The organism is Brasilonema octagenarum UFV-OR1, from assembly GCF_963888615.1.
In the GTDB taxonomy this organism is placed as follows: domain Bacteria; phylum Cyanobacteriota; class Cyanobacteriia; order Cyanobacteriales; family Nostocaceae; genus Brasilonema; species Brasilonema sennae.
This window is the reverse complement of the sequence record NZ_CAWPKW010000276.1, coordinates 1-42,314: the sequence shown is the minus strand read 5'-3', so window position 1 is coordinate 42,314 and position 42,314 is coordinate 1. Positions and strand designations below refer to the sequence as shown.

Annotated in this window: 24 protein-coding genes, 1 tRNA gene and 4 pseudogenes; 15 read left to right on the top strand and 14 right to left on the bottom strand. The window is 41.8% G+C overall.

Annotated elements, in window-relative coordinates:
* The 7 genes and pseudogenes from AC5590_RS23545 to AC5590_RS23515 all read right to left on the bottom strand — a co-directional run.
* Nucleotides 1–205, bottom strand: a pseudogene (locus AC5590_RS23545) (hypothetical protein); the annotation flags it as partial.
* Nucleotides 206–940: 735 nt separating this feature from the next.
* On the bottom strand, nucleotides 941–2,545 hold the full coding sequence (locus AC5590_RS23540; protein ID WP_246163084.1) for an MDR family MFS transporter: 1,605 nt from the start codon (nucleotides 2,543–2,545) through the stop codon (nucleotides 941–943).
* Between the two features lie 277 nt (nucleotides 2,546–2,822).
* Nucleotides 2,823–3,251 carry an NADPH-dependent FMN reductase gene (locus AC5590_RS23535; protein WP_370460802.1) on the bottom strand — a complete coding sequence of 143 codons (429 nt, stop codon included), beginning with the start codon at nucleotides 3,249–3,251 and terminating at the stop codon, nucleotides 2,823–2,825.
* A 12-nt stretch (nucleotides 3,252–3,263) separates the two neighbouring features.
* Nucleotides 3,264–4,541, bottom strand: a complete 1,278-nt coding sequence (locus AC5590_RS23530; RefSeq protein ID WP_169265818.1) for an MFS transporter — start codon at nucleotides 4,539–4,541, stop codon at nucleotides 3,264–3,266.
* Between the two features lie 147 nt (nucleotides 4,542–4,688).
* Nucleotides 4,689–6,212 (bottom strand): HlyD family secretion protein, encoded by a 1,524-nt coding sequence (locus AC5590_RS23525; RefSeq protein ID WP_169265817.1) that lies wholly within the window; start codon nucleotides 6,210–6,212, stop codon nucleotides 4,689–4,691.
* Between the two features lie 150 nt (nucleotides 6,213–6,362).
* The gene (locus AC5590_RS23520) at nucleotides 6,363–6,830 is read right to left on the bottom strand and encodes a MarR family winged helix-turn-helix transcriptional regulator (RefSeq protein ID WP_169265816.1); all 468 of its coding nucleotides are present in this window, start codon (nucleotides 6,828–6,830) and stop codon (nucleotides 6,363–6,365) included.
* A 383-nt stretch (nucleotides 6,831–7,213) separates the two neighbouring features.
* Nucleotides 7,214–8,355, bottom strand: a pseudogene (locus AC5590_RS23515) (transposase).
* A gap of 900 nt (nucleotides 8,356–9,255) precedes the next feature.
* Between AC5590_RS23515 and AC5590_RS23510 the strand changes: the two are divergent.
* A tRNA-Arg gene (locus tag AC5590_RS23510) sits at nucleotides 9,256–9,328 on the top strand.
* 82 nt (nucleotides 9,329–9,410) lie between these two features.
* Here the strand turns inward: AC5590_RS23510 and AC5590_RS23505 are convergent.
* Nucleotides 9,411–12,257 carry a M16 family metallopeptidase gene (locus AC5590_RS23505; RefSeq protein WP_169265815.1) on the bottom strand — a complete coding sequence of 949 codons (2,847 nt, stop codon included), beginning with the start codon at nucleotides 12,255–12,257 and terminating at the stop codon, nucleotides 9,411–9,413.
* 313 nt (nucleotides 12,258–12,570) lie between these two features.
* On the opposite strand from AC5590_RS23505, the gene tilS reads away from it, so the two are divergent.
* Nucleotides 12,571–13,596, top strand: a complete 1,026-nt coding sequence (gene tilS / locus AC5590_RS23500) for a tRNA lysidine(34) synthetase TilS (RefSeq protein WP_169265814.1) — start codon at nucleotides 12,571–12,573, stop codon at nucleotides 13,594–13,596.
* A 143-nt stretch (nucleotides 13,597–13,739) separates the two neighbouring features.
* On the opposite strand, the pseudogene hmpF reads toward tilS, so the two are convergent.
* Nucleotides 13,740–14,438, bottom strand: a pseudogene (hmpF, locus tag AC5590_RS23495) (pilus motility taxis protein HmpF); the annotation flags it as partial.
* 590 nt (nucleotides 14,439–15,028) lie between these two features.
* On the opposite strand from hmpF, the gene AC5590_RS23490 reads away from it, so the two are divergent.
* The 5 genes from AC5590_RS23490 (at nucleotide 15,029) to AC5590_RS23470 (ending at nucleotide 25,652) form a co-directional block, all read left to right on the top strand.
* Entirely contained in the window at nucleotides 15,029–15,394 is a 366-nt protein-coding gene (locus AC5590_RS23490) for a response regulator transcription factor (protein ID WP_169265813.1), read from the top strand.
* 13 nt (nucleotides 15,395–15,407) lie between these two features.
* Nucleotides 15,408–15,965, top strand: coding sequence for a chemotaxis protein CheW (locus AC5590_RS23485; RefSeq protein WP_169265812.1), 558 nt, complete (start codon nucleotides 15,408–15,410; stop codon nucleotides 15,963–15,965).
* Nucleotides 15,966–16,226: 261 nt separating this feature from the next.
* The gene (locus tag AC5590_RS23480) at nucleotides 16,227–18,698 is read left to right on the top strand and encodes a methyl-accepting chemotaxis protein (RefSeq protein ID WP_169265811.1); all 2,472 of its coding nucleotides are present in this window, start codon (nucleotides 16,227–16,229) and stop codon (nucleotides 18,696–18,698) included.
* Nucleotides 18,699–18,801: 103 nt separating this feature from the next.
* A complete protein-coding gene (locus AC5590_RS23475; RefSeq protein ID WP_169265810.1) occupies nucleotides 18,802–23,406 on the top strand; it encodes a response regulator in 4,605 nt (1,534 codons plus the stop codon).
* Nucleotides 23,407–23,585: 179 nt separating this feature from the next.
* Complete coding sequence (locus tag AC5590_RS23470) at nucleotides 23,586–25,652, top strand: prolyl oligopeptidase family serine peptidase (RefSeq protein WP_169265809.1); 2,067 nt, start codon at nucleotides 23,586–23,588, stop codon at nucleotides 25,650–25,652.
* 61 nt (nucleotides 25,653–25,713) lie between these two features.
* On the opposite strand, the gene AC5590_RS23465 is transcribed toward AC5590_RS23470, so the two are convergent.
* Nucleotides 25,714–26,139 carry a type II toxin-antitoxin system VapC family toxin gene (locus AC5590_RS23465; RefSeq protein ID WP_169265808.1) on the bottom strand — a complete coding sequence of 142 codons (426 nt, stop codon included), beginning with the start codon at nucleotides 26,137–26,139 and terminating at the stop codon, nucleotides 25,714–25,716.
* On the bottom strand, nucleotides 26,132–26,386 hold the full coding sequence (locus tag AC5590_RS23460) for a YlcI/YnfO family protein (protein ID WP_169265807.1): 255 nt from the start codon (nucleotides 26,384–26,386) through the stop codon (nucleotides 26,132–26,134). Before AC5590_RS23460 ends, AC5590_RS23465 begins: the two co-directional genes overlap by 8 nt.
* A gap of 779 nt (nucleotides 26,387–27,165) precedes the next feature.
* On the opposite strand from AC5590_RS23460, the gene AC5590_RS23455 reads away from it, so the two are divergent.
* The 4 genes from AC5590_RS23455 to AC5590_RS23440 are packed head-to-tail and all read left to right on the top strand — an operon-like array spanning nucleotide 27,166 to nucleotide 31,857.
* The gene (locus tag AC5590_RS23455) at nucleotides 27,166–28,005 is read left to right on the top strand and encodes a hypothetical protein (protein ID WP_169265806.1); all 840 of its coding nucleotides are present in this window, start codon (nucleotides 27,166–27,168) and stop codon (nucleotides 28,003–28,005) included.
* A 43-nt stretch (nucleotides 28,006–28,048) separates the two neighbouring features.
* On the top strand, nucleotides 28,049–29,506 hold the full coding sequence (locus AC5590_RS23450) for a hypothetical protein (RefSeq protein ID WP_169265805.1): 1,458 nt from the start codon (nucleotides 28,049–28,051) through the stop codon (nucleotides 29,504–29,506).
* Nucleotides 29,507–29,508: 2 nt separating this feature from the next.
* Nucleotides 29,509–31,389: a pentapeptide repeat-containing protein gene (locus AC5590_RS23445; RefSeq protein ID WP_169265804.1), complete on the top strand. Its 1,881-nt coding sequence runs from the start codon at nucleotides 29,509–29,511 to the stop codon at nucleotides 31,387–31,389.
* A 48-nt stretch (nucleotides 31,390–31,437) separates the two neighbouring features.
* Entirely contained in the window at nucleotides 31,438–31,857 is a 420-nt protein-coding gene (locus AC5590_RS23440; protein WP_169265803.1) for a hypothetical protein, read from the top strand.
* A gap of 241 nt (nucleotides 31,858–32,098) precedes the next feature.
* Here AC5590_RS23440 and ccsB read toward each other — a convergent pair whose 3' ends face one another.
* The 3 genes from ccsB to AC5590_RS23425 form a co-directional block, all read right to left on the bottom strand.
* Entirely contained in the window at nucleotides 32,099–33,142 is a 1,044-nt protein-coding gene (ccsB, locus tag AC5590_RS23435) for a c-type cytochrome biogenesis protein CcsB (protein ID WP_169265802.1), read from the bottom strand.
* A 246-nt stretch (nucleotides 33,143–33,388) separates the two neighbouring features.
* On the bottom strand, nucleotides 33,389–35,089 hold the full coding sequence (locus AC5590_RS23430; RefSeq protein ID WP_169265801.1) for a DUF3352 domain-containing protein: 1,701 nt from the start codon (nucleotides 35,087–35,089) through the stop codon (nucleotides 33,389–33,391).
* A gap of 20 nt (nucleotides 35,090–35,109) precedes the next feature.
* Nucleotides 35,110–35,382, bottom strand: a complete 273-nt coding sequence (locus tag AC5590_RS23425) for a hypothetical protein (protein WP_169265800.1) — start codon at nucleotides 35,380–35,382, stop codon at nucleotides 35,110–35,112.
* Nucleotides 35,383–36,304: 922 nt separating this feature from the next.
* Here AC5590_RS23425 and AC5590_RS23420 point away from each other — a divergent pair.
* The 4 genes and pseudogenes from AC5590_RS23420 to AC5590_RS23405 form a co-directional block, all read left to right on the top strand.
* Entirely contained in the window at nucleotides 36,305–38,662 is a 2,358-nt protein-coding gene (locus AC5590_RS23420) for a family 2 encapsulin nanocompartment cargo protein terpene cyclase (protein WP_169265799.1), read from the top strand.
* Between the two features lie 69 nt (nucleotides 38,663–38,731).
* The gene (locus tag AC5590_RS23415) at nucleotides 38,732–40,141 is read left to right on the top strand and encodes a family 2B encapsulin nanocompartment shell protein (protein WP_169265798.1); all 1,410 of its coding nucleotides are present in this window, start codon (nucleotides 38,732–38,734) and stop codon (nucleotides 40,139–40,141) included.
* Between the two features lie 286 nt (nucleotides 40,142–40,427).
* The gene (locus AC5590_RS23410; RefSeq protein WP_169265797.1) at nucleotides 40,428–41,837 is read left to right on the top strand and encodes a family 2B encapsulin nanocompartment shell protein; all 1,410 of its coding nucleotides are present in this window, start codon (nucleotides 40,428–40,430) and stop codon (nucleotides 41,835–41,837) included.
* A 229-nt stretch (nucleotides 41,838–42,066) separates the two neighbouring features.
* Nucleotides 42,067–42,314: pseudogene (locus tag AC5590_RS23405) on the top strand (N-acetyl-gamma-glutamyl-phosphate reductase); the annotation flags it as partial.

The window sequence follows — 42,314 nt, the reverse complement described above, 5'->3', positions numbered from 1 at the left end:
GGCTAGCTGGAATGGCGTTACCGTAGTAATTCTGGTCAGCAGGGTCGCCGTAGGGGTCTTGGCTAGCTGGAATGGCGTTACCGTAGTAATTCTGGTCAGCAGGGTCGCCGTAGGGATCTTCACTTGCTGGGCGAACGTCGCGATCATCTTCGTTTGAGCGACCACCCAAAAAATCCGTTGCCTTGCGCAAAAAGTCGTCTACCATGACTTGTCTCCTTTTTATTTCCTTGCTTTATGTTGTGGTCTTTTTCTATCCTTTTTTGGTCTTGAGTGCAAGACTTTATGTGATTCTTATTTAATATGTGGGCGCTTCCTATGGAATAATATTCAGTTAAATCGCGACCTGTCGTACGCCCATTCTAGGCTTGGAAATCCCGATACTATTGATAACAACAGCACAGGAACACAAGTAAATCCTTAACTCAAAATTATCATGCAATTTTTCAGGTTATCCATCTTGCCTTTGAGAGAAGTTGCATTCATCCTCAAGAAGTACGAAGGTAAGTAGATAACAAATAAGAACCGTAATTATATTTAAAATTTAAGAGAAACTTTTCTCAAGTTAGAGTGATACAAAAGACATTTTTCAATGGGCGATCCTCTGAGTGTACGTTATCTTCAGGCGATCGCCCAGTCAGGATTAAGCTTGAGCCATTGAGGATACAGTCGTTCTAATATAGCTTAAGTGTCAGTACCTGCAGGATTAACTTTGCTATGCATGGCTAAAACTCCCATGAAACTCTTCCCTGTACCGTGAACGACTCACCTGGATAAACCCGCAGTGGGCTTATAGCCGTCTCAAAGTAATCCACGTTAAACAAATTCCGGAAATCCACCTGTGCGCGGAACTGTCTTCGCTTATAAAAAAAAGTATTCCTTGGTGTATTTTCAACAAACAAGTTTAATCAAGTTGACAGATAAGCTTTTTTGTGTGTCAGGTTTAATGAGCTACTGCACCACCCGTAACCTTGACTTTTTTTAGGAATAAAATAGCAATACCACTCAGTAACAAAGCAATTGCAATAAAATAGAAACAATCATTAAAAGCGTTAACAAAAGCTTCACGACGCACAACATTATCAATAGCTTTTATGGCTTGGTTCTGTGCTGTACTCAAATCAGAACCACGACTGACAAAATATTGAGTCATTTGATTGATTCTCTCTTGAGTTGCTGGATTATATAAAGATACTGATTCACCTAATCGATTGGAGTGAAATTGTTCTCTGTTTGTTAATAGAGTCGCTAATGCTGCAATTCCTAGAGAACCACCCAGATTACGCATCATATTAAATAAACCGCTTGCTGAACCTGCGTCTTTCGGACTCAAACCAGCAGTTGCAATAGATGTCAGTGGTACCATGATAAGTGGTTGTCCCATTGCGCGAACAAGTTGCGACCAAATTAATTGGTCATATCCCGTTTGATAAGTCATCTTGGAATTCATGAATGCACTTACAGAAAACAAAGTTACACCCACGGCAACCATTAACCGCACATCAATGCGTTGCATCACTTTTGGAAGAAAGGGAATAATAAACAATTGGGGAATTCCCGCCCAAATCAGCACTTGACCAATTTGCAGGGCATTGTATCCTTGAATTTGAGCGAGATACAGCGGCAAAATATAGATAGAACCATACAATCCCACTCCCAAGGAAACATTAACAATACTTGCTAAACCAAAGTTACGAGATCGCACAAGTCGTAAATTAATAAATGGCTGCTTGCGAGTTAATTCAATCCAGAAAAAGATTGTTAGGAAAATAACCGCTAAGATACTCAAGCGCACAATTAACGCTGAACCAAACCAATCTTTGCGGCTACCTTCTTCTAAAACAACTTGTAAAGAAGCCAACCCAATTGCCATTGAAATAATTCCCCACCAGTCCCCTTGTTTTAGCAATTGCAATTGGGGTCTTTCTTGCTTAATTCCATACCAAACTCCAGCAAGCATCAACAACCCTGGAACTACATTTATGTAAAAGCTGTAGTGCCAACTAAAGTTTTCTGTTAACCAACCTCCTAATGTTGGACCAATTGATGGTGCAAAAACTGCTGTAATCGCAAACGCAGCTAATCCAATTGCTTGCTTGGATGGAGGTAAAGTTGTTAGTACAACAGTCATCGCGGTGGGGATTAAAACCCCTCCGGTGAAGCCTTGTAAGGCGCGGAAGACAATCATGGAATTGAGATCCCATGACCAAGCACAGCATACAGAAAAAAAGATAAATAAGGCGGTGTTAACTAACAAATACCGTTTTAGGGAAAACACGCGCGACAACCATCCGGTTAAAGGAATGACTACAATTTCCGCCACAAGATAAGCAGTAGAAATCCAAGAACCTTCTTCTAAAGTCGCCGCCAAACTCGCCTGAATATCTTGTAGTGAAGAATTGGTTATCTGAATATCCAGCACCGCCATAAATGCGCCTAGCATACTCGCCGTAACACCAATCCAGGTTCTCAACGGTATCGGTTGATTCGAGGAAGATTGTGTAGAACCTTGATTCCCTTGGTTATCAACTGCATTTGTTTCAGCCACAGCAGTACTCCAAGTATTAAATTAGATAACGGAATTAGGAATCACTTTAGCAGATTTAGAGTGAGGTATGATTGGCAGGCGATCGCCTGCATAATCTTTAGACATCTTTGTGCTACAAGTTTAGGTACAAAGTCTTGTGGTATTTAGTCTCTGTCTTCGGCTTGGAATGCCTTGATCGCGTATGCGAACGCCACGATGGCTGCGTGCAGCACGCTCGATATTTCCGAATGCGAAACGATGCCAATCTCATCGATCTTATTAGTAGGGAGTGGAACAGTCAGTGACGCTTCGGTACAATGCGCGCATCCATTGTCGTGAGCGTTTCCCTTAGAGAAGCCTGTGCATGTGTCGCTCGTGGTGACGCATTGAGCAGTGCGACGGGCTTGCCCACTAGTTCTCCGCTGCCGACTACCCAGTCGAGTGCATTCTTCAACACGCCCGGCACACCATGAGCGTACTCTGGACTCGAGATCAATATGCCGTCAGACATATGTAGTCGGGCACGAAAGTCAATCACTGAAGGCGGTTCAGAACCCTCAAGATCAGGATTGAAGTGCGGCAGATCGCCGAGATCCCCATACACGTTAATATCAACCCCCTCTGGTGCGAAGCTAGTCGCAGCGCGAAGCAGAACTGTGTTTGATGAGGCAGTCCGAAGGCTACCTGAGATACCAAGAATTCGTATTACTCTAAATTCTTTTATCATGCCTTTCATTTTTTAACGTTTCGCAGTTGCTAATATACCCTTTCGCTCATAAATTGCGAGTACCATTTTTCTTAACTCAGGCAACTGTTTGGCAAAATAGATAGACGCGAAAATACAAGCAATACCATCAATTATTAAAGTGTAAGGAGCGCCGATTTGACGCGCTAATGCACCTGCCACTAAATTCCCAAAGGGTATTATTCCTAAAAATGACATTGTGTATAAGCTCAGAACCCGTCCACGCTTTTCCTCTTCAAGAATGGTTTGTAAAACTGTGTTACTACCGGCAATTACGAGAATTACTCCTAAACCAACAAACAACATTGCCAGTAAAGAAAGTGGAAGCAAGCGCGACAAGGAAAAGGCAATCAAAGCAATTCCTGCAATTGCTAGACCCAAAACAATCACTTTACCAAGTCCCATAACTGTTTGTCGCGTCGCTAAATGAATACCACTTGCTAATGCTCCGACTCCCGACGCAGCCATCAAAAATCCTAAAGTTTCTGCACTCCCTTTGAGGATTTCTTCTGCAAAAATCGGAGCAATAACGGTGTATTGCATTCCGAAAAAGCTGAAAAAAGCTATTAATAATAATATTGCTCGAATTGGTGGAAAACTAAAGGCATACACAAACCCTTCTTTCAAATTTTGCAAAGGATTGCCATTAGTAACTGTAGTTTCCCAAGGCTTAATTTTCATCGCTAACAAAGCGATAATCACAGCAATGTAGCTTAAACCATCAATTAAAAAACAGTAACCTGCGCCGACTCTGGCAATAAGTAAACCACCAATTGCAGGTCCAATCAAGCGCGCACCATTAAACATTGTTGAGTTGATAGCTATGACATTTGCTACATCGTCTCTGCGTTCCACTAACTCTATTACAAATGCTTGTCTTGCTGGTCCATCAAAGGCATTATTAAATCCTTGCAGTAAACTTAAGGCGATAATGTGCCAAATATCAATCATGCCTGTAAAAGTCAGTACTGCTAGCGCCAACGACTGAATCATCGCTATTATTTGCGTGCCAATAAGAATACGATGACGGGAAAAACGATCCACAAATACCCCACCTAAGGGAGTCAAAAAAAAGTTGGGAATTTGACTGGTAAATCCAACAACCCCCAACATAAATGGGTTGTTGGTTAGGTGATAAACTAACCAAATCGTGGCAAGTTGCGTCATCCACGAGCCAATAAGGGAAATGCCTTGTCCAGCAAAAAACAAACGGTAGTTTCTTGACCTGAATGCTGGTAACAGTGGACTTTTTCTAGTTGTTTGTGCGTTCATTCAAGGGTTACTTTATACAAATTAAATATCCTTTCATAGATATCATTTGACACTATACCTAACCCCTCTCTACAGGTGGAAAAGAATACCATTGCTTTTGGAAGAGGTTTTAGGAACAAATTTTTCCTTGTACCCTATCCTCTCGTCCTACTTGACTTTTACACTGATTTCTGCTGACATTCCCGGTGTAACCCGTGATTCATAACCTTTGATGCTTTGTTTATCGAAAACAATTTTGACAGGAACACGTTGCACAATTTTCGTAAAGTTTCCTGTGGCGTTATCTGGTGGTAAGAGGGCAAACTGTGCGCCGGAAGCTGGCGAAATACTATCAACGCGACCCTTAAAGGGATGATGGGGTAAAGCATCAACTTTAATCTCCACTTCCTCTCCTGGCTTCATGTTTTCCAACTGAGTTTCTTTAAAGTTGGCAACAATCCAAGATTCGTCATTGACGATCGCCATTAAAGGTGTTCCTGCTTGTACCCGGTTGCCAACTTCCACCGTTTTGCGCCCTACCCGTCCGGCTGCAGGAGCAGTAATGTTGGTGTAGGATAACTGCAACTGGGCGTCTTTCAAGGATGCGTCTGCTTGAGCTATGGCTGCTTTGGCTGCTTCATACTGGTTGCGGTTGACTGTTGTTTGTTCTCCACCTGCAGTCGCTTGTTGCAGTCCACCTTTGGATGCTGCTAGTTTTGCTTGAGCACTCACTACTCCTTCTTGTGCTTGCGCTAGTTGCGATTGTGCTTTTGCGACGCCAACTCTGGCGGAGGCTAATCGTGCTTGCGCTTGGTTAACTCCTTGAATCGCAGCATCCTTTTGGGCAACAGCCACATCATACGCTGACTTAGCAGTATCTAATTGCTGACGGGGAATTGCTCCTTGTTGAGACAAGGTGTTGTAACGGTTGTAATCAGCTTGCGCTTTTTGCAAATTGGCGTTTGCTTGGGCAACTTCGGCTTGTGCTGCGGGAATTCCTGCTTCTGCCTGTTTTACCTCAGCTTGTGCTGCGGGAATCCAAGCTTGTGCTTCCTGTACGGCGGCTTGCGCTGTGGAAATCGCTGCAACAGCACCGCTAACATCTCCCTGTGCTTGAACTGTCTTTGCATTCGTTGTTTTTGAGGCTAAGTTAATATTTGCTTGTGCTGCTTGCGCCTGACGACGAGCATTTTGTAGCGCCGCATCAGCTTGTTGCACTTTGCTTTGATAATCCCGTGGATCAAGTTTTACCAGCAATTGTCCTGGTTGTACCTCCTGGTTATCATTCACCAAGACTTGACTTATGGTTCCGGGAATGCGAGTACTGACTTGGTGTAAGTGTCCGGCAACTTGAGCGTTGTCTGTCTCTTGGTGAGTGGAAGCATACTGCCACCAGTGATAACCAAAACCTCCACCAACTACAGCACCCACACCCAATGCTGTCAAAATCAAACCTATCGGTTTTTTCTTCTTTGGTGTTTCCGGCGGTTGGGGTTTGACTTGCTTGTTCTCAGTCTCAGCCTGAGTATGCACATCAGCTTCTGGAGTTGTTTGTGCTGGTAAAGTTTTATTTGTAAAATTTTCTGATGTTAAAGCTTCCAAAGTTTCTGTGTCTTTAACGAGTTCTTTCTCCAGAACTGCAGTTTTGTGTTTGTTACGTCCGTTGGAGTTGATGTTGTTTGTGCGTTCCATGATAGTTAAGCTCCAGTATCGTTTTTACCCAGTGTAATATTTAGAGCACTAAATATTTAGGCAGATTTATTTAATAGATGTTTATTTAGAATACGTAATATTATAGAGAAAACAACCAAGAAAGCACCTCACCCAAATGGATGATTGATTCTAGGATAAATTCTCGATTGCCTGATTCATAAGTTGGGAAAACTGTTCTCGTTCAGCGTAAGAAATACCGTGCATAGCTTGCTCGCGAATTTCTACCGCAATAGCTGGTAAGACTGTTTCGAGTTCTCTGCCTGCATCTGTTAGCCAAATACGCCAGATTCGGCGATCGCGACAGTCACGTTCTCGGCGAATCAAACCTCTTTCTTCCATTCTGTCCAATACGCCAGTTAACGTACCTCCCACCTGTTGCAGTTTGTCTCCAATACTAGAAGTTGGTAAACCGTCTTCCTCCCATAAACAGCAAAGCACTACCCAGTGGAAGGGAGTTAGTCCAAACGGCTCCAACCGCTCAGTCAACTTCCGACTTAACAGTTGTGAGAGAATTTTAATCCGGTAACCTAAACCGTATGGTGCACGGACTTGCTGCCATGACTCCAAATCTTGAGACTTGTTGGGTTTATAGACCATTTTTCATAAAACTTAGTGTGCGTAATATTAAGATAGCATTATTCAATTATATAGCAATGAATTATAGCCATTATTTGATGAGTTTAGTAACCTCTCTTTTAGAAAACTGGCACATTAGATTTGGGGCTACTTAAAACCGCAGATGCACAAGGCAGTGAGTGTTTTGGGGAACCAGCGCCGTCGTCGGGAGAGTTTCACAGGCTTAGACGCCCACCAGAAGGTTTGTTGTAGGATAGCGACTGGCGTTGGGTTCCCCTGAATCTGGAACCAAACCGTGCGAACAAACAACAGAGAAATTACTTATTGTGTGTGTATCTGTCTCTACTGTGCTGTACAACACTTTTGAATAAAGTGGGAGGCTTGTTTTGAAATCAAGCTAATGATTAAACATTAGACAAGGAGTAGACTTGACCATCTATTAACAGTCGAGTGATTCCTTTTGCTTCTAGATGATAACGAGCCTTGTGCAGCATTTTAGTATCAGGAATTTTAATCACGCGATCGCGCTTGGTTGAGAAGCGCTTTGCGACTCGATGGTTATCGAATACTGGTAGCGTTCTTTGTTGAGTTTCCAGGCTAGGAATTTGTCCCAAGTCGCCAAATTCCCGCAGTGGACGAGTGATTAATTCTGAGGAACGATCTATAACTAAATAGCAAGTTTTGGGCAAAGCCGCTGATGACAATGGTAAGACTCTTACTAAGGCTTCACCCGATCTTGGTCTTGTGACTAAAGGTTGAGCTGGTTCAAAGTCTTCGTCGTCATATTCCTCATCATCATCATCATCCAAATCCTCCAAATCATCTGACTCGTCTAGCAAATCTTCGCCAAACATTTCCGCTATCACATTCGCCTCTGGACGTGTATCTTCCAAAAGCGGACTAGGAATGGTGGTGATTTCTAGAGGTTTTATTTCTAGAGGTTTTATTTCTGGAGGTTTTATTTCTGGAGGTTTTATTTCTCGGGGTTTTGTTCTAGAAGTTCCAATTGCTCGGCAACTGGTTGCTCATATGGTTGCTCATATTGCTTAGCTCGGACTGGTAAAATTGGTTTTGTCTCGGCTGAGGAGCGCCGCTTCACTCGTCTGCTAGCATGAGTTGGCTCATCAACTTCCACAAGCTGCAAGTTTTGTGCAACGACAGGTTCTTCTTGCGGTAAGACAACTGCTGCTGCAGGAGACTCTGACGACTTAGGCGTCTGGGGAACTTGCAGGGGCGCAATCTCAACGACAGTTTGCGAAACTTCAGGCTCTAAAGCTTTTTGCTCTTGTTTCTCGTCTTCCTGTGACTGGTTGCTAAAAGCCGGCAGATTGTCGTAGCTAACTTGTGCCCTTCCTTCAGGGGTTCTTGCAGCACGCTTTAAAGACACAAGGTATTCATACTCATCTTCTGGCAGAGTACTTTTGAGTAAGCGGCTAATTGTCGAGTTACTCACGTCATAGCGTTCTGCCAAAGTTGAGGTTGTTTCGGCAGTTTCGCGGTATAATTTGAGAATTTCGTGTTTATCTGGTTCTGTTAGTTTTCTCACGGTAGACACCACAAATTTCTAAACTGTTTTTCTTCCACTGACACGTCGCGAACGGATAAATTATGCGTCGTATTCCTCCAACAGCGCCCATGCCAAATAAAACTCCACTTCACGCCCAAAATACCTCTAAATATCTCTCTATTTTGATAGTTACGAACCCAACTTGTGGCCCATTTAAAGCGCATCATGCCCAACCCCAGGAAAAAATCAGTGCTCACAAAAAACAGAACCGCAAGGGAAACGATAAGTTTTTCTTGCAAGACTATTTCTGTACAACTGACAAATATCTTTCCAAGGAAATATAAAAACATAACGATACTGATGACTAACTAAACACTATCACCACTCTTGTATTTGTGGACTGCGCCAATTTCTTAAGCATAAGACACCAGCAGCCAGATCAGCTATTGCTTCAAAAATATATGTTCCAATAACATTGCACTCAGCAGGCTTTCGGAGCAAGAGTGAATATGACATTATACTACTAAACACCATAAATTGTAGAAGTGCTAGCAGACTCTAACTTAGGATAGCCCAGACAATGCCTTGAGTGGAGAACATAGTTTTGAGATGGTGTAACTCGGTGTTAGCGCTACTCATAGAACTTTACTGTAGAAATGCACTTTTTTAGCAGCTTTTTGGCTGAATAATACTTCAAAAGACAGATTTGATAAAACTGAACCAGTCAGTTTCAACCTAAAACTGGTACTGCGATCACGCCTATGACTAACCAATATGCCATTTGCTTTGTTTCTAGTGTTTGTTCATTGACTCACTTTTGCGACGACTTGGATCTTAGCTTCGCCGAGGTGAAATCTGCAATAATTTTAGATTGCCTTTTGCTTAGGTTTATAGATATAATGTATAAAGTGACTGTCCAACGAGGCAGTTATTTGGATTGGGCGCGTAGCTCAGTGGATAGAGCCACGGATTTCTAATCCGTTGGTCGCAGGTTCGAACCCTGCCGCGCTCGTTTTAAATTTGACCAGTCGTTAATCAGCAACCCAGTGTCTTCAGACACTGGGTTGCTGAATATTTATCCTTACATACTTGACCTAAGCTCCAGGTCCAGCCGTGACAATCACCAGCTTATCTGGATGAATAAGTTCTTGTATTGTCTGTTGCACCTGAACCGGAGTCACTGCTTGAATTCGTTTAGGAAATTCTCGGATTTCTGTTTGAGAAAGACCATAAACGGCATTATCTAAAATCATGCTCGCTACGCTACTAGGATTAGCTAATTCTACAGGGTAGCTATTGGTGATTGAGCGTTTGGCTGTATTCAATTCAGCTTGGGTGATTCCTTGGTCTCGCAACTGCTTAAGTAAAGCCAGAGTGCTGGTAATAGCCTTCTGAGCATCTCCTGGAGCGGTCTGCATCTGAATTAAGAATGGACCAGGATTGATACCTGTAGAAAAGCCACTGTAGATACCGTAGGTTAAACCTTGGCGATCGCGCACCTCTGTACCCAAGCGACTAGATAAGGTATCGCCGCCCAAAATTTGATTGAGTACCAAAGCAGAATAGTAACGAGAATCTTTGCGTGCGATACCATTGTAACCTATGTAGGTAACAGCTTCCGTCTTACCGGGAATCACTGAACTCAACTGTTTCATTGTTTGCGGTAAGGACACCGCAGGTAAATTAAGAGTCGGTGGCTTACTCTGAACTTGCCATTTATCGAAAGCTTTATTGAATTGTGCTTTCACTTGGTTAGGGTCAAAGTCACCAACAAGGGCGATCGTTGTCGTATCTGGGCGATAGTGTTCCTGGTAAAAGCGAAGCACATCAGCACGAGTTACGCTCTTTAAGCTTTCTTCTGTAGGAAAGCTATGAAAGGGATGATTTTCAGGGTAAATTGCTTGTTGGAATACCCGTCGTCCCAATCCGCGAGGATCATCGAGTTGTACTTTCAGACTTATCAAAGCCCGCTGACGAGTAAGTTCTAGTTGCTTATCTGGGAAGGTAGCATTTTGTACTACATCTGCCAGAGTTTGAATTAATATCGGCATATTAGCAGACAACCCATTTCCACCAATACCAACTCCTTCACGACTAGCAGCGAATCCCAAGCTGACTCCCTTATCTTCCAGGGTTTTTGCTAGAGTTAGAGCATTTTTGGTTTGAGTTCCATTCATTAAATTGGTTGCAACCAAACTTGCTAAACCTGCTTTCTGATTAGTATCAAATTCAGCACCAGCATCAATTTGTCCACTGAGATTTACAGTGGGGACACTGTGATCAGGTAGCAGCAAAACGCGCAAGCCATTTTTGAGTGTGAATTGCTGTGGTAACGGTTGTTGAGTCGAAGCAGTGGCTGATGTTGCAGGAGGGAGGTATTTAGCAAGTTCTGCTGGATCAACTGGCTTACCAGGGCTGAAGTTTTCTACAGTGCGACTAGAAGCACCACTGGAACTCCCTGGCTTACCACCTGGTAGAGTGGGTTCAAAGAAGCCGATAGTTTGTTTAGCAGGATTGAGGTAAGTTTTCGCTACTCGCTGTATATCTGCTGCTGTGAGTTTGGCAATTGCTTTAAGATATCCCTCAACATAACGATAATCCCCAGCGACAGTTTGGTTATATCCTAGCTGTGTCGCCTGAGAGGTGATATCTTGGTTACTAAGTACAAAGGAAGCTTGGAGTTGCGTCTTTGCTCGGTTCAATTCTTCTGTGGTAACTTGTTTTTGTTGCAGTTGAGCCAAGGACTGTTGCAACACCTGAGCAATTTTTGATGGGGGTTGACCTGCAGCAGCTGTGACATTAATTTCGTACCAACCTGGTTCGATGAGTTCTGAAGGACTTGCACCCACCGAGCTTGCCAAGCCTGATTCTACCAAGGTTTGGTAAAGCTGTGAGCTACGTCCGCCCGTGAGAATCACATCCATCAGATCAATTGCTGGTACGTCTGGATGATTAACATTTGGTAGAGGATAAACGACTTGCAATAATGCAGCGCTTCCTGGTTCTTTTAAGACGATAGGTGATTTTTTAGAAGTAGAGCTAGAAGAAGAGGAGGGAGGGGGTGTTTTTTTAGGAGTAGAGGTAGAAGAAGGTGATTTTTTAGGAGTAGAGGTAGAAGAAGGTGTTTTTGAAGAATTTTCCTTAGTTTGGCTGTCTTGTTTCCCCCGATTTGGTAACTTCCCAAAAGTTTTTTGGACAGTTTTCAGCACAGGTTCTGTGGCAAAATCTCCCGTAATAACTAGAGTGGCATTGTCAGGGCTGTAGTAGGTTTTGTAGTAGTTCCGTACCTGCTCCACTGTGAATTGCTGTACATCGGCTTTTGTACCTCCTACGGGTAAACCATAAGCCCGTTTCGGGAAAGCTGCTCGCATCACAGCCCGATTAAGGCGATAGCTTGGAGAATTTTCGTATCCTTGTAATTCCGAGATGACGACGCGCTTTTCACTTGTCAGTTGTTCAGCCCCAATTAAAGCGCTTTCCATGCGATCAGCTTCTAAGGTGACTAGGGCTTCTAATTTGTCGCGTTGCACTGTGCCAAAATAAGCTGTCTCGTCATAACTCGTAAAAGCATTGGACTGACTTCCCAAAGCACTAAACAGCCGACCAAATTGTACTGGACGATCTGTGGTTCCTTTGAACATCAAATGCTCTAGCTGGTGAGATATGCCACTCTCTCCTGCTTTCTCGTTGCGCGAACCAACTCGATACCAAACCTGCACACTCACCACAGGTGCGGTGTGGACTTCCTTAGTTAAGACTGTTAAACCATTTTTCAATACCGTTTTACGTACCCCCTGAGTGAGGGCAACATTAGACACAGGTGTTACTGCACTTGGTGTTGCAGCATTGCTAAAATAGCCTCCTGAGAGCACTCCACTTAAGAGGAAGCTTATAAAAAAGACTATCAAAATGAATGGACGCAGTTTGGGGAAAAAAGGCATGATAGGTCACACAAAAAATAAACGGCGTGGTGTGAATAAATATATGCTATAAAAATGCTCCTTTGCTATCTACCATACAAGAGAGCACAAATTGTGGTGATAGGAGCAAACTTAATTTTTCCTTGAGATAACTCTAACAAGCTAATATGACGGATCAATGACAGTTGTTTGTCACTCCCATGACTGAATCAGTGAGCAGTGAGCCAGCGCTGCAGGAGGGTTTCCCTCCGTAGGCGACTGCGAACCCGAAGGGTTAACAGTGAGCAGTTATCATTTTCCCTTTCCCTTACTCCTTTGAACTTTAAATTGCTGAATGAGCGATAAGCGAAGCTTGCATCCATTGGCAGATCGCACTCCTTGGACTCCTGTCCATGCAAAATTACACCGCACGATCCGCTCTCGTCACCTCTTTGAGCGCAACCAACGACTATTAGTTGCAGTTTCAGGTGGACAAGATTCCCTGTGTCTGATCAAAATACTGTTAGATTTACAAAAAAAATGGGGATGGTATCTAAGTATTGTCCACTGCGACCATTGCTGGCGTTCCGACTCCCAAGCAAATGCTAAGCATGTAGAAAACTTGGCAAAAAATTGGGGTGTTTCATTTTATATACGAACAGCAGACGAACCTTTAAAAAGCGAAGCTGCTGCACGTAACTGGCGGTATCAAGTTTTTAGTGCGATCGCCCAGGAAAACCAATTTCATTGCATTGTTACAGGTCACACAGCTAGCGATCGCGCTGAAACTCTACTTTACAACTTAATTCGCGGTACAGGTGCTGATGGCTTGCAAGCATTAACATGGCAACGACTGCTGGATAATGGCATCGTGCTTATACGCCCACTGTTAGAAATAACTCGTATGCAAACTGGGCAATTTTGCCAAGACTTTCAGCTACCTCTTTGGGAAGATTCAACAAATCAAGATTTGAAGTTTGCCCGTAATCGCATCCGTCAAAATGTATTACCATATTTGCAAGAAAATTTCAACCCTAAAGTTGAATCAGTTCTTGCCCAAACTGCTGAAATTTTGCAAGCAGAAGTAGAATATTTAGAACAAGCTGCCGTAGAGTTGCGACAAGAGGCGATGGTGATATCGCCAGATGAGGCATATTCAATAAAGCTGAACCGTGGCGTATTACAGAAAGCGCCACTGGCGCTACAGCGTCGCGTCATGCGTCAGGTATTACAAGAAATAATTCAGAGTGCTTCTAGTTTCGAGCAAATTGAAAAACTAATTGCTTTAATCAATGCACCAAACCGTTCGGAGACTGATCCATTTCCTGGAGGTGCGATCGCCCAAGTTGAAGGTGAGTGGATTTACTTCAAACAGTTATGAATATAACTTTCTGGCTCGCATTCAGACGAATGGGGAATCAGACTCCTCGACTCAAGAGCCAGTCGTACTGAATGCTCGATTATTTTTTTCTGTGCTTATTTCAACATTTCTGAGTTCTGACAACTGACTCCTGAGTTCTTTGTTAAAACTTCCTGCTGCCTTTCGAGCACTTTCAGGGCATGATTGAGATATTCGCGTACTGTTTGTGTAAAAGCAAGGCTAGTAGACACTTGAGCAAGTAACTCGTTTAGTGCTGGACTTTGCTGATTATCCAACACAGCAGAGTACGAACACTGTGTTTTGTACTCTTCCAAGCGACGTTGCTCACCCCGCAAGTGCTCCCATGCTCCTTCGAGTTCTTTACGGTTGCACGAAATCTCCGTTTGCAACTTTTCAATTTCCTGGCGGGAAGCTTCTAGTTGTTGTTGTTGCGCCTCCAAGCGCTGAAATTTATCCTCCATTTGTTGCAGTTGTTCCAAACGCTCTTCCATATCCATTTCACGCCGATTTAACTCTTGGGCTTGAAACGTCAGAGACTGCTTCCACTGGTTAATTTCTTCTTCTCTAAGCTTACATTTTTCCACCTGACGGGAAAAATTCTGCAAAATATTTACGATCGGACGTCCCGCCTCTTGAATCCGTTGTACTTTACGCTTGGGATTGATTTCAACCAATACGAGGACTCCATCACTTAATTTGCTAGCTTCCTCAGCAGGAACCACTTCTTCAGAAACTGTACTCCAACTTTGGTCAGTTCGTTGACAAGCCAATAGTTTTAGTTCAGTTTTGCCACCACCAAGTAAACCGCCTTTCTGCTTTTGTACTTCTGCTAAATACAGCACACTGTTATTCCTTTTGTGTACTTAAGACTCCTAAAATCAGTGAACAATTATCTACGTATATAAGTAAAAAAGGATCATAAAAGTTACTCTTAACAGTTAAACCCAACACCAGAGGCAGTTACCTGCACCTACGTTTGTGCAGCAGGTTGTCTCACCCTTCGGGTATGTTCTATGCGTGAAGGATACGCTACTTTGTATGCCAAATGGCAGGCTGTGCGATTTTTTTTATTTTTATCCCACGGCTGAAATATTTCAATTTTATCGTCCATCATTTTTGTATGATTAATCACTTGTATCCAAGATAGCGATTATCGTTTGAATCACATACACACATGTCATGTTACGTCTATACTGTATGAACACACAACAAATACCTGTTATAATTTGTCACCTATTTCTATTGTGTACTGATGTTTTGTGTTTTACAGCCGTATAATTGCTAACTTTTTTATAACTGAGATAGCATTTTGATTCGGATAGGGTACTCTTGACAGGTTGGGATAGAATTATTTTATACAGTAAAGACGGTTAGGGAAATCAGCAAGTGTTCTAAGCAGAAACGTCTACATCAGGAGGTATATGGGCGTCATATGAGTACAGTTCTGATAGTGGAAGACAGTGTTACACAGAGGGAGATGATTACAGACCTATTAAAAGCGAGTGGTTTAACAGTAACCCATGCGAGTGATGGAGTAGAAGCATTGGAGGCAATTCAAACTGCTTGTCCCGATTTAGTCGTTTTGGATATAGTCATGCCTCGGATGAATGGGTATGAAGTTTGTCGTCGCTTAAAGTCTAATCCTAAAACCCAAAATCTTCCGGTAGTGATATGTTCTTCCAAAGGTGAAGAAGTTGATCGCTACTGGGGTATCAAACAGGGAGCCGATGCCTATATAGCTAAACCCTTCCAACCAACTGAGTTGGTTGGAACAGTCAAACAGCTGTTGCGAGGATAAGGATGAACACAAAATGATCACTCAAGCGGACTTTTTAGGAGGAAGTGGACAAGAGCAGTCCCGTTCTGAATTAGAAGTAAAAAGTCCAGAAAAAGAGTTATGTCTAAGATTTTATATTCCCTTCGGCTCCGCTCAGGGTGAACCCTTGCGTCAGGAGTTTGCACTACTAGCCAGTGATATTCGGGAGGTAATTGAACTAAGTCCTGATAGAATTACCCCAATTCCTAATACTTCTTCCTTGGTTTTGGGTGCTCTAAATCTACGAGGTCGAGTGATTTGGGTGGCTGATTTGGGTCAATTTCTAGGACAAGGAACCACCTTAAATACCAATCGTTCTCAGATTCCTGTGATTGCTATAGAACAGCAAGATATAATAGTCGGTTTAGCGGTTGAAGAAATCGGCGGTATGGACTGGCTTGATAAAAAGCAGCTAAGGGTATCTATGAGGAGTGTACCAGATACAATGGCTCTGTTTTTACAAGGAGAATGGATATTAGGGGCTAAAAAAAATCAGTGTTTACGGCTGCTTGATCACAAAGCAATTTTACGAAGTGCGCTATGGGTTGGGTAAAAAATGAGTTAGCCCAACTCGCTTAGGTCCTATGTCCTATGCCTACGGCACTTGGCTTGGGCGGACAGACACGAAGAGCGCGTATGCCCAGAGAAAATGCTATGTGTAAGTCCCCTTGGGACACGCTCTTGCAATGCCTGATTCGTGCGTGCGCTTACAAAATAAAGAATCTTTTTTCAATGAGCGCCTGAGTGAATTTTCAATTTAAGTGCAGCGAGTTGGGGCACCGCAGATTTTTCAGTCGTTTAATGAAGCGACAGAATGAAATGGAGGCACAAAAGGGTAGTGAGTATAAAAGAGTATGAGCAGACCTATGTTCAGGCTTATAAAGCTTACGTGCAAGGAAACTACAAACAAGCAGCCACTCTGATCGATCAACTGGTGCAACATTTACCATATGACCCTAATATATCTTTGCTGCGGGGTCACATATACTATGTTTTGCAGCAGTGTGATGTGGCAAAAATAGAATACCAAAAAGTTTTAAAGTTTACAGATGACCAAGAAATTATTCGCCTTGCCCGCAATGGTCTTGACAATATAAAAGAATATCAACAAAAGCTAGATGCTCAAGATTTTGAGAAACACGATAAAAAAGACAATAATTTTCCTGATTCTTCTCAATCTCAAACAGTGAAGAAACAAGAATTAGAAAATTCGGCAGAGAATCAAAATTTTAAGACTAACAGTAGCAGCTTTCATTTAAATTCCTTAAATGAACTTCAAAAAGCTGTAGACGACATGGAAGAGCTACCTATTAGCAGTCCATTTGATATATCAACAGACGATAGTATCGTATCTGATACAACGTTCAATTCAAAAGAAAATTTTAGCGATAGCTTTTCTGATGTTATTCAACAAGAAGCACGGCAACTATCTAATGTGAATCATCAAGAAGCGAAAGCAGAGAATACAAATACTTTTAAGGCTGACAAAATAGAGTCTTTAGAGGACTTTGATCAATTTGACGATTCAGGGAATATTCCGGGATTCAACTTCAGACAAAATTCTCCCTTTGAGGAACCACAGATATCTTCAACATCTGTGGAAAACAACACTTCACAACCCACTCAGGCAGAGACTACACTCACTCAGCAAAATTACGATTTGACTTGGGATAGCACCCTCAAAGGTGATGGAGCTTTTCTCCTGCCCGGAAGGGACGATTGGGCTTTGCGTAGTAGCCAAGATGCTCGTGATTCTGAGGTGTTTATGAGTACTGGTTCGCAACGAAAAGTCCCAGTCATTATCCGAGCTGATCTGTGGAACAGAAAACCTCAAGTCTCTGTCAAGCAAGGTTTTCTTGCTCCATTAGCAAATGCCCCTCTACAAACTAAACAATGGATTGTCGCTGGTACAGTGGGTGTTGTTTCTGCCCTGGTTGTTGCTGGAGTCAGCTTTGTTTATGCGAAGTTGTCGCCAGTTGAACAACGGGAGTTGGTACAAAACACAGGTAGGGTAATGACTTTGGCATCTGGAATTGCTGGGTTTGCTAGCGCAGGTATTATGGGGAGTCTCACCCAGAGGCAAATTTACCGCACAGCTAAAGATCTACAAGCCCAATTTGATGCTGTGCGCCAAGGAAACTTTAATGTCCAAGCCACCGTGTATTCAAAAGACGAACTTGGGCAACTGGCAGCTGGCTTTAACCAAATGACTCGTGTTATATTAACGACTACTAATGAAGCTACACGTAAAGCTCAAGAACAAGAGGAAGCTAGAGAAAACCTGCAACGCCAAGTGATTCACCTGTTAGACGATGTAGAAGGAGCTGCCAGAGGAGATTTGACAGTGCAAGCTGAGGTAACTGCCGACGTACTTGGAGCGATCGCTGATGCTTTTAACTTCACAATTCAAAACCTGCGGGATCTGGTACAACAGGTGAAAGTCGCTGCGCACGAAGTTACCAGAGGGGCAACCAATTCGGAAACCTTTGCTAGGGCCTTATCTGGGGATGCCCTACGACAAGCGCAAGAATTGGCGGTGACGCTGAATTCTGTACAAGTTATGACTGACTCAATCCAACGTGTCGCACAAGCAGCACAGCAAGCAGAAGCTGTTACCCGTGATGCTAGCGATATTGCTCTTCAAGGTGGACAAGCAGTAGAGAATACTTTGGCAGGGATTTTAGAAATTCGGGAAACTGTAGCGCAAACAACCCGAAAAGTGAAGCGACTGGCAGAGTCTTGCCAAGAAATTTCCAAGATTGTGGCGTTGATTTCGCAAATTGCTTCTCGGACGAATCTGTTAGCACTCAATGCTAGCATTGAAGCGGCACGCGCTGGAACTGCCGGACGAGGTTTTGCAATTGTGGCGGATGAAGTACGCCAGTTAGCAGATAAATCAGCTAAGTCGTTGAAAGAAATAGAACAAATAGTCATGCAAATTCAGAGCGAAACAGGCTCTGTGATGATTGCGATGGAGGAAGGTATACAACAGGTCATTAAAGGTACGAACTTGGCAGAAGAAGCCAAGCGATCGCTAGAAAAAATTATTCAAGTCGCCAAGTGCATCGATGCTTTAGTGCGTGGGATTACCTTGGACACTGTTGAACAGACCGAAACCTTCAGTACTGTGGCTGAAGTTATGCAATCTGTAGAATTAACAGCGCAAGACACTTCACGAGAAGCACAACGAGTATCTGGTGCTTTACATAGTTTGGTGAGTGTATCTGGTGAGCTGATCACCTCCGTTGAACGTTTCCAAGTCGAAATCTCTGAAAATACAAGATAACTAGTTAATAGTCTATAGTTCAATGTATAAGTCTTGACTTTTGAATATAGACTATTAACTATTGATTTTTGACTGTTGACCAATGACTTAATGATTAAAAACTATGCTGCCAGAACAACAACAGCGCATTTTGGGTTACTTCATTGAGGAAGCAAAAGACCACCTAGATACGATAGAAAAGGGCTTGCTGAATCTCCAGAGTACCCTTGATAACCCGGAAATGATTAACGAAGTTTTTCGGGCGGCTCACTCCATTAAAGGAGGAGCAGCAATGCTTGGTATGAGTAGCATTCAACACACGGCTCACCGTTTGGAAGACTATTTTAAGGTTCTCAAACAGCATCCAATTCAAGTTGACCAAAAATTAGAATCTTTGTTTCTTGGTGTATCTGATACCTTAAAAGCGCTGTTAGAAAGTTGCACCGAACCTTCTGGTCTTACTGATGAAATGGCACAGACCCTAATGTCAGAAACTGAACCGGTCTTCAAATGGCTGCAAGAACATTTGGACTTACTAGTAGAAGAAAGTCGCAAGAAACTTACAGAAAATATAAGTATCTTAGCAAAAGTTTCTCCTGCAACTTTGCCACAGACTCTACCACAAAGAAGTGAAAGTTTGCAAAACCTACAAACTGTGCAAAGTCAAGTTATCCGGATATTACGGGAAATGTTGCAACTGTTTAAACAAACTGCAACACCGCAAACACGGCAAAGCCTTTATAAGTGTTGTGACGAGTTAGCTGAACTTGGTGAAGAATTCAATTGGTCTAACTGGTGTAGTTTGTGTCGAACAGCAGGAAGTGCGATCGCATTTCCACAAAATACCTATCTCACTCTCGCTAAAACCGTTATTACAGATCTTAAACAAGCTTTAGAATTAGTTATTGCAGGTAAAGAAACTGAAATAACAATTAGTCAGCAATTGCAGGCACTCATCAGGGTAGAACAGACAACTGAATTGTTAGAAAAACCCCTGATTTTGGCAGGTGAGTCAGATAGCCCAACAGAACTATTAGAATTACCACCAGTTATATCTTCTAGCACTTTATACTTGGAATATAGTAAAGAAATAGCACAAACAACAAGTAATGCCACTTATACAAGCTTTTTGGACATTGCTGAACATGACAGAATTACTAGTTTATCTGAACTGTCTGAGCAATTCAATAGCAATGATAACCCTCCTTTAACTCATACAACAGATACGAAGAACCAAGAACAAGAAGTCAGAAGATCTAACTTAAATCTCCTGGCTGATTTTTTTGAAGGTGACAGTTTAGAAGACCAAATGTGGGACAAAGAAGAAATTTTAGAGATTAACGCTGAGGATAAATTAAAAAGAGATGTTAGCAATGGCAACACCGAAGAAACTAATAACGTCCTTGAAAAATTAATTGATAAAAGCACAATTCGTACTCAGCAGCAAGCAATAGAAACAGAAGAAGATACTCTTTTGTTTTATGATGATTTATTAGAAGACAATTTAGAATCCGATCATCAGACAACGAGTCACTTAACTGAAGAGTTAACTTTTGAGAAAAAACTTGCACCACAAGATATAGCAGAAATTGTAAAAACTCCATTAGAACAGTTTGTTGGTACTGGGGAAAAAATACAAGATAAAGTGACTAGTCTCTTAGAACTCTTACTAGATGAAAATCAACAATTATACACAGGACAAATTAATCAAAGACAAACAGAGACTATTGCCAATATTGAGCTTTCCAAAAAACAAGAAAGTAGCTCTCATGATTTATCATTACAATCGATAAAAGCAAAACTAATAGAGGCAAGAGATTATCCTCTGTTCACTAATGTAAAAACAATATCAGATCAAGACGAAATCTTAACTTTAGAAGATCTATTTATTAAGACAGCAGAAGATAATATAATAGGCTTGCCTGGGGAAAAATCAACTTCTTATGAACTCAAGAGTTCGCAGATTGAAATAGAAAATTTTAATAAGTTTTGGGAACTGGAATTAAAGGGAAAAAATGACGATTTTTCTCCTCCCGATCAACAGCATGTAGCAAGTGAGTTAGAAGAAATTTTGTTGGCTACCGCTGCTGAAGACTTTTTTTATGATGTAGTAAATCAGTCCAAAACTTCTACCTTAGATAGTTTGATGTTTGAAGATTCGGAACTTAATTTGAACATGGAAGAACAACAACTAGATTTGTTGTTTTTATCAGAAAGCGACGATGATTGGTTTCAAAAGTTAACATTAAATATCAAAGAATCATCTTCTATTGACACGACTATAGGTACCCAAAGTACATCTATAGTATCTCAGATAGATTTGAGTTTGTTTTCCCAACAACCAGAAGCTGTAGAATTAGCTCCAGAATTTACGATATTGTCTTTAGAAGCTGAAAATAAGCAAGAGTTAGTTAACAATGGTTTTTTGACACAAGAACTTCAAGATATTAATTTGAGGGTGAACTCTGAGTGCTCACACCAACAGCCAGAGATTATAAACACAGAAGCAGATTTGGATGGCGATAATTTTTTACAGCTAGATTCAGCACTTGATGTCAAGGAAAATTTGTTCAGAATAGAAGCAGTTGATTCAGAAGATGAATTAACTCAAGAAATTGATATCTTCTTGAATGGCAACTTGACTGAGTTAGATGAGTTACTAAGCGAGGAAGTAGTATCAGAGGTCAATGCAGAACTCAGATCAGAAGAAAGAACCGCTCAAGGAAAATTATTGGGTGTAGCAGCAAACCAGGTAACATCAGATAGAGGCAAGAAAGATTTGTCTCCTCGTCCCTTTGTCTATCGCACGACAAAATTTGAACAACTAATAAAAGTTCCAGTTAAGCATCTGGATGATCTGAGTAATTTAGTAGGAGAATTAGTCGTTAATCGCAACACGTTGGAACAAGACCAACAACGTCTGCGACAGTTTTTAGATAACTTGCTGCTTCAAATGCAGCAGTTGAGTAATGTCGGGGCGAGAATGCAGGAATTGTACGAACGATCGCTATTAGATGCATCTGTTAACCCGAACCGCAGTCATCACAGCGATGATTACAATAAAGATATAGACAGAGGTTTGACTAAATTGGAAATGGATCAGTTTAGTCCTTTTCATACCCTGTCGCAAGAAATGATTGAACTGATTGTGCGGGTACGTGAGGCAGCCAGTGATATTGATTTTGTAACAGAAGATACCGAAGGAGTCGCGCGACAGTTCCGACAGGTGACTAACCAGCTTCAAGAAGGGATAATGCGATCGCGAATGGAACCATTTGCGGAAGTCACCACTCCTTTAGAACGAGGAGTGCGCGAAAGCGCTATCAAGTGTGGTAAACAAGCGCAACTCGTTATCGAAGGTCGAGAAACCTTGATAGACAAAGTGATTCTGGAACATCTTAAAACCCCACTGACTCATTTACTGAACAATGCGATCGCCCACGGTATCGAAACACCAGACATACGACAAGCGATTGGTAAGCCACCTGTGGGAGTTATAACTGTCCGCGCATTCCATCAAGGTAATCAAACTGTCATTTCGATCAGTGATGATGGCGCAGGTATTGACATAGAAGCGGTGAAGGCAAAAGCCATTAAGATTGGCATAATAACGCCAGAACAAGCTAAAAGCTTATCTCGACATCATGTTTACGATTTACTGTTCCAACCAGGTTTTAGTACCAAAGAAAAAGAAGATGAATTAGCAGGTCGTGGTATCGGTTTGGATGTTGTTCTCGCTAGAATGAGCGAAATGCGAGGGAAAATTAATATTCATTCCACTCTCGGCGGGGGAACAACTTTCACTATTTGTCTACCCCTGACTCTGAGTATTTGCAAAGCCCTTTGCTGTATATCTGATAAAGCGCGCATTGCTTTCCCAATGGATGGTGTGGAAGATACCTTAGATGTTCCTGTAAAAAATATCCAACAAAATTCTGATGGGCAGAAATACATTCCTTGGCGTAACACACTCCTGCCATTGCAACAACTCAAAGAAATTTTAACTGTTCATCGTCAACTGAGTCGAGGTAGTATTTATGGTGGTCATCGGGACGACGATATGATTTGTGTTGTTGTCGTGCGATCGGCAAATGTCCTTCTTGCCCTACAGGTAGATCAAGTGCTTAACGAGCAAGAAATCGTGATTAAGCAATTTGAAGGACCGTTGCCCAAACCTATTGGTGTTGCTGGTGCGACGATCCTGGGTGATGGTCGTATTATGCCTATTGCGGATGTTATGGAAATTATTGACATCTTCCAAGGACGAACCTCCAAACAGCGTAGTGCCAGTCTTTGCCAACAGCAGCAGACTCCTACTATACAAGAAACGGCTGCTGTGGAAATGAACCCCACAGTGCTGATTGTGGATGACTCAATTACAGTACGGGAATTGTTATCACTGACATTTAATAAAGCAGGTTATCGTGTAGAACAGGCGCGTGATGGTCAAGAAGCCTGGGATAAACTGCGTTGTGATCTACCTTGTGATATTGTATTTTGTGACATTGAAATGCCTCGCTGCGACGGCTTAGAGTTGCTATCTCGCATCCAGAAAAACCCTAACCTCAAGCATTTGCCGATTGCTATGCTTACCTCACGGGGTGCACAAAAGCACAGACAAATGGCAATTCAAATGGGTGCAAGCGGTTATTTCACCAAACCATATCTTGAAGAAGTCTTACTAGAAGCCGCATCCCGGATGCTCAAAGGCGAAAAACTTGTTGACTGATGAAAACTCTACAGCGATTTTTGTTCATCTTACTCACAACTATCATTATATGTAGGTGGTTGTTAGCTCCTGATATTGCAATTGCCAAAACTTATACTGACTGGCATTCATCAATACAAAATGGCATAACTAAGGACCAACCCCTACACTATGTAAAACTACCCTCTTCACACCGAAATATGTCTGAAAAAAAACACTTGAGCTATCCAGTTAGCCCCAAAAACAATCAAGTTGATGATTACCACGGTACTTCAGTAGCAGACCCTTATCGTCCCTTAGAAAATCCTGACTCAGTAGAAACAAAGGCTTGGGTAGAAGCACAAAATAAAGTGACTTTTGGCTATCTTCAGGAAATTCCTGCAAGAGAAAAAATTAAGCAGCGTCTCACCAAATTATGGGATTACGAAAAATATAGTCTTCCTTTCAAAGAGGGTAAGCGTTACTTTTACTTTAAAAATAACGGACTGCAAAACCAGTCTGTTTTATACACCTTAACTTCTCTCGACGCTGAACCAAAAGTTTTACTTGACCCAAATACACTTTCAGAAGATGGTACTGTTGCTCTTTCAGGAACAACTATTAGTGAAGATGGTAATTTTTTAGCATACGGTCTATCCACTGCTGGTTCTGACTGGCAAGAATGGAAAGTGAGGGATATTGAAACAGGTATTGACCTCAAAGACCACTTGAAGTGGATTAAATTCTCTGGTGCATCCTGGACAAATGATAGTAAAGGGTTTTTCTACAGTCGCTATGATGAGCCAAAGGAAAAAACAAAATTAGAAGATGTTAATTATTACCAAAAGCTTTACTACCATAAACTGGGAACACCTCAATCAGAAGACTTACTGATTTACAATCGTCTAGACCAGAAAGAATGGGGATTTAACGGTGATGTCACAGAAGATGGACGTTACCTTATTATTTCTGTATGGCAAGGATCTGACCCTAGAAATTTAGTTTTCTACAAAGATTTGACGAACCCAAAAGCGAAAGTTGTAGAACTGATTCAGGAGTTTGAGTCTAGTTTCAGTGTGATCGATAATGACGATTCTATCTTCTATTTCCGCACTGATTTCAACGCACCAAGAGGACGAGTCATTGCTATTGATACTAAAAATCCGGCACGAGAAAACTGGAAAGAAATCATCCCTCAAGCGACAGAAACTTTAGAAGGCGTTAGTATACTTAATAACCAGTTTGTTGCTGATTATCTTCAAGATGCTCATAGCCAAATTAAGATTTTTGACCTAAAAGGCAAATTGATACGTGAGGTTAAATTACCAGGACTCGGTTCAGCCGGTGGCTTTCATGGCAAGCGACATGATACCGAAACTTTCTATAGTTTCACCAGCTTTACCACACCAGGAACCGTCTATCGCTACGACATGGTAAGCGGAAAGAGCACACTTTTCCGTCAGCCAAAGGTAGCTTTTAACCCCGAAGATTACGAGACAAAACAAGTTTTTTATAAAAGCAATGATGGTACAAAAGTCCCAATGTTTCTTACTTATAAAAAGGGGATTAAATTAGATGGTAATAATCCTATATATCTCTATGGTTATGGTGGTTTCAATGTCTCTCTAAGCCCCAACTTTTCTGTCAGTAATTTAGTATGGATGGAAATGGGTGGTGTGTATGCTTTGGCTAACTTACGCGGTGGCGGTGAGTATGGGGAAGAATGGCATCAGGCGGGTATGAAGTCGAAAAAGCAAAATGTGTTTGATGACTTTATTGCTGCTGCTGAGTGGCTGATTGCCAACAGTTATACAAAGCCTGCTAAGTTAGCAATTGGCGGTGGAAGTAACGGCGGATTACTTGTTGGTGCTTGCATAACTCAACGTCCCGATTTATTCGGTGCTGCTTTACCTGCTGTGGGTGTTATGGATATGTTGCGCTTCCATAAATTTACTATTGGTTGGGCATGGACTTCTGAATATGGCTCGCCAGACAATCAAGAAGATTTCAAAACACTTTACGCTTATTCGCCATTGCACAAACTTAAACCAGGTACAGCATACCCAGCAACAATGATTACCACAGCCGATCATGACGATCGCGTTGTTCCCGCCCATAGTTTCAAATTTGCCGCTGCTTTGCAAGCTGCTCACAATGGTGATGCGCCAGCACTGATTAGAATTGAGACAAAAGCGGGACATGGTGCTGGTAAGCCTACAGCAAAGATCATTGAGGAAATTGCAGATAAGTGGGCATTTTTGGTGCGTACATTGGATGTGAAAGTTTAGTCTCTACAAAAACGCAAAAACGCAAAAACGCAAAGAATTCTTTGCGTTTTTGCACTAAATTTCAAGAAAGTTCTCTTAGGTAAATCGGTCGAGGCGTGAGTTGTCTGACAAGTGTTACATCCGCCGTCCAAAACTCGGCAGAAACACTTTCAGCGCAAGCTATAAATGCTGCATCATATAACGTAGGTAGTACATATCGCTCTGCAATTTCCCAAGCTTTCACCCGAATGACTTCCTCTTCTATGTAATCAATGGGAAGTTCGCAGAAGTCTTGAAAAAAACCCTGTGCTTCCTCTGTTGTGATCACTTTCATTCGAGTTTTCTTTCGCAGCACAGATCCTACCTCTGCCCAAGTAAATGCTGGAGCCACTAAGCGCAAGTTAAGACTTAATGCCTCTGTGACTAAGGTTCTAGCTTGAAGCTGATAAGTCTCTGGTACAAGGTAAGGTATCCAAACGCTGGTATCAAGGCACAGGACTCTAGTCATATCGATCCTCGCTCTCTCTGAGGCTACGGATCAACTCTGTAGAGGCTGATTGTATACCAGTTTTCACTTTAACTGCCTCGCTGCGAGCAATAATCCGTTGATGGGCTGCCCAACCCCTCCGACGTCGCACCTCCTGCTCTACAGCTTCAATGACTAAATCGTTCAAAGATTCATTGCCTTCCTTGAGACTTCTGGCTTTAGCAAGTAGATCAGATGGAAAACGGATTGTTACAGCTTCGCGTTCCATAGCAGCTTTTGTAACCAAATTATGATACCACTTATTGTAACCGCAATTGAAGTGAGTTTATAAGAAAAATGCTGAAAACCCCGTACTTTCTGGCCCGCGATCAAAGCTAAAAGCAGGATTTCTCCTACCGAACAGTATTGAGCGATCGCTACCCTTTAATCTAAACACGAGTTAGCGCCATTCGGGCACTTACTCGTGTTTTTATAGTTTAGTGTGATTTCTATCACATCTTTTTGTTATTCTTAGCTTTTTTATTGAAAAAACAAAAACAGTTAGAGAACTCATAATCTTGTACCGCCGCCTCCTAAGCGAAAATCGCAGGCGAAAAAGGCTTATTATTTCGTAGGGCTGACAGTACTCACCCTACCCTTATTGAAAGGTGCAAGATGTCAGAGAAGGTAAAGATTGAGTAAAATGTGGTTTCAATAGATACTCATAGTACTTAAGTAGCTGTTATTGTGAGAGTAATTTAGAACAAAGTTTGGTAAATATCTGGAATACAGCGAAGAGAATTGGTAGTTAAGTTAGTAAATTCCGCATAAGTATACGCATTTAGTATGAGTGGACACTGTAACCATCTACAAAATCAGCAATGGTGAACTCACGCTACAGACTATTTACAGCCAAAATAGTAAACAAATAGCACTTCTTTTGCAAATTACAGCAGTTTTCACCTAAATGAACCACACCGCTTGTAAGGACGCAAGATATTGCGCCTCTACGACTGTAGTCTATTTACCTGAAAATGGCTGTAAATATGTTGAATCATACAGGTGTAAATGAAAAGTTTCTACCAATTATTAGGAATTAGTGCAACTATTATCCTGGCTAGTTTAGCACTGACATCCTGTAAGCATCAATGTGAATTTACAACTCAAGACGCTCAGAAGGAAAGTGTGCAACTGAATGATTCTATCTACAGTCGCATATTTGGAAGTCAAAGCTGCTCTCCTCATAAATTAGTGTTGAGATTACCCGTCAATGTCAATATAAAAACAGAAAAACAAGACAAAGTATTAACCAGCATAAACTATACACCAAAAATTACGACTTTGGTTACATTTTCTAGTAACTATAAAATTTTTGATATTAGTCGTATAGATGAATATGCTAATGGTTTTATTTATACAAATAAAGATACTTGTCTTGCCTGGAAACCGTCTAATGATAATAAGCAACAAGAACAAGTTCTGTATTTGAGCATGGAGAGAAACCTTCAAATTCGTAATCCCAATATTAAAAGTGTTATTTTCTTGGTTTCTCTACCACTTGAAATGAAAGAAGCTGGAGTGAATATAACTCTTGAACGTTACGTACGGGATAAAGATACATCAAAAGTCGGAGCCATTAATTATTTCAATTTTTCCAGACAATATCCAATTTTAAAATTTTTGTTAAGACAAAAAGAAAAAGGAAGGATAAATGCAAGTGAGGCTTTTCATGAAGGTAAACAAGTTAGTAATGAAGTAGCAAGAGAATTTTTAGAGATAAGTGATATGGGCGGAGTTCTTCTTGAGCATGATTTGGAATCAATGATAGAAGCAAAATACAAAAAAACTTATTTGGATAGTCCTGAATCTCCTGCTTGCGAAATTCCCAAAGATTTAAAACAGTTATAGCTTATTGAAGAACAAAAATTATCAATCTCATTAAGGAGTAAACATGACTGTAAATGAGCCAGACAGACAAGAGATTGAAGAACAGTACCAAAATTACATTGAAAGTCCAAAATCCCGTAAACAACTTGAAACATGGTATAAACAAGAACAAATTCGCCACAGAATTCTATTTTTGATGTTATTCATTGTTTTATGCTGTCTGGGTTTTGGGCAGTTTGCAATATTGGACTACTCCTTTGGACAAAGGCTTGCTCTGTCGGATAGCGACAAGATACTTATATTTCCAATTAAAGGTGTACTCAGTTTACTTGTAACGGCTGCTTTACCTATAACTACTCTAGTAGATGAATCAGAGATTCTTGGGCAAAGAATAAAAATGTCTTTATTTGGTAGGAAAGTTTCACCAATATTTTTTATTTTATTAGGAGATGTATTTATAACATTCCAAGCAGTATTAGTAGGAAATCAAAATGCCAAGTATGCAGACCCGTATCTTCCTGCTATAGCTTTTGTTTTAGCAGCTATTTCTTCAACATTTGCTTTTTATTTAAGCAAAGCTATAGTTGCTGCTTCTAAAAAATATATGTCTGCTCGTGAGGACTTGGAGACAGTAATTATATATGGTATTAACCCTAGACCTTTCTACAAAAATGCGGAACAAATTAGATTAAGTGAAGAGTATGAAGGAGCCGTTAAAGAAGCTGAACAGAAAAATAAAGAGCTAGAAGAGATAAAAGTAGAAAAACAAAATTTAGAAGAGCAACAAACACAAGACCAAGAGCAATTAAAGCAACTTCAGTTTCGAGAAGCAGAACAGATTCAACAAATACAAGAACTAGAACAAAAAAGGCAAGAACTAGAACGAACAATTAGTGCCTATAAAAGCCATACAGATTCTATTAATAAACTACAAAATAATTTTTATAAAGTCAGTACACCCATTAGAGCTTTGATTTCTCAGGGCAAAAAAATGTTTGAAGATGTCGCTAGTCTTGACGAATCTATCAAAGATTTAAAGTTTCCTTCACTTGAAGTTATTCCAAGCGTAAATGGTAATGGCAAAGTTGTAGAAAGACCGACATATTACTTGAGATGGCCAAAATCTAATTCATCGTGGCAAGACTTACAACTACAGTCTGAGTTATCTCCTGTTGGTGTTAACTTTTTAAGCTCATTGAGCACAATGGTACAACAACAGGAGTTACCTGTACCTAATAATATAAGAAATTATGCACCAAGACAGGAATTAGCACAGTGTTTAGTCATAGATTTTGAAAACTATGGTGTTATTGTCTATTGCCGAGATGAAGAATACAGAAAAATTGGTGGAAAATGGGACGAACAAGCTGAGAGTGACTTTGAGAATAAATTAGTTAATGACCAAATTAGGGGATATTGTACTTTAAAAGTTACTGCTCAGGAAGTTATGAGAAATCAGTCAAGAGTATTAGAGCGAATCAAAGATACAATCAACAGCAAAACGGGTGAGGAGGCTAATTAATTATGATAATAAGTTTTGCTATTGGACCCAGAGAGAGAAATATTTCCTTGCCTGAAGCATTCGATATAAGCTATGAGCATAAAGGTTGCATTTGTACTGTCATGGTTTATGGAGATATCAATAACCCTCAGGTGTTGGTAGTCCCTCCTACGCCATTACCAGCAATACCGATTTCGAGATACTGGTTTTTCATGAATATCTCTTGGTCAAAACTAGATGGTTTTGAGTTTAATCATTACAGCGATCCGGAAATTAGCGTTTCTCTCAATTCTACTGTAGACACATTGCCAACTATAGGCACATTAAGAGGTACTGATAAAATACAAATCAATAAAGGTTTTCTTACCCTAACCTTTAAGGCTGAGGTTAATCAAACAGACTTAGGCGATAATGACCCAAGAATATTTCTGGAAAAATGTAGCGAATCTGGTATAAAAGTAGCGTATATTGAATTTGATGGAGTTAGTAATCTCTATAAACTGAATTGCCAAAACTGCCAGCTTTATAATGTAAAGTTTATCAACTCGGAGCTAAGTCTTGCTAGTTTTAATGGCTCGAAATTTACTCATGTGCAATTCATAAACTCTACAATGGAGTTTGCAAATTTTACTAATTGTCAATTATCTAAAGTAGAGTTTATGCAAGCACGGTTAAGAGAATCAGTTTTTGACAATAGCCGAACCTTAAATTACAATAAATCAAGACTAGAGAATAACGAATATCTTAGTTTTTTAAATTGCGATTTAAGTTATTGTAGTTTTTTGAAAACTAGGATATATAGCAAATTTGAAGACTCTAATTTAGAAAATACAAACTTCTCTGAATCGCACTTAATAGATTGTATATTCTATGATTGTGCCTTTGATAAAACGATATTTACGAAATCTCGGTTTACTACTTTAGGAGTACAAATTGATAAGTCTCAGAAGCAAAATACAAGCGTAACTGAATCAATTACTTGTCGTATTGGCTCAAAACCAGTATTGCCCACACAAGGGAAAGTCGAGAAAAAGGGAACTATTAGTAATTGTAAGTTTGATAACGCATTAATGAATTATGTAGATCTCAGTAATAACGTAATTATAGATACAGATTTTGAAGCTACTTACTTATTAAAAGCAAAACTTTATAATTGTGAATTTATTAGAACAACATTCAATGGCAAAACACTAAAATCAGCAGATATTTCTGATACAAATCTTTGTTTTAGTATTTTCAATCAATGTAACCTTAACGAAGTCAGGCTCCATCGTGCCAGAATGATAGAGACTAGAATAGAAAAATCTGATTTAGTTAAAGCTAATTTTTCTAATGCAACTTTAAGAAATAGTAGCTTGATTGAAAGTAATTTAACCGGAGTAGATTTTAGATATGCAGATTTAACACTACTCACTTTAGATAAATGTCATCTCAACTGTGCTAAATTCTTTCAAACTCAAAGGGGTGGTCTAAATTTAAATATAGTTATCAATGAAGTTCAACATCAAAATAAAAGTGATAAACAAGCTCAGAATAATAGAGTTTATCAAACAAGTTGCTTTATTGACTGTATTGACTGGAGTCCCAAAGGAGATGGTGAAATTCAAATTGATAAAAATTCTTTTTTAAGTATAGTAAATGGTGATAAATCCGCTGTTGCTGTTATATCTAATCTTTCCAAGGAAGGCGCACAATTCATATTAAACACCTATGCTACAGCTAATTCCCAAAGTGCTGGGAACGATTTAATTGATGGTTCAGTTAATATTGGTAGAGATGTGAATAACAGTGAAATTTTGGGAGCCAGTATTGAAACTGAACAAGTTCCTGAACCTGGTGATGACAAAAGTTCAGAAAGTCAGGATTCTTCCTCTGATCAATCTTCTAACCAAGAGGATGAATAAAGATAGTGTTTTCTTAGTTTAAATACAGTCTGCAAGTGAGGCAAAAACATGACTAATACAAATAGAGCATCTATTAAGATTGGCGGCGGTGTAAATGGTTCTAAAGTTGAAGGTGGAAAAATCCGTACTGAAAAAAGTACAAGTTCTACAGAAAATAATGTAGATATTATCATTGATAAGGATGTAACTAATTCTGCTGAAATAATAGGTGGCGAAATTCATGTATCGTCAGATTTAAAGGCAGAGATTCAGGAATTGCTAAATGAACTGGCTAAGAATCCTATAACTAGAAAAGAAGCTGTTGCAATTGAGGTAATCAAAGAGCACATCAATGATAACCCGAGCCTCAAACAGCGGCTCCTTAGTGCCCTAAAAGCAGGTGGCACAGAGGCATTAAAAGCAATATTCAATCATCCTGTTGTTAGCGTTTCTGTTGAGACAGTAAAGGGATTTCTGGAAGCAAGTTAGGTGATTGAAGCGCTTCCCTAAATCTCTGATTTAGGGCAACCAAGCCAAGTTTTGTTGGGCAGTAGGAGGCACTACGCGATCGCCCTTTGGGTGGCTCCCTTCAGGAGGATAGCGCCATCAGCTTGTAGGACTTTTGCCCAATCAAGCTATAAAGTGACTCATTTTGAAATTTGATGTTCCCTCTCAACAGTGGTTTAACTACCCCCTCTTTGCAAGTGAAGAGGGGGAGGAGGTTAGGTGATTACAAAAACCAACCGTATGAGTGCAAACCCTTACCTAACAAATTAACCCCTAGGTAGCAAATCCAAACAACAACAAAGCCACTGGCGGCTAAAATTGCAGGACGACGCCCTTGCCAACCGCGAGTGATGCGAGCGTGAAGATAAGCAGCAAAAACTAACCAGGTAATCAGTGCCCAAGTTTCCTTCGGATCCCAACTCCAGTAAGATCCCCAAGCTTCGTTAGCCCAAACAGCACCAGCAATGATGCCAATAGTCAACAGGGGAAATCCCAATCCAATAATACGATAGCTGATGTTGTCTAGAGTTTCGGCAAGGCTCAGACGCTGGGGTGAAAGGGGTTCTGTTGCGACAGCTTGAGACTGAGTGACGGTGACTAAATCTAAGACAGCAGTTTTGCCGTTGTTATTGCTTTCTATACGCGCGACTCCGTTATTCTCAGCAGCAACTGTCGATGGTTGAGCATTTAGATCAGTTACTTTATGCAAGCGATAGCCGTTGCTACGATATCCACCAGTACCGACAGAACTTCCTTGTAATTGGATTTCTTTACCACTGGTGACAATCAAGAAGGCGATCGCCACAAGTGAACCCACCATCAAAGCTGAGTAACTCAACATCATCACGCTGACATGCATCATCAGCCAATTAGATTTCAGCGCAGGTACTAAAGGTTCTGCGACTTGCATTTGCGATGGTAAGGTGAGAGTGGCAAAAGCGGTGATACACATAGCGACAGGTGCAGTCACAACTCCTACTAAGCGGCTGCGACTTGTATTTTCGGCAATCAGATGGACAGTGGTTATTCCCCAAGTTAAGAAGAATAAAGATTCATACAAATTACTCAGAGGAAAATACCCAGCTTCTAGCCATCTTGCACCTAGTAAGGTTGCTATGCACAAATTAGCGATCGCCATTCCAGCCGTACCTACAACAGTTGTAGGCAAGTTTGGAAAAGCCGCCCCGCCCCAATAAACTAGCATTGTCACAAATAGAACTGCAAATGAGGCATTGTCTAGCCAATTCTGGAGTCCAACCAAATTCATAATTAACTTTATCCCCAGTCAATATGCTATGGATTTCGATTGTTACGATCCTATCTGTTTTAACGCAGGTAGGAATTATAAATGATGAATGATGAATGGCGGGATGGGGATCCAAGTAGAGCACAAGCGCGTTGTCTACAATCGGTTGGGGTTGATTCCCCAACAGAAGTGATGCTGAATTCTACTACTACTACTTCTTCATCTTGATTCTGAGTTCTGAGTTCTGACTACTTCTTCAATGATTCATCATTTATTTGCCGGACTTGGTAAAGGATCTGGTTTTCCAGCTTTTTTAAGTGATACAAAAATGTCGTAGCGAGTACTGCGGCTATCACTCACAGCACTTGTCACTCCTATTGAGCGTGTTGCTTGTAACAAAGTTTGTTGTTCAGGCAAGAAAACCGGTAGAGGAAAATTTTTCGCCGTATGTTCTACATCCAAGAAAAACTGACCATTTGTAGGATTGGGTTGTCGTGGAACTGTGTCCTGGAATGAGCCACTACTGCCTAGGGTGTTATTTGGTCTAGGAACTATTTTATCAGTGACAGATCCACCAACCGCCAAGAAAGCGACATCATCATTTAACCAACCATGACTGGCTGTCAAAGTTCCAAAAGGTCCGAGCCAGTTGACAACAGGTTTACCATCAACTGTTGTGTATTTTATCTGGAACTGGTATTGATTTTTCATAACTTCATCAAGCTGCTTGAGGGCGGTTTCACCACGGCTGCGATCACTTGCCTGTACCATGAAAACCAAAGCAGCACGAAAATCGTCTGCTATACCTTGTTTGGGAGTATTTGGAATCACTGAGACAGAAAACTCTCCTCTCATCCACGAGAGCAAATCTCGCTCTAAATCAAGATTTGTGAGGGATTTGACACCATTTCGCAGTTGTTCTGGCATAACTGGTGCAGAGGGATTTGCTTGGGAAGTTGAGGCATAATCAGTCCAAAACTGCTGTAAGTTTCCGCCAGACAGCATCATTAAGGTTTCTGTGGGCAAGCGGTTTTGCATGTTTCCTGCTTTATTTTCCACCGTTAGCACGCGCGGGCTGGTCGGATTTAGCCAAGAAACACTCTTTAAGCGAATTCCTTGTGACTCCAAAGTCATCGTCCCTGCTATACCTTGATTATTTTGAAGTTGACTCAAAACTTCAGCAGGCAAAGGGCGGTTTGGAGATTTAGCGGCTATTCTAGCAGAGTAAGGCACATTCACATAGAATTGACCAAAGGGTTGGTAATTATAAATTTTTGGCACATTGTCTGCAAAACCCGGACTTGTCGCTAGGGATTGTTGACGTTTATATGCGTCAATTGCCCGTTCTGTGGTTTTGGAATTACCAGTGATGACGAGAAAACGTTTGTCCAATAGGGCTGTTGAAAATTTTTCTCCTACTTGCCCTTCAGTTTCTTTAATAACAATATTCTCGTAAGTGCGGTCAATCCACTTACCGCCTTTAGCGGCTTTGGGTTGTGCTAAAATGCTGCTTGCTTTTTCGGGATTTTTGACTGGCAGAATCATAACCATCGACTGCTCATTAGTCGTTGCTTCTCCATCAGTCGCAATCGGCTTTGACACTGGTTTACTGGCGTTTGGGGCGAGAACTGCGATTGTGACTTGATCGCCAACCCAAGGACTGATATCTTTTTGGAAGTCGTAACCATTACTAGTTAAGAAGCGATCGCGCAACTGCACTAAATTTTTATCCAGTAAGCTTTGAGTTTCTTTTGTGCCAAACTCTCGTAATTTGTCCCATTGTCCTGGATCTGTGCTCACAGATACTGCAAATAGGGCATCTTGGGGAATGATATTCGCACCTGGTAGTAAATCTTTAGATGATGAGTTTCCCTGAGTTAACAGCCAGTACCCTCCACTCCCTGCACAAATTAAGAATCCTGCAAACGAGAGCGTTAGTACCAGAGACGGTTTCTTTTTTTTCTTCATTGATATGCAGTTTGATTTTATCAAATAAATCCTTGGGTTCGGTAGCAAAAATCTATTGACACCATCATGCGACAAACCCCTGGCATAATCTCCGGCAAAAGTACACATCCAGCATCCGCATGATTCTGCCAGTAAGAATAGAGGTAAGTGTTCAAGTCACACGAATCAGTTAATGGTTTGGTACAGGACTTACGCAACAATAACGTAGTTGCACCCGTTGCGACGTAAGGAAGCAATCTCACAGTCAAGTTCATTAGTAACTCATGCGTAAGTCCTATGGTAGTAGTTCTCATAGTGTTCCTACCCCAGATAACAATTCAAAATTCAAAATTCAAAGTTCAAAATTAAAGACACAGGACTTACGCAACTGGGACATTTTTCTTAAAATTGTCACACGGAGATATTTTAGCTATAACGTTTATAAATCAATGTTTACGAGCATTTACCTCAATTTGAAATATATGTGCCAGTTGACCTTATATTGTGACGCTTGCGTAAGTCCTACTGTCTTCCAAGGCTTTTAGTGATTAGCGATACGCCCTTGACCTCTGTGCTCCGTGCAATCGCCTACCACTTTCATTTTTTCAAAAATGCATTTTTTGTCTACTTTGTCAATGCTTAAGTTCTAAGTCTAACCAATTATGTAAAGTTTTATAACTATCTTAACTATCTTAACTATCTTAACTGTCTTAACTGTCTTAACTGTCTGCTTAACTCACATCTCGCACCCGGAAAAAATTGATATATTTTAGTCACTCAGTATTAAAATCAGTATGTCTGATTTTAAAAGAATTAGTCAGAAAAAGAAGGTATTTTTATAGTCAATTCTTTACAAATTTATGTGTTTTTACGTAATAAAGAAGAGATTTAGTTAACTGTCTTAATGTCTTCAATTTTGATTTAACTATCTGCTTAACTGCTTTACTCTACCTATTGCTTTTTTTGTTTCACTATGAGATTGTTTTACTCGAATGCATCTTACCTTAGAGATAAACTCTGGTGAATTTAGAGGCAAACCCTAGTAAGCACTGATTTGCAAGGGTCGAAGATCAAAAATAAAGTGACTCAAAAGTCCAATAGGACAATGATCGTAGCGATGCTTTAGCAGGCAGATGCCCAAAGTGTGGTGTTCTTAAAATAACTTGTCTAAAAGCGAATCGCACTGAAATTTATTCGTCCAATTTGTCATTTTTCACTGATAGGTTTAAATGGACAATGACTTCAAGCAAGCAACCTTTTGAGTTGCCGAGTTTTTATGTGCCTTGGCCGGCACGACTGAACCCAAACCTGGAAGCGGCACGGGTACATTCTAAAGCCTGGGCTTATGAAATGGGGATTTTGGGTGGGGCAGAGGGATCAGAAGATTATGGAATTTGGGATGAGCGCAAGTTTGATGCCCATGACTATGCCTTGCTGTGTTCCTATACCCATCCAGATGCCGATGAACCCATGCTCAATCTGGTAACTGACTGGTATGTTTGGGTATTTTTCTTTGATGATCACTTCCTTGAGCTTTACAAGCGTAGCCAAGATATGGCTGGGGCTAAGAAGTACCTTAATGGACTGCCAGCATTTATGCCTGTGCAGCCCCAAGAAACGCAGCCAGAACCCACCAATGCCGTAGAACGCGGTTTAGTAGATCTCTGGGATCGCACCATCCCTAATGCCTCCCAAGACTGGGTAATCCGGTTTTCTGAGAGTACCATCAATCTTCTCAAAGAATCTCAGTGGGAACTCGCCAACATCAGTCAAAATCGAGTCGCTAACCCCATTGAGTACATTGAGATGCGCCGTAAGGTGGGGGGAGCGCCTTGGTCAGCTAACCTAGTGGAACACGCGGTTGGGGCAGAAATTCCGGCTGCGATCGCCCCCACTCGACCAATGCGTGTCCTCAAAGACACCTTTTCTGACGGGGTACATCTGCGAAATGACATCTTCTCTTACCAAAGAGAAGTAGAAGAAGAAGGGGAAAATGCTAACTGTGTCTTGGTTTTAGAACGATTCCTCGATGTGAGTACCCAAGAGGCGGCTAATCGAACTAACGACTTACTAACATCTAGGGTGCAACAGTTCGAGAACACCTTTGTTACTGAGCTTCCTTGGTTGTTCGAGGAATATAGTCTGACTCCTGATGAGCGTCTAAAAGTAGTCCTATATGCCAAAGGACTTCAAGACTGGCAATCGGGAGGTCATGAGTGGCACATGAGATCGAGCCGCTACATGAACCAGACATCAGACAAATCTTCAGCAACAAGCTGGCTTTTAGGCGGCCCCACTGGACTAGGCACATCGGCGGCTCGTCTGGGAGCTTTATACGATAGTTTGGGACTAAAACGGTTCAAAAGCTTTACCCATATCCCCTATCAGCCTGTAGGATCAGTAAAACTGCCGCAGTTTTATATGCCCTTCTCCACCAGCTTGAATCCTCATCTAGAGGAGGCTCGGCGACATTCTAAGGAATGGGCGCGGCAAATGGGGATGTTGGACGTACTGCCAGGGATGCCAGGTATTTACATCTGGGATGACCACAAATTCGATGTCGCCGACGTAGCTTTATGTGGTGCTTATATTCATCCCAATGGATCTGGTCCTGAGTTGAATATCACAGCTTGTTGGCTCGTTTGGGGAACCTATGCTGATGACTACTTCCCGGCATTGTATGGCTATAGCCGCAACATGGCAGGAGCAAAAGTTTTTAACGCTCGGCTATCGGCGTTTATGCCCCTTGATGGAGATTCCATTCCCGAAGCAACCAATCCAGTCGAACGGGGTTTAGCTGATATTTGGGCGCGGACGGCTGGGCCGATGACAGCTAATGCTCGTCGTCTGTTTCGTCAGGCGATCGAAAGTATGACGGAAAGTTGGTTATGGGAACTAGCTAACCAGATCCAAAATCGCATTCCAGACCCCATAGACTATGTGGAGATGCGTCGTAAGACCTTTGGCTCCGATCTAACCATGAGCCTGTCTCGACTTTCCCAAGGGGACGAGATCCCACCAGAGATCTTCCGCAGCCGAACCATGCAGGGAATTGATAATTCAGCCGCTGACTTTGCCTGTTTGACGAACGATGTTTTTTCTTACCAGAAAGAAATCGAATTTGAGGGCGAGATTAATAACGGTGTGCTGGCGGTTCAGAATTTCCTTAACTGCGATATCCCCGAGGCTGTCGCAATTGTTAACGACCTGATGACCTCTCGTGCTCGTCAGTTTGAACATATCGTTGCGACTGAACTCCCTATCTTGTGTGATGATTTCGACCTGGATACCAGTGCCCGTGAGAAACTGTACGGTTACGTCAAGAAACTGGAACAGTGGATGTGCGGCGTACTTAAGTGGCATAGGGCAGTAGACCGCTATAAGGAATTTGAATTGCGGAATAACTCGACACAAAAGCGGTTACTCAATGGTCCAACAGGATTAGGCACTGGGGCGACCCAAATTAGACCAAGTGTTGGTCAGCAAACAACTCAAACCAATATTCAGCCAGCGGTGCAGAACTTACTGAGTGGTCCGACAGGGTTAGGGACTTCAGCTACCAAAATTGGATCGCTCTTAGGAAGGAAAGGTTAACTCAACTCAATCTGAGTCCCTATTGCGATCAAATAACTTGTCAACAAACATTACCAATGGAGATTAATCATGACTGATGCAGCAAACACTCCCATACAAAATCAAATTGAGCAATTGCCAATGAGTTTGCAGACCCAAGCAGCGCGTAATTTGGCAACAACCACCAAAACTCAACCCCAGATGCAGGGAATTACCTCACGGTGGCTCTTAAAACTGCTGCCTTGGGTAGAAGCAGTGGGTGGTACCTATCGGGTTAACCGTCGCTTAACCTATGTGGTTGGAGATGGACGAGTCACCTTTACCAATACAGGGACTCAAATACAGGTCATTCCTCAAGAACTCACTGAGTTACCTTTGTTGCGGGGATTTGAAGATACTGAGGTCTTAAACGCCTTGGCTAGTCAATTTGTGCAACAAGAATTTGCTGCCGGAGATGTCATCATCCGAGCAGGTCAACAAGCGGATCAAGTCTTGCTGATTGCTCATGGTAAAGTCAATAAAATTGGCGCAGGCAAGTATGACGAGCAAGTTGTTTTGGATGTATTAGCCGATGGCGACCATTTTGGCGACTACGCTTTAGTCGAATCCGAGGATACTTGGGATGTCACCCTCACCGCCCTTACGCGTTGCACCATCTTGTTTCTGCCTCAAGCAGCCTTTCAAAACCTGGTTAACCAGTCCGAGGCGTTACAAGCGCAAGTGGATCAATTCAGGGCAAAATTGCGCCAACCCAAAAACCAAGAGGGGGAAGCTAATATCGATATTACCTCCGGCCACCTCGCGGAAGCAGTATTACCTGGGACTTTTGCAGATTATGAACTCAATCCACGGGAATATGAGTTAAGCGTTGCTCAAACCATTTTGCAAATCAATACACGGGTTGCTGACCTCTACAACGAACCCATGAATCAGACGGAGGAACAGTTACGGCTCACCATCGAAGCATTACGAGAACGCCAAGAACACGAAATGGTTAACAATCGTGACTTCGGACTATTACACAATGCTGATCTCAAACAACGTATTTTTACCCGCAGTGGTCCCCCAACTCCCGATGATCTTGATGAGTTGATCTCTATTGTTTGGAAAGAACCAAGCTTTTTCTTAGCCCATCCCCGCACTATTGCTGCTTTTGGTCGGGAATGTAACCGCCTTGGACTCTATCCTGATCCTATCCCCGCAGGCAACAGTGCAATTCCGTCTTGGCGTGGTATTCCCATCTATCCTTGCAATAAGATTCCCGTTACAAAAGAGCGTACTAGCTCCATCATGTTAATGCGTGTGGGAGCAGCCAACCAGGGAGTGATTGGTCTTCATAAAACTGGCATTCCTGATGAATATCAGCCTAGTTTGTCTGTTCGCTTCATGAATATCAACGAAAAGGCTGTTATTTCCTACCTGGTTAGTGCTTACTACTCTACAGCCATTCTCGTTCCTGACGCACTAGGCATCCTTGAAGATGTAGAAATTGGTCTCTAAATAGTCGAACACCCTCCTTAAAGTAGGGGCAGGGGTCACCCCAATACGGTTCGGATAAGCTCTTAAAGCTAGGGAGTGAAGATGGAGAAGTAGGGGAGCTAGGGGAAGATGGGGGAGAAAAAGAGTTGATATACGTTAATTTTACTCCCCCCCCACTTCCTGTGCTCCACTCACTCCCCTACTTGACTCAATAGATAACTTTCCTAACCGAACCGTATTGGGGGTCACCCTACCCCCGATGGTCTCTCTTAGGAATGTAAATTTAGTGGGATGAAACGTTAACGTTATGACAGATGCTTCGCTTAGGCCAGATTTAGACCAAGAAAACGGGCAACCCCAAATGAGCTTAAGCACGAAAGGGGCGCGGAATCTAGCCAAAACCACGAAAACTCCGCCCCAGATGCAGGGGATTACCCCTAGGTGGTTGTTACAGATGTTGCCTTGGGTACAAGTCACGGGTGGAGCCTATCGGGTTAACCGTCGCTTGACCTATGATGTTGGCAATGGACGGGTCAGCTTTACTAATACAGGAGCCGAAGTACGGGTTATTCCCCAAGCACTTTGTGAGCTACCTTTACTGCGTGGGTTTGAGGATATTTCGGTACTCAACGCCTTGGCAGACCGCTTTGTGCAACAAGAATTTGCCCCTGGCGAGGTCATTGTACAGGAAGGTCAACCAGCCAACCAGGTATTATTAATTGCTCATGGTAAAGTTAATAAGCTTAAGGCAGGAAAGTATGAAGCGGAAGCTTTACGGGATATCTTAGCTGACGGCGATTGTTTTGGTGGCGAAGCTATAGTTCTATCTCAGGACACTTGGGAAGTTAGCCTCAGAGCTATTACGCGCTGCATAGTTTTGTCTTTGCCAGTACAGGCGTTTCGGGAGCTGATAAACCAGTCGCAAGCGTTGCACACTCAAGTTGATCGCTTTAGAGTTCTATTGAGCAAACCTCAGGATAAGCATAATCAAGCTGAGATCGTTCTGTCCGCCGGTCATAGTCCGGAAACTGAGTTACCCAGGACATTTGTTGATTACGACTTGAATCCACGGGAGTATGAATTAAGCGTCGCTCAAACCATTTTACAGGTGAATACGCGAGTTGCTGACCTCTACAACGAACCCATGAACCAGACGGAGCAACAATTACGCCTGACTATCGAAGCGTTGCGGGAACGGCAAGAATACGAAATGTTGAATAATCATGATTTCGGGTTGTTGCACAATGCTGATCTTAAGCAACGCATCTTTACCCGCACCGGGCCACCGACTCCAGATGATTTTGATGAATTGCTCTCTCGGCGGAGGAAGTCGAAATTCTTCCTAGCTCACCCTCGGGCGATCGCTGCTTTTGGCCGAGAGTGTAATCGTCTTGGAGTCGGTTCCCCAAGCATCGAGGTCAACGGAAAGATTGTACCTGCTTGGCGTAACTATCCGATTTTTCCTTGTAACAAAATTCCGATCACCAAGGAGGGTACTAGCTCTATTTTGGTACTCCGTGTTGGAGAAGAAAACCAAGGGGTGATAGGTCTACACGAAACGGGTATCCCTGATGAATACCAACCCAGTTTGTCTGTGCGCTTTATGGGGATCAACGAAAAGGCGATCATTTCCTACTTAGTAAGTGCTTACTACTCTGCTGCCGTACTCATCCCCGACGCACTCGGCATTCTTGAAGGTGTCGAAATCGGGCGCTGAGGGAACAAATCGGGCACTTAGACACCAAGGTAGATGACTCTGAGCCAGTCGGCGCATCATGACTGGCTCTGAGTCGTAAGCGCAACTCATTATTGTGACATGATAATTGCTTGTTGGTAAAATTAACCAAAAGGTTTTCTTTGCTTTATTGATGAGTTGATCCACAACAGACTAAGTTAAGTATTGGTGGGACAAAAAACCTGTTACGGATCAGGATGCTGAGCACATGATTACTAAACCTAAGATTTTCATTGATGGGGAATCGGGAACCACAGGCTTACAGATTTATTCGCGCCTCAACCAACGAGATGACATTGAGTTAGTTAACATTGAAGCATCTCGACGCAGGGATTCAACTGAGCGAGCGAAACTGATCAATGCTGTCGATGTTGCCATTCTTTGTCTACCTGATGATGCAGCTCGTGAAGCTGTGAGCTTCGTCAGCAATACTAAGGTTAAAATCCTTGATGCTAGTAC

Bases quoted from the DNA above. Each gene is read 5' to 3' on its own strand.
- AC5590_RS23535 (WP_370460802.1), bottom strand. From the start codon at position 3,251: ATGATAAAAGAATTTAGAGTAATACGAATTCTTGGTATCTCAGGTAGC.
- AC5590_RS23530 (WP_169265818.1), bottom strand. From the start codon at position 4,541: ATGAACGCACAAACAACTAGAAAAAGTCCACTGTTACCAGCATTCAGG.
- AC5590_RS23525 (WP_169265817.1), bottom strand. From the start codon at position 6,212: ATGGAACGCACAAACAACATCAACTCCAACGGACGTAACAAACACAAA.
- AC5590_RS23520 (WP_169265816.1), bottom strand. From the start codon at position 6,830: ATGGTCTATAAACCCAACAAGTCTCAAGATTTGGAGTCATGGCAGCAA.
- AC5590_RS23505 (WP_169265815.1), bottom strand. From the start codon at position 12,257: ATGCCTTTTTTCCCCAAACTGCGTCCATTCATTTTGATAGTCTTTTTT.
- tilS (WP_169265814.1), top strand. From the start codon at position 12,571: ATGAGCGATAAGCGAAGCTTGCATCCATTGGCAGATCGCACTCCTTGG.
- AC5590_RS23490 (WP_169265813.1), top strand. From the start codon at position 15,029: ATGAGTACAGTTCTGATAGTGGAAGACAGTGTTACACAGAGGGAGATG.
- AC5590_RS23485 (WP_169265812.1), top strand. From the start codon at position 15,408: ATGATCACTCAAGCGGACTTTTTAGGAGGAAGTGGACAAGAGCAGTCC.
- AC5590_RS23480 (WP_169265811.1), top strand. From the start codon at position 16,227: ATGAAATGGAGGCACAAAAGGGTAGTGAGTATAAAAGAGTATGAGCAG.
- AC5590_RS23475 (WP_169265810.1), top strand. From the start codon at position 18,802: ATGCTGCCAGAACAACAACAGCGCATTTTGGGTTACTTCATTGAGGAA.
- AC5590_RS23470 (WP_169265809.1), top strand. From the start codon at position 23,586: ATGTCTGAAAAAAAACACTTGAGCTATCCAGTTAGCCCCAAAAACAAT.
- AC5590_RS23465 (WP_169265808.1), bottom strand. From the start codon at position 26,139: ATGACTAGAGTCCTGTGCCTTGATACCAGCGTTTGGATACCTTACCTT.
- AC5590_RS23460 (WP_169265807.1), bottom strand. From the start codon at position 26,386: ATGGAACGCGAAGCTGTAACAATCCGTTTTCCATCTGATCTACTTGCT.
- AC5590_RS23455 (WP_169265806.1), top strand. From the start codon at position 27,166: ATGAAAAGTTTCTACCAATTATTAGGAATTAGTGCAACTATTATCCTG.
- AC5590_RS23450 (WP_169265805.1), top strand. From the start codon at position 28,049: ATGACTGTAAATGAGCCAGACAGACAAGAGATTGAAGAACAGTACCAA.
- AC5590_RS23445 (WP_169265804.1), top strand. From the start codon at position 29,509: ATGATAATAAGTTTTGCTATTGGACCCAGAGAGAGAAATATTTCCTTG.
- AC5590_RS23440 (WP_169265803.1), top strand. From the start codon at position 31,438: ATGACTAATACAAATAGAGCATCTATTAAGATTGGCGGCGGTGTAAAT.
- ccsB (WP_169265802.1), bottom strand. From the start codon at position 33,142: ATGAATTTGGTTGGACTCCAGAATTGGCTAGACAATGCCTCATTTGCA.
- AC5590_RS23430 (WP_169265801.1), bottom strand. From the start codon at position 35,089: ATGAAGAAAAAAAAGAAACCGTCTCTGGTACTAACGCTCTCGTTTGCA.
- AC5590_RS23425 (WP_169265800.1), bottom strand. From the start codon at position 35,382: ATGAGAACTACTACCATAGGACTTACGCATGAGTTACTAATGAACTTG.
- AC5590_RS23420 (WP_169265799.1), top strand. From the start codon at position 36,305: ATGACTTCAAGCAAGCAACCTTTTGAGTTGCCGAGTTTTTATGTGCCT.
- AC5590_RS23415 (WP_169265798.1), top strand. From the start codon at position 38,732: ATGACTGATGCAGCAAACACTCCCATACAAAATCAAATTGAGCAATTG.
- AC5590_RS23410 (WP_169265797.1), top strand. From the start codon at position 40,428: ATGACAGATGCTTCGCTTAGGCCAGATTTAGACCAAGAAAACGGGCAA.